This is a genomic window from Streptomyces sp. NPDC043685, from assembly GCF_056436585.1.
In genome coordinates this window covers 226,443-282,637 of record NZ_JBWKCH010000008.1, presented here as the reverse complement: position 1 = coordinate 282,637, position 56,195 = coordinate 226,443, and the positions used below count along the sequence as shown (strand labels likewise).

The following is a 56,195-nucleotide window of genomic DNA, read 5'->3' as shown; positions in this document are numbered from 1 at the left end:
CCGCGACGCGCTCGCCGAGCAGGCCCTGTGGCCTGAAGAGGAGCACGAGGATGAGGAGGCAGAAGGCCCAGACGTTCGCCCAGCTCTGGCCGCCGAGCTGCTGCATGCCGGGGATTTCGTCGATGTAGGCGGAGGCGAGGGTTTCGGCGATGCCGAGGACGACACCGCCGAGCATGGCGCCGTAGATGTTGCCGATGCCGCCGAGGACGGCCGCGGTGAAGGCCTTGAGGCCCATGAGGAAGCCCATGCGGTAGTCGACGTTGCCGTACTTCAGTCCGTAGGCGACGGCGGCGACGGCGGCGAAGAAGCCGCCGATGGCGAAGGCGATGACGATGATGCGGTTGGTGTCGATGCCCATGAGCTGTGCGGTGTCGGGGTCCTGCGCGGTGGCCTGCATGGCGCGGCCGGTGCGGCTGCGGCGCACGAAGATCGCGAGGGCGGCCATGCAGCCGATGGCGGCGAGGATGAGGAAGATGTCGGCGTCCTTGATGGTGACGGAGCCGATGTCGTGGGTGGCGTCGAGGCCGGGGAAGGCGCGGGCGCGGTCGGCGCCGGGGTAGAAGTTGCGCACGACCTCCTGGAGGGCCAGGGAGAGGCCGATGGCCGTGATGAGCGGCGCCAGGCGTGGTGCTCCGCGCAGTGGCCGGTAGGCGAATCGTTCCGCTCCGACGGCGATGAGGATGGCCACGAGGGCTCCGCCGAGGAGCATGAGGGGTACGGCGATGGCCATCGAGGTGCCGTCGGGGAGGACGTAGAAGTAGACCGTGAGGGCGCCGAACGCCCCGGTCATGAAGATCTCGCCGTGCGCGAAGTTGATGAGCTGGACGATGCCGTACACCATCGTGTAGCCGATGGCGATCAGCCCGTACATCGAGCCTAGGAGCAGCCCGTTGGCCAGCTGCTGCGGCAGGGTGTTCACCGCATGGCCTCCATGTCGCTGGTGGTCGTGTGCACTGGATGTGTGCGTGGTCGCGTGCTGTGGGGGGGTGTGGAAACGGGCCGCGCGGTCGGGGTCCCCTTCCGCGCGGCCCGTGATGCGGCGTTGTGGCGGGCCCGACTACTGAAGGTCGGCGGTGCCGGTCTCCACGTCCTTCCAGGCACCCTTCTCGACCTGGTAGACCGTCAGCTGCTTGTTGGTGGTGTCGCCGTACTGGTCGAAGGAGATCTTGCCGGTGAGGCCTTCGAAGTCGGACTTCTGGACACCGTCGACGACCTTGGAGCGCAGGTCGTTGATGTCGGTCGGAACCTTGCCGCCGTTGGCGTCGGCCGCGGCCTTGACGGCCTTGATGATGGCGGTGGTGGCGTCGTAGGCGTAGGCGCCGTACGCGCCGTAGTCGCCCTTGTAACCCTTGTCCTTGTACGTCTGGATGAACGTCTTGGCCGCGGGCAGGGTGTCGGCGGGGACGCCGATGGCGGTGGCGAGGTCGCCCTCGGAGGACTTGCCGGCGGCCTCGATGTAGGTGGTGGCGAACATGCCGTCGCCGCCGAACAGCGGGATCTTGACGCCGGCGTCCTTGAGCTGCTTGGTGATCAGCGCGGACTCGTCGTACTGGCCGCCGTAGTAGAGCAGGTCGGCGCCGGAGTTCTTGATCTTGGTGACGAGGGAGCCGAAGTCCTTGTCGCCGGTGTTGACGTGGTCGCTGCCGACGACCTTGCCGCCGAGCTTCTTGTACTGCTCGTTGAAGATCTTGGCGAGGCCGGCGCCGTAGGTCTGCTTGTCGTCGACGACGAAGGCCTTCTTCTTCTTGAGGCCGTTGTACGCGTAGCCGGCCGCGAAGCTGCCCTGCAGTTCGTCGGTGGTGGCGGTGCGGAAGTACGTCTTGAACGGACGCTTCTTGTCCGTCTGCCAGTTCTTGCCCTGGGTCAGCTCGGGGGCGGTGTTCGCGGGGGAGATCTGGACCATGTTGGCCGAGGCGAACACCTGCTGCATCGTCTGGGCGACGCCGGAGTTCAGCGGGCCGACGGCGCCGACGGCGGTCTTGTCGCCGACGATGCTGGTGGCGTTGGACTGGCCGGTGGCGGGCTGCGCCTTGTCGTCGAGGGCCTTGAGCTTGAACTTCACGCCCGGGACCCAGTTGTTCTTGTTGGCGTCGTCGACGGCTATCTGGGCGCCGTACTGGATGCCGAGGCCGGTGGTGGAGTTCTCACCGGAGAGGGGGGCGTCGACGCCGATGGTCAGCGTGGTGCCGCTCCCGTTGTCTCCGCCCTTGTCACCGCTGTCGTCTCGGGAGCCGCAGGCGGTGAGAGTCAGAGCTCCGGTCGTGAGAACGGAGGTAAGAATCACCAAAGAACGCTGTCGCACAATCAGTCCTTTCACAGGCAGGCCCCGCCCTGGTCGGGGGGTGAGTGCCGCGCTGGTACCGAACTCCCGATGGAGGCGGTGACTGGCCGTGACTCTAAGCCCGGGGTAAGGGCACGGTCAGCGGCGTGGGCTCGCTTGTGACTTTCTTGTTATGACGTCGTGGATGACCGGTCTCGGCGGCGGGTCCTCTCGGCGGGTTTGGTGGTTTTTCGCCGAAGTCCGCATTCTGAGAACGCGCACTTCCGGTTGGCCATGGCTGAGATCATGCTGGTGCGGGACGTGCGCGCCGCGAACAAGATCGGAAAGGTTTCGGGGGAGGGCCCGGCCGAAGGCGAAACCGTGGCGGTGTATTGCGCGCGCGTTACGGAGCGTCACAGCAGGAATTGCGTGGCTTATACACGGGAAACTCCGCGCTATCGCAATCGACGTTTTTCCATGGGGCGCGACGGGCCGCTCGCCGGGCCGGGAGCGTGCGCGGGTCTCGCGGCGTGGGCGGTGCGGTGCCGGTCGAGGACGTACCGCAGCCCGAACTCGCTCGTGCCCGCGGCGGGTTGCGTGGCGCTCGGCGGCAACGGCGGTGCCCGGCCGAGGAGGTGCTGGACGGTCGCCGCGGTCCGTCGCCCCTTCGGGGGCCCGACGTGCCGGACGGATCATGCGTGCCGTACGTGCCGTACGGGCCGTATGGGCCGTATGGGCCGCCCCGCCGGCCCGCGGCGTGCGCGGAGCGGCGGGGCGGTGGGGAGGGGTGGCGGGGCGTGCCGTGCGGCCTCCGGCGTCCGACGCCGCCGGAGGCCTGCGGCGCGGGCTACGGCAGCTTCACGAACGGCGCGAGGAAGGCCCGGGCACCGGGGGTGTCCAGGCGGTACGTCACGTTGGTCGCGTAGCAGGGAGTGTCGCCGGTGATCGTGGTGGCGGCGAGGATCCGCTTGCCGCCGATGAGCGCGAAGTTGGGGCCGCCGGAGTCGCCGTAGCAGGCGCCGCCGTTGCCCTGCGGCGCGGTCATGGCGAGCCGGGCCCAGGAGGCGTTGAGGGCGTCGAAGGTGACGGGTGCCTTCATCCGGACGCCGCCGCCGGGGTGGGTCTGTCCGCCGGGGCCGTTGACGGCCTCCTGGGTGCCGTACCCGGCGACGAGCCAGTCGGTGGAGTTCAGGCCCCGCGGGCCGAGCCTGCCGAGCTGGTCGGCGGTGGGCAGGGTCGCCGGAGTGAAGCTCCAGCGGGCCTTGACCTCGGCCGCGGGCAGCTGGATCACCGCGATGTCGTGGGTGTCGGAGGCGGGGCCCGGGTAGTCGGGGTGCGTGTGGGCGGTGCCCCGGACGGCGACGGAGGCGGCCTGCGCGGCCGGGGCGCCCGGGTACTTCTTCGCCGCCGCGTCGAGCCCGGACTGCACGTCCTGGTCGAGGGAGACGTAGAAGCGCACGTTGTCGGGCCAGTCCGAGGTGCAGTGCGCGGCGGTCAGGAAGGTGTCCGCGTCGATCATGGTGCCGGAGCAGACCCAGTCGGCCCGGTCGGGGGTCGCGGGGTCGCCGTCGTCGTCCCAGGTGGCCACGAGCGCGCCGACCTCGGTGCGTTCGGGGGCGGGCGTGGCGTTGTAGGAGTTGATGGCGGAGGACGGCAGCGCGGTGGCGAGCACGGTGGCACAGGCCGCTGCGGTGACGGCGTAGGCGCGTACGGAGGTCAAGAGAAACCCTTCTACGGGTGGTCGGGTCTTCTCCTGTGGGGGGAGCGCCAGTGAACCGCCCGGGGGCGGTCGCGGCAAGAGTGCGCCCGCCCCTCCAGGGTTTTCCCTACGTCGGCCTGATCGCGGAGGTCAGCTCGCGGCGCGGACGAACTCCTCGTCGCCCGGCTTCACCTCGCGCAGGAGGCAGGTCAGCCGGGCCGTGCACACCCTCTTGCCGTTCTCGTCCGTGATGACGATTTCGTAGGTGGCCGTCGACCGCCCCCGGTGCACGGGCGTGGCCACCCCGGTGACCAGCCCGGAGCGCACACCGCGGTGGTGGGTGCAGTTCAGGTCGACCCCCACGGCGATCCTGGAGCTGCCGCCGTGCAGCATCGACCCGATCGAGCCGAGCGTCTCGGCGAGCACCGCGGACGCCCCGCCGTGCAGCAGTCCATAGGGCTGGGTGTTGCCCTCCACCGGCATCGTCCCGACGACCCGGTCCGCCGACGCCTCGGAGATCTGGACGCCCATCCGGTTGCCGAGGTGGCCCGCGGAGAACAGGGCCAGGAGATCGACGCCGAGCGCGGCGTACTCGTCGATGACCTCTTGCGGGAACTTCACATGCTGCTGCTCACCCATCGGGCCCGGCTCCGTTCGTCCTCGTCACTCGGCTGCCTGTGTCACTGAGCGAACGCTCAGTCGGTCGCCGATTGTTCCAGACGCACCACCACGGACTTGCTGGCCGGGGTGTTACTGGTGTCCGCGGTGGCGTCCAGCGGCACCAGCACGTTGGTCTCCGGGTAGTACGCGGCGGCGCAGCCCCGGGCCGTCGGGTAGTGCACGACGCGGAAACCGGGCGCCCTCCGCTCCACCCCGTCCCTCCACTCGCTGACCAGGTCCACGTAGACACCGTCCGCCAGCTTCAGGGCCCGCGCGTCCTCGGGGTTGACCAGCACCACCCGGCGGCCGTTGCGAACGCCCCGGTAGCGGTCGTCCAGGCCGTAGATCGTGGTGTTGTACTGGTCGTGCGAACGCAGCGTCTGGAGCAGCAGCCGGCCCTCGGGCAGCTCCGGGTACTCCACGGGAGCGGCGGTGAAATTGGCCTTGCCGGTGGCCGTCGGGAAACGGCGCTCGTCGCGCGGGGCGTGGGGCAGCGCGAAGCCGCCGGGGCGGGCCACGCGCGCGTTGAAGTCCTCGAAGCCCGGGATCACCCGGGCGATGCGGTCCCGGATGGTCGCGTAGTCCTTCTCGAACTCCTCCCACGGCGTGCGGCTGTTCTCGCCCAGCACGCGGCGGGCCAGGCGGCTGACGATGGCCGGCTCCGACAGCAGGTGCGGGCTCGCCGGCTCCAGCCGGCCCCGGGAGGCGTGCACCATGCCCATCGAGTCCTCGACCGTCACGAACTGCTCGCCGCCGCCCTGCAGATCGCGCTCGGTGCGGCCCAGCGTCGGCAGGATCAGGGCCCGCGCGCCGGTGACCGCGTGCGAGCGGTTCAGCTTCGTCGACACGTGCACGGTCAGCCGGGCCCGGCGCATGGCCGCCTCGGTGACCTCCGTGTCGGGGGACGCCGAGACGAAGTTGCCGCCCATGGCGAAGAAGACCTTCGCCTCGCCGTCGCGCAGGGCGCGGATGGCGCGGACGACGTCATAGCCGTGCTCACGCGGCGGCGCGAAGCCGAACTCCTTCTCCAGGGCGTCCAGGAACGCCGGCGCCGGGCGCTCGAAGATGCCCATCGTGCGGTCGCCCTGCACGTTCGAATGCCCCCGCACCGGGCACACGCCCGCGCCCGGACGGCCGATGTTGCCGCGCAGCAGCAGGAAGTTGACCACTTCCCTGATCGTGGGCACGGAGTGCTTGTGCTGGGTGAGGCCCATCGCCCAGCACACGATGATGCGCCGGGATCCGAGGACCATGCGCAGGGCCTTCTCGATGTCCTCCCGGCTCAGGCCCGTCGCCGTGAGCGTCTCGTCCCAGTCGGCGGCGCGGGCGGCCTCGGCGAACTCCTCGTAGCCGTGCGTGTGTTCCCGCACGAACTCCTCGTCGACCGCGCCGTCCGTCTGAAGGATCAGCTTGTTCAGGAGGCGGAACAGCGCCTGGTCGCCGCCGAGGCGGATCTGCAGGAACAGGTCGGTCAGCGCGGCGCCCCTGACCATGCCCTGCGCGGTCTGCGGGTTCTTGAAGCGCTCCAGGCCCGCCTCGGGCAGCGGGTTGACGCTGATGATCCGCGCGCCGTTGTCCTTGGCCTTCTCCAGCGCGGACAGCATGCGCGGGTGGTTCGTCCCCGGGTTCTGCCCGGCGACGATGATCAGGTCGGCCTTGTGGAGGTCCTCCAGCAGGACGCTGCCCTTGCCGATGCCGATCGTCTCCGACAGGGCCGAACCGGACGACTCGTGGCACATGTTCGAACAGTCGGGCAGGTTGTTCGTGCCGAGCTCGCGGGCGAACAACTGGTAGAGGAACGCGGCCTCGTTGCTGGTGCGGCCGGAGGTGTAGAAGACCGCCTCGTCCGGCGAGCCGAGGGCGGCGATCTCCTCGCCGATGATGTCGAAGGCGCGCTCCCAGGTGACCGGCTCGTAGTGCGTGCCGCCCTCGGGCAGGTACATGGGGTGGGTGAGACGTCCCTGCTGTCCCAGCCAGTAGCCGCTGCGGCCGGCCAGGTCGGCTACCGGGTGCGCGGCGAAGAACTCGGGCGTGACCCGGCGCAGGGTGGCCTCCTCGGCCACGGCCTTCGCGCCGTTCTCGCAGAACTCCGCCCTGTGCCGGTGCTCGGGCTCCGGCCAGGCGCAGCCGGGACAGTCGAAGCCGTCCTTCTGGTTCACGCTCAGCAGCGTCAGCGCGGTGCGCTTCACGCCCATCTGCCGCTGGGCGACGCGCAGCGTGTGCCCGATCGCCGGCAGCCCCGCGGCCGCGTGCTTCGGCCCGGCGACCTGCGGCGCGTCCTGAACCGGATCACTCTTCGGCGGCTTCGACGCCATCACACGCTCCCCTTCGACTGCACTGTGAGCTATGTCTCCGATCCTCGCACGGGGTGGTGACAGGGGAGGGGGTGGGCTGGGGGGAGGGGTGGGGGTGTGTGCGGGTTGTTTGGGGAGGTGACTGGTGCGGTCGCCTCGGGCCGCCGGGCTGGTTTCGTGGGGCGCCGGGCTGGTCCCGTCGGTCCGCCGTCGTCGGGTCACCGTCGTGGGGGCGGGGTACGGGGCACGGGACTACTGGGCCACGGGCGCGGGGCCTGGGCGGGCGCTGGGCCGGGGTTGGGCGCTGGCGGGGGCGACCGTCGTGGCGTTTGGGGGGTTCGCCGCTCTGGCGCCCACAGCAGCGGCCCTACATGGAGCGCGTGAGGAGGCGGAAGCGGTCGTCGAGCCGGTCGGCGATCTGCCAAGGGGGGAGCATCCACAGCCGGGCCGCGGCGGTTCGACCGACCTGGCATCAGCATGTTCGCCCGCCCCCTGGCGCTCGCAGGTTCACGCGGCCCGACGCTCGCAGGTTCACCCGCCCCCCCCTGGCACCCGCAGGTTTGCCCGCCCCGGCTCCGCAAGTCTGCCGCCCTGGCCATGGACGGGTCTGCCGTCCATGGCCCCGGGGGAGTGGGTGCGCCACGGCCTCAGCCGGGTGCGGTCCTGGCGGCGTGCGCGGTCCGCCGCCTCGGCTCCGGCCGGGTCCGCCGTCCCGGCCCAGCGGGGTCCATCCGTGGGGGCGGGGCGGAGTGTCAGTGGGGCGTGGCAGGATCGGGGGCGTGGCAGAGACAGCATCGAAGACGACCGACCAGACCTCCGGCGGCAGCCGGCCGCGACTGATGCTCATGGACGGGCACTCGCTGGCCTACCGCGCGTTCTTCGCGCTGCCCGCGGAGAACTTCACCACCGCGACGGGCCAGCCGACGAACGCGATCTACGGCTTCGCGTCGATGCTCGCCAACACGCTGCGCGACGAGGCGCCCACGCACTTCGCGGTCGCCTTCGACGTCTCCCGCAAGACGTGGCGCTCCCAGGAGTTCACGGAGTACAAGGCGAACCGCTCCAAGACCCCGGACGAGTTCAAGGGCCAGGTCGAGCTGATCGGCGAGCTCCTCGACGCGATGGGCGCCCAGCGCTTCGCGGTCGACGGCTTCGAGGCGGACGACGTCATCGCCACCCTCGCCACCCAGGCCGAGGCCGAGGGCTTCGAGGTGCTGATCGTCACCGGCGACCGGGACTCGTTCCAGCTGGTCAGCGAGCACACCACGGTGCTGTACCCGACCAAGGGCGTCTCCGAGCTGACCCGCTTCACCCCGGAGAAGGTATTCGAGAAGTACGGGTTGACGCCCGCGCAGTACCCGGACTTCGCTGCCCTGCGCGGCGACCCGTCGGACAACCTCCCCGGCATTCCCGGCGTCGGCGAGAAGACCGCAGCGAAGTGGATCAACCAGTTCGGTTCCTTCGCCGAGCTCGTCGAGCGCGTCGAAGAGGTCAAGGGCAAGGCCGGCCAGAACCTCCGCGACCACCTGGAGTCCGTCAAGCTCAACCGCCGGCTCACCGAGCTGGAGCGCCGGGTGGAGCTCCCCAAGGGCGTCAACGACCTGGAGCGCGCGGCCTACGACCGCAAGGCCGTCGCGATGATCCTGGACACCCTGGAGATCCGTAACCCGTCGCTGCGCGAGCGGCTCTTCGCCGTCGACCCCGGCGCCGAGGAGGCCGAGACCACCCCGGTCGACACCGAGGGTGTGCAGATCGACGGCACCGTGCTCGGCACCGGCGAGCTGCCCGCCTGGCTCACCGAGCACGGCACCCGGCCCCTCGCCGTCGCCACGGTCGACACCTGGGCACTCGGCACCGGCTCGGTCGCCGAGGTCGCTCTCGCCGCGCCCGGTGGCCCCGCCGCCTGGTTCGACCCCTCCCAGCTGGACGAGGCCGACGAGAGGGCCTTCGCCGCCTGGCTCGCCGACGCCGCCCGGCCCAAGGTCTTCCACAACGCCAAGGGCGCCATGCGCGTCTTCGCCGAGCACGGCTGGAGCGTCGAAGGCGTCACCATGGACACGGCCCTCGCCGCGTACCTGGTCAAGCCCGGTCGCCGCTCCTTCGACCTGGACGCGCTGTCCCTGGAGTACCTGCACCGGGAGCTGACCCCTGCCGCAGCGGCCGACGGCCAGCTCGCCTTCGGGGCGGACGACGCCGCCGAGGCCGAGGCCCTGATGCTCCAGGCCCGGACCGTCCTCGACCTGGGCCAGGCCTTCGAGACCCGCCTGGAGGACGTCGGCGCCGCCGACCTGCTGCGTGACATGGAGCTGCCCACCTCGGCGCTGCTCGCCCGCATGGAGCGGCACGGCATCGCGGCCGACCGGCCCCACCTGGAGGCCATGGAGCAGATGTTCGCCGGTGCGGTCCAGCAGGCCGTCAAGGAGGCCCACGCGGCGGCCGGGCACGAGTTCAACCTGGGCTCGCCCAAGCAGCTCCAGGAAGTCCTCTTCGGCGAGCTGGCCCTGCCCAAGACCAAGCGGACCAAGACCGGTTACACCACGGACGCCGACGCCCTCGCCTGGCTCGCCACGCAGACGGACAACGAGCTTCCGGTGATCATGCTCCGCCACCGCGAGCAGGCCAAGCTCCGCGTCACCGTCGAGGGCCTCATCAAGACGATCGCTGCGGACGGCCGCATCCACACCACGTTCAACCAGACCGTCGCGGCCACCGGCCGTCTGTCCTCCACCGACCCGAACCTGCAGAACATCCCGGTGCGTACGGACGAGGGCCGGGCGATCCGCCGCGGTTTCGTCGTCGGCGAGGGGTTCGAGTCCCTCATGACGGCCGACTACAGCCAGATCGAACTGCGTGTGATGGCGCATCTCTCCGAGGACGCCGGCCTGATCGAGGCGTTCACCTCCGGCGAGGACCTGCACACCACGGCCGCCTCCCAGGTCTTCGCGGTCGAGCCGACCGCGGTGGACGCAGAGATGCGCCGCAAGATCAAGGCCATGTCGTACGGCCTGGCCTACGGCCTGTCCGCCTTCGGCCTCTCTCAGCAGCTGAACATCGAGGCGGCGGAGGCCCGCGCCCTGATGGACGCGTACTTCGAGCGGTTCGGCGGCGTCCGGGACTATCTGCGCCGGGCGGTCGACGAGGCCCGCGCCACGGGGTACACGGCGACGCTCTTCGGGCGCCGCCGCTACCTCCCCGACCTCAACAGCGACAACCGCCAGCGCCGTGAGGCCGCCGAGCGGATGGCCCTCAACGCCCCGATCCAGGGCACCGCGGCCGACATCGTCAAGATCGCCATGCTGAAGGTCGACGCCGCGCTGAAGGAGGCCGGTCTCGCCTCCCGCATGCTCCTCCAGGTCCACGACGAAGTCGTGCTGGAGATCGCTCCGGGTGAGCGGGCCGCCGCCGAGGAACTGGTCCGCCGCGAGATGGCCAACGCGGTCCAGCTCCGCGTCCCGCTGGGCGTCTCGGTGGGCGCGGGACCGGACTGGGAGTCGGCGGCGCACTAGCCCGCCGCGCGGCTCGACCGCAGTGGTCCTGCGGGACGTGGCGGGGCCGGGCGGCCCGGGGGAACACCGGGGCACCCGGCCCCTGCGCCGGTCTGTCGAACGTGGTCGGACCGGGTGTGCCGACTCACCAGCGCATCCGGCCCACCAGGCCCGCCCCCCGCTGCGGAACCGTCACTCGCGTGGCCCCCGACAAGGCGCCCGGGCCCCCGGTCGTCGCCAGGATGCGGGGCATGGGTATACGCACCTTCCTCAGCCGTACGGCACCCGGTGTGGCGCTCACGCCGGTTCCGGTGTTCGAGGCCGCCGCGAGCACCGTTCGCGTCCCCGTCCCCTTCACCACGGCCCTGCGCCACACGACGGCGGACCTCCGGCAGCGCCTTCTCGCCCGCGGGCGACGCTCCACCGGCCCCTCCCGCACCGTCAACGCCGGAGCCGCCTCAGCTGTCATCGCCACAGGCGCGGTAGCGGGCACGGGCGCAGGCACAGATACGGACACCGCGCCGACCACCCTCCGTTGCGGTGACTCCCGTGCCCCCGACGCCCCCGGCAAGCCCTGCCGCCACTGGGCCCGGCTGGCCCGCGCTTATCTGACGCTCGCTCTCACACGGCGCCCGCGCACACGCCCCCGCTCACGCCCCGCGCACACCACCATCACGGTGTACATCACGACGGCCGACAGCCTCCTCAGCGAGCGGCCGGGCGGCTCGGCTCCGTCTCGGCGGCCGGGGCAGGGCCGGCGGAGCCGGCGGGGACCGGAGCCGGACGCCGCAGCCTGACGCCCACGGCGTAGAGCAGCAGCGCCGGGACGAGTCCCGCGCCCGCGCCGAAGCACACCGTCGGAACGATCTCCCACGGCTTCGCCTGCGAACCCCAGTACGCCCACCACCGTGCCGCCCGCTGCACCGCCCCCACCAGCGCGAAACCGCCGATCACGGCAGCGGCCGCCCAACGGTCGGCTGCCGTCAGCACGGGGACCCCCACCGGCTCCTCAAGGGGCGCCCGCCGCAGCGCGTGCGCCACGAACACGGCGATCACGACCGCCGCCACGGCCGAACCGCCGTACTGCAGGTACCAGTACAGCGGCGAGCCCGCCACCTCCCGGCCCAGCACCGGGAACAGCCGCATCCCCCACCGGTCGAGATGGGTGAACGCGTCCCAGACCACATGGGTCGACGCACCGAGCACCGCGGACACGTACCACCACGCCACCAGCGACGGCCGCACCCGCGCGCGGGGCGCACCGCAGCGCAGCAGCGCCGCCACCCGCCCCTGCCGGGCCCGCGGCAGCAGCGCCACGAGCGGCTCGCGCACGAGCAGCCACAGCCCCACCAGCGCCCAGGCGATGAGCACATCCACGGTGAAGACGCCCGCGAACGCGTGCGTGATGTCACCGAACTCCATCGCGGCGGGCAGCACACTCGCCGCGTAATAGGTCATGTCGGGCGCGAAGGAACCCGCCACGAGCACGGCGGGAACCAGGGGGCCCCGGCCGGTGCCGTCGGTGCGGACGGCGGGCAGTACGGCTGCCGCGTGGCTCAGCGTGAACGGCAACTCGGCTCCTCGCGGCGGTCGTTGCACCGGGCCGGGCGGATCCGGTGATCAGTCGCCCAGTATGCGGGATGCCACCGGGTGGACGGCGTGACGACCGCACATGACCAACTGGTGAAAAACGGTCACGAACGGGTGCCCGAGCAAAGGAAGTTGTCGTAGGGTCGCCAGAGCCGCCGCGCGGGGAGCGCGTCGTGTTCGTGACGGCGGTGATGAGCGGAACACGCAAGAGAACAGAGTTGTGACTGTCGGAGGGCAACCCCTCGGGCGGTTGGATCGTCACAACAGGGCGAACACTGAAGGCGAAGACCGGACGCCCCGGCGTCCACGGGAGGGGTTCACTCTATGGCGGCGCAATTCGGCAGTCGACTGCGCAAGGGGGCGGCGACGACCGCCGTGGCCGCGGTGGCGGTCGCGGCACTGTCCGCCTCCCAGGCTCCGGGCGTGAACGACCACGGCAGACAGACCGCCGCCGACGCCGCACCCGCACCCGACACGAGCGCCTCCGACGGCAGCGCCACCGGCAACTCGCCTTACTACACGGACCTGCCGCCGCTCAAGAGCCCCAACCCGTCACCGTCCACGGGCCCCGCCCCGGGCGTCACGGGCACGACGGAAGCCGGCATCCCCGCCACGGTCCTGGACGCCTACAAGAAGGCCGAGAGCGCGCTGCGCGAGGCCAAGCCCGGCTGCAACCTGCCCTGGCAACTCCTCGCCGCCATCGGCCGGGTGGAGTCGGGACAGGCCCGCGGCGGCAAGGTCAGGGCCGACGGCACCACCATCAAGCCGATTCTGGGCCCGCAGCTCGACGGCAACGGCTTCGCCCTCATCAAGGACACCGACGACGGCGCGTACGACGGCAACAGCTCGTACGACCAGGCCATCGGCCCCATGCAGTTCATCCCCTCCACCTGGGCTTGGGCCGGCCGCGACGGCAACGGCGACGGCAAGAAGGACCCCAACAACGTCTACGACGCCGCGCTCGCCGCCGGCCACTACCTGTGCCGCAACGACTGGGACCTGTCCCAGCAGGGCGACCTCGACCGGGCGATCCTCAGCTACAACAACTCGCGGGAGTACCTGAACCTCGTCATGAGGTGGCTGGAGTACTACCGCAAGGGCACGCACGAGGTTCCGGACGGCACCGGCACACTGCCCGACAACCGCAGCGACGACGGCGCGGGTGCGGGCGCGAACCCGACCCCCACCACGCCGGGCACGACGGGTACGACCCCTCCGGGCGCTTCGACGCCGAAGCCCGGCCCCAAGCCCGAGAAGCCGGGAAAGCCCGACAAGCCCTCCGGTGGCGGTTCGGCCACCCCGAAGCCGCCCACCCCTTCGCCCGGCACGCCCACCCCGCCGCCCACGACGACCCCCACGCCCACCGACACGGTGAACCACCTGGAGGACGCCGGAACCGGCAAGCTGACCGCCATGGCCGGTGACGTGTTCGGGCGGCGGATCAGCACCCGCGCCGAGACGCAGGCCGGCAAGTCCGTTGCCAAGGTGAGGGTCCGCTTCACGATCGTCGGCGACACGGACACCACCTTCACCGGCGGCGAGAGCGTGGCCACGGTCCTCACCAACAGCTCGGGCGTCGCCGTGGCACCCGCGCTGCGGGCGGGGGAGAAGACCGGGACCGTCACCGTCCGCGCCACCGTGGTCGGCCGTGCCGTCCCCGGCCTCGACTACAAGGCCACCGTCACCGAGCGGGCCGCCGACGCGCTCGCCCGCACCGGTGACGCGGCGCTGACCTGCGCCCCGGGCGGCACGTTCGCGAACCAGGTCGAGGTGAAGGCCACGTACAAGGGCGCCGTGGCCGACGGCGTCGCGGCCACCGCCACGCTGGTCAAGTCCGCGACCGACCCGGCCGCGAGCGACAAGGGCCCCTACTTCAAGGGCGCCGACGGCAAGGCCGTGCGCACCCTGACGGGCCTGAAGACGGACGCGAAGGGCCTGCTGACGCTGCCCCGGCTGTACGCGGACGACACGACCGGCACGTTCCTGCTGCGCGTCACCACGGCGGGCGGCGCGACCCTCACCGTCGAACTGACCGTCGCGGCAGCGGCCGAGACGTCCTCGCCGAGCCCGACGGCGAGCCCCAGCGCGTAGCTCTCCGGTACGACAGACGACGCCCCTTCTTTCGAGGAGGGGCGTCGTTGTGTGTGCAACGTGTTCTCATCTCCGCCACCCGTTGCTACGGTGCCGAGAAAGCTGACGGTTCATCAGTTTCGTTCGTCCCGACCCGCGGGAGGCCCCGTATGCGCGCCCTCGTCGCCGCCGCCGGCGGCCTCGCCCTCGCGTTCGCCGTGGTCCTGACGCTGACCGCCCTGGGGACGCCCTCGGGCGGGACGTCCCCGAAGCCGCTGCTGACGACGGTGCCCGCACACCCCTGACCGCCCCCCGGGAGGGAGGCCGAGATGCGCCGCAAGGCAAGCCTGGTCCTGCTCGCCCTCGCCGTGTTCTTCACGGCCCTGTCCCCGCTGCTGCGCTGGTACGCCTTCCCGCGCCTCGCCAAGGTCCCCGCCAACCATTACCAGGACATGGTCCTGGAGGCGAAGGACGCCACCCTCCTCGACTACGGCACGATGCGGGCCAAGAAGGTCTCCAAGGTCACCATCGTGCAGACCCTCAAGGGCGATGTGGAGGCGTCCGAGCGGATCGAGGAGTCGGCCGGCCGGGACGTCGTCGTCTGGGACGGCCTGTCCTACGTCGTCGGCCCCGACGGCACCATGGTGTCCAAGATCCCCGAGCGCTACATCTTCGACGCCCACACCCAGGACCCCGTCCACGCCACCGGCGAGTCGGTCGACGGCGACCCGGTGCGCCGCCGGGGCATCGAGTTCAAGTGGCCCTTCCTCACGGAGAAGCGGGACTACGAGTACTTCGACGCCCAGGCCCGCGTCACCGCGCCCATCGCCTACAAGGGCACCCGGAACTTCCGCGGCCTGGAGGTCTACTCCTTCGAGCAGACCATCCCCTGGACCGAGGTGAAGATCCCCAAGACCCTGCCCGTCGAGGGCCTCACCCCCGAGGCGGTCGCCGAGACGGGCACCACCCGCTGGTACACCACGGTCCGCACATTCTGGGTCGAGCCCCTCACCGGCGCCCCCGTGTACGGCGAGGAGATCCACCGGGAGGAACTGCGCGGCGGCGCCCTCCTTGGCGACCGCGACAAGGTGACCGCCTTCGCCGGCCACGTGAAGATGCGCGAGGACTACATCGCGCACACGGTCGACCTGGTGAAGTCCCAGCGCCTGCTCGTCCTGCTGATGACGTCGTACCTGCCGTGGGGCTTCCTGGCCCTCGGCGTCCTGCTCCTGGCCCTCGCGCTGTACCTGGAGGTCCGCGGCCGCCGCTCCGCCGGCCCGGCCTCCACAGCGGCCGAGGAGCCGTCGTCCGTCAGCGCCTGAGCCGCGCGTTGGTGTGCCGGGTCGGCTCGGCGGCCGCCGGGTCCTCGGGCCACGGATGCTTCGGATACCGCCCCCGCAGCTCCGCCCGCACGCCCTTGTAGCCGTCCCGCCAGAACGAGGCGAGATCGGCGGTGACGGCGGCCGGGCGCCCGGCCGGGGACAGCAGATGCACCAGCAGCGGCACCCCGGCGACCCGGGGCGACTCCTGGAGCCCGAACATCTCCTGCAACTTCACCGCGAGCACGGGCTGCTCGGGCCGGGAGTAGTCGATGCGGACCTTCGACCCGCTCGGCACGGTCATCCGCTCCGGCGCCAGCTCGTCGAGCCGCCCGGCCTCACCGGAGGCCCAGGGCAGCAACCGGGCGAGTCCCTGCCCGGCGTCGATGCGCGCCAGATCGGCCCGCCGCCGCGCCCGGCCGAGCTCCGGCTCCAGCCACTCCTCCACGCGCGCGTGCAGCGCCTCGTCGGACACGTCGGGCCACGGCTCCCCGAGATGCAGGCGCAGGAACGCGAGCCGCTGCCGCAGGACACCGGCCTCCGCCGACCAGCGCAGCAGCTCGAATCCCTCCCGCCGCAGCCCGTCGAGCAGCGCGTCGCGCACCAGCCCGGGGCCGGGGTCCTTCCACGCCCGTACGGCGAGCTCCACGGCCCCGAGCCGCTCCACCCTGCGGGCCACGACGTCCCCGCCGTCCCACCCGACCTCCTCCCGTTTCTCCAGCAAGGCGCCCGCCGCGAACCGGGCCGTCCCCTCGTCGACGGCGGCGCCCAGCTGCACGCGCGCGTGCCCCTTGCCGACGGGCCGGTCGGCCAGGGCGACAGCGATCCAGGGGGAACCGCGCAGCGCGCTCCCGTCAGCGGCCTCCGCCCGGGTCCCGGACACCATGAGATACGACCCGCCCTCGGCCCTGGCGACCCGTTCGGGAAAGGCGAGAGCGGCGACGAGCCCGACCCGCTGTTCCTCGGTCCGGCTCTCCGGCCCCTCGGCTCCCGCCTCCGCCGTGCCGGCGACACCGGAGACGGCGGCCCGCAGCCGCCGCACCTCACTGCGCCACCGCGCGCCATAGGCGTCGCCCCCGCGCCGGGCCCGGCGCAAGGCACCGGCCAGATCGTCGCCGTACTCCCGCGGAGCCTCCTCGCTGAGCAGCGCCACGACCTCCGCGGCCCCCTCGGCCCCCAGGAACGGGACGGAGTCGAGCAGCGCCCGCCCCAGCCGGGGGTGCACCCCCACCCGGCTCAGCCGGACCCCCCGCTCGGTGGCCCGCCCGGCAAAGTCCACCGCCCCCACCGCCGTCAGGACATCCCGGGCCGCCGCCATGGCCCCGGCGGGCGGCCCGTCCAGCAGCGCCAGCCCGGACGCGTCAGGATCCCCCCAGCACGCCACCTGGAGCGCGAACGCCGTCAGGTCGGCCACCTTGATCTCCGGCGACGGATACCGCGGCAGACGCGCGTCCTCGGCCTCCGCCCAGCAGCGGTACACGACCCCGGGCGCCTCACGCCCGGCCCGCCCCGCCCGCTGCCGCCCGGCCGCCTGCGAGGCCCGTACGGTCGTCAGGGCGCTGAGCCCGCGCGCGTGGTCCACCCGCGGCTCGCGCGCCAGCCCCGAGTCCACGACGACCCGCACCCCCGGCACCGTCAGGGACGACTCGGCGACCGACGTGGCCAGCACGACCCGGCGCCGCCGCCCGGGCGCCAGCACCGCGTCCTGCACGGCCGCCGGAGCCCGCCCGTGCACCTGGAGCACCTCGACGTCACCGAGCCCCCCGAGCTGCCCGGCGACCCGGGCGATCTCGCCCACGCCCGGCAGGAAACACAGCACGTCCCCGTCCCGCTCGGCCAGCGCCCGCCGGACTACGGACGCCACATGCGTCAGCAGCGCGGGGTCGACCCGCATCCCGTGCGGCGGCCGTACCGGACGCACCGGCGGTACCCACACCGTCTCGACCGGATGTGCCGCCCCCCGCGCCTCGACCACCGGCGCCCCGCCCAGGAGCCGCGCCCACCCCTGCGCGTCGGTCGTCGCCGAGGCCGCCACCAGCCGCAGCTCGGGCCTGAGCGCCTGCCGGACGTCCCACAGGAACGCCGCCGCCGTGTCCGCGTCCAGGTGCCGCTCGTGGCACTCGTCGAGCACCACCACGTCCGTGCCGGCCAGCTCCTGGTCCCGCTGGAGCCGCTGCACCAGCACCCCGGTCGTGACGACCTCCACGCGCGTGTGCCGCCCGACGACCCGCTCACCGCGCACGGTGTAGCCGACGCTCCCGCCGGGCTCCTCGCCCAGCAGCCAGGCCATCCGGCGCGCCGCCGCCCGGGCCGCGATCCGCCGCGGCTCGGCCACGATCACCCGCCGCTCGGGCCGCTCCCCCAGCAGACCCGCCAGCGCCAGCGGCACCAGGGTGGTCTTGCCGGTGCCCGGCGGCGCCACGAGGACGGCGGTGCCGTGCCCCTCCACGGCGTCCTCCAGGGCGGGCAGGGCGCCGCGTACGGGCAGGGAGTCCAGGGCGTCGTAACGGATCACGCCCTCAGTGTCGTACGCCCGGCGGGAGGCACCACGCGCGCGTGCCTCAGTCCCGCTCGCAGACGAAGATCGCGGTCCCCGGGATCAGGTTCCCGCGCAGCGGAGACCAGCCGCCCCACTCGGACGTGTTCCAGGCGGGCCACTCCGGCTCCACCAGGTCGACCAGGCGGAAGCCCGACGCCACGACGTCCCGGACGCGGTCGCCCAGGGTGCGGTGGTGCTCGACGTAGACCGCACGGCCCTCGTCGTCCTGCTCGACATAGGGAGTGCGGTCGAAGTAGGAGGCCGACACCGACAGGCCCTCCGGCCCCGGCTCGTCCGGGAAGGCCCAGCGGATCGGATGCGTCACCGAGAAGACCAGGCGGCCCCCGGGGCGCAGCACCCGGCGCACCTCCCGCATGACCTGGCGCGGATCGGCGACGAACGGCAGCGCCCCGTACGCCGAGCAGGCCAGGTCGAACGAGCCGTCCGCGAAGGGGAGCGCGCCGGCGTCGGCGCACACCAGGGGGAAGGAACCGCCGATGCGCAGCGCGTGCTGGAGCTGACGGTGCGAGATGTCCAGGGCGACCGGACGCGCGCCCTGGGCAGTAAGCCAGCGCGAGCACTGGGCGGCGCCGGCGCCGATCTCCAGCACGTCCCGGCCCTTCAGGCCCTCCGCCGGCCCGAGCAGTTCGGCCTCCACCTCGTCCAGTCCCTCGGGGCCCCACACGAAGCGGTCGTCACCGAGGAACGTGCCGTGCTCGATCTGGTACTCGTCCGCGTTGCGGTCCCACCAGCCACGATTGGCCCGGGAGCTCTCCGTGACATCGGCATCGCGCCGGGTGGCCTCGGGTTCGGACGCTTCGGACTCTTGGATGATCGGCTCCCTCGTCGTACTCTTCCGTCCAGCCGGTCCCGACACCGGCACAAAGGAGGCGTCCTGCGGCCTGCGTGGCCTCGGGCGACAGGATTTGTGCCGGGTATGCGGCGATCCGCCCCGCGTGGGCGGCTTCGCGCATTGACCCTGCCCGGCTGCCCCCGTATGCTACAAGTTGCGCTGCGGGCCTGCGCACCTCAGACGTAGCAGGTCGCGCTCGCATCTGTTGTATGTCCCCTCGGTTGTCGAGGCGCCACCAGTGGTTTTGTGTGGCGCTTCCTTGGCTGTCCGGCTTCTTCAGAGCGAAACGGGCTCCCGGCGTAAGCAGTACCTACGACTCACTGTCCGTACCGGAGCCCTTTCCCACATGACGAGCAGCACCGAGACCACCTCTACCACTCCGCAGGTAGCGGTCAACGACATCGGTAACGAGGAAGCTTTCCTCGCCGCGATCGACGAGACGATCAAGTACTTCAACGACGGCGACATCGTCGACGGCGTCATCGTGAAGGTCGACCGGGACGAGGTCCTGCTCGACATCGGTTACAAGACCGAAGGTGTCATCCCGAGCCGCGAGCTCTCGATCAAGCACGACGTCGACCCCAACGAGGTCGTCGCCGTCGGTGACGAGATCGAAGCCCTTGTTCTCCAGAAGGAGGACAAGGAAGGCCGCCTGATCCTCTCGAAGAAGCGCGCCCAGTACGAGCGCGCCTGGGGCACCATCGAGAAGATCAAGGAAGAGGACGGCATCGTCACCGGTACCGTCATCGAGGTCGTCAAGGGTGGTCTCATCCTCGACATCGGCCTCCGTGGCTTCCTGCCGGCTTCCCTCGTCGAGATGCGCCGTGTCCGCGACCTCCAGCCCTACGTGGGCAAGGAGCTCGAGGCCAAGATCATCGAGCTGGACAAGAACCGCAACAACGTGGTCCTGTCCCGCCGTGCCTGGCTGGAGCAGACCCAGTCCGAGGTCCGCCAGACGTTCCTCACGACCCTCCAGAAGGGTCAGGTCCGTTCCGGCGTCGTCTCCTCGATCGTCAACTTCGGTGCCTTCGTGGACCTGGGTGGCGTCGACGGCCTGGTGCACGTCTCGGAGCTCTCCTGGAAGCACATCGACCACCCCTCCGAGGTTGTCGAGGTCGGCCAGGAAGTCACCGTCGAGGTCCTCGACGTCGACATGGACCGCGAGCGTGTCTCCCTGTCGCTGAAGGCGACCCAGGAAGACCCGTGGCAGCAGTTCGCCCGCACCCACCAGATCGGCCAGGTCGTGCCCGGCAAGGTCACGAAGCTGGTTCCGTTCGGTGCGTTCGTCCGCGTGGACGAGGGCATCGAGGGTCTGGTCCACATCTCCGAGCTGGCCGAGCGCCACGTGGAGATCCCGGAGCAGGTCGTCCAGGTCAACGACGAGATCTTCGTCAAGGTCATCGACATCGACCTCGAGCGCCGTCGCATCAGCCTCTCGCTGAAGCAGGCCAACGAGTCCTTCGGCTCGGACCCGGCCTCGGTCGAGTTCGACCCGACGCTCTACGGCATGGCCGCGTCGTACGACGACCAGGGCAACTACATCTACCCCGAGGGCTTCGACCCCGAGACCAACGACTGGCTCGAGGGCTACGAGACCCAGCGCGAGGCGTGGGAGACCCAGTACGCCGAGGCGCAGCAGCGCTTCGAGCAGCACCAGGCGCAGGTCATCAAGTCCCGCGAGGCGGACGAGAAGGCCGCTGCCGAGGGTGGCGAGGCCGCCGCTCCGGCCGCGTCCGGTGGTGGCGGTTCGTACTCCTCCGAGGGCCCGGACAACTCCGGTGCGCTGGCCTCGGACGAGGCGCTCGCCGCGCTGCGCGAGAAGCTGGCCGGTGGCCAGAGCTGACGTCGGCTTCTAGCTGAGGGCAGTTGAAGGCTTGAGGGGCCGTACCTTTCGGGGTGCGGCCCCTCGGTCGTGCCCGTCAAGATCATGAATCTCCTCCCGGGGGAATGCCCAGCCCCGCAACGGCGTTGTCCGGTGTGAACACGAGGAGGAGCGGTCACTGTGCTTGATCCGCAGGGTTTGTACGCATGGGAGCCGAAGGGCCTGGCCGTCGTCGACATGGCGCTCGCCCAGGAGTCGGCCGGACTTGTCATGCTCTACCACTTCGACGGATACATCGACGCGGGCGAGACGGGCGACCAGATCGTCGACCGGGTGCTCGGCTCCCTGCCCCACCAGGTCGTCGCCCGCTTCGACCACGACCGGCTCGTGGACTATCGCGCGCGCCGCCCGCTGCTGACGTTCAAGCGCGACCGCTGGACCGACTACGAGGACCCCGCCCTGGAGGTGCGGCTCGTGCAGGACGCGACCGGCGCGCCCTTCCTGCTGCTGTCCGGCCCCGAGCCGGACGTGGAGTGGGAGCGCTTCGCCGCCGCCGTGAAGCAGATCGTGGAGCGGCTCGGCGTCCGCCTCTCCGTGAACTTCCACGGCATCCCCATGGGTGTCCCGCACACCCGCCCGGTCGGCCTCACCCCGCACGGCAACCGCACCGACCTCGTCCCGGGCCACCCGAGCCCGTTCGAGGAGGCGCAGGTGCCTGGCAGCGCCGAGTCCCTCATCGAGTACCGCCTGCTCCAGGCCGGGCACGACGTCCTGGGCGTCGCCGCCCACGTCCCGCACTACATCGCCCGCTCCCCGTACCCGGACGCGGCCCTGACGGTGCTGGAGGCCATCACGGCGGCGACCGGCCTTGTCCTGCCCGGCATCGCCCACGCGCTGCGCTCGGAGGCCCACCGCACCCAGACGGAGATCGACCGGCAGATCCGCGAGGGCGACGAGGACCTCACCGCGCTCATCGACGGCCTCGAGCACCAGTACGACGCCGTCGCGGGTGCCGAGACCCGGGGCAACATGCTCGCCGAGCCGGTGGACATTCCGTCGGCGGACGAGATCGGCCAGGAGTTCGAGAAGTTCCTGGCGGAACGAGAAGGCGACAACTGATCCCCGGGGGCCGGCCGAGGGCCCTGTCAGCGACAGGGCCTAAGCTGCGGGCATGCTGAAGGTGGGCCTGACCGGTGGCATCGGTGCCGGCAAAAGCGAGGTGTCACGGCTGCTCGTCGCACACGGGGCCGTGCTGATCGACGCGGACCGCATCGCGCGGGAGGTCGTCGCACCGGGGACGCCGGGGCTCGCCTCCGTCGTCGAGGCCTTCGGTGAGGAGGTCCTCGCCGCCGACGGCAGCCTGGACCGGCCCCGCCTCGGCGCGGTCGTCTTCTCCGACGCGGACAAGCTCGCGACCCTCAACGCGATCGTCCACCCCCTGGTCGGTGCCCGCTCCCGAGAGCTGGAGGAGGCCGCCGCCGGGGACGCCGTGGTGATCCACGACGTCCCGCTCCTCACGGAGAACGGCCTGGCGCCGCTCTACGACCTGGTGATCGTCGTCGACGTGGCGCCCGAGACGCAGCTCGACCGGCTCGTACGGCTGCGCGGCATGCGCGAGGAGGACGCCCGCGCGCGGATGGCCGCTCAGGCGACACGCGAGCAGCGCCGGGAGATCGCCGACATCGTGATCGACAACGACGTCCCGCTGGCCGAGCTGGAGCAGCGCGTGAAGGACGTCTGGGACGAGCTCGTCCGCAGGTCGCGGGCGCCCAGGCCGTCTCCCGCGGAATAGCGGCGGCGCCCACGGGCGTTGAACCCGTGCAGTGAGGGAAGGACTCTGCCGTGCCCGAGACCAGCGGTTCGACCGGACGTACCCCGGAGACGCACGTCATCGACTTCCGCGCCGCCGAGCAACTGCTCGCCGCGCGGGACCCGCGGGGCGCGGTGAAGCTGCTCGACCGCGTCATCGCCACCCACCCCGAGAACACCGCGGCCCGGCTGCTGCGGGCCCGGGCCTTCTTCGCGGCGGCGCAGCTCAGGCCGGCGGAGCTCGAGTTCCAGATCGTCCTGGAGCGGGAGCCGGACAACGCGTTCGCGCACTTCGCGCTCGCTCGTACGTATGAGCGGCAGGGCCACCCCGACCAGGCGAAGCGCCACTTCCGCCTGGCGGCCGCGCTGGACCCGAACCCGGAGTTCCTGAAGGCCGCGCGCTTCGACTCGTGACCGGCCGCCCGCTCCCGCGTCAGCGGCGATCGTCCGGCGGCCGGTAGGGCGGGATGTCGGGGCCCGGCTGGTAGTGCGGACCCTGCCGGATGTGCCGCAGGACGACGACCAGGTCGATCGCGACGATCAGCAGCAGCACACCGCAGGCGATGGCCCACCCGGTCCGGCCGACGACGACGAACGCCACCGTCCCGAAGAGCGCCCAGACCAGCCCCCACACGCTCAGCCAGAAACGCGCCCGCAGGGCACTGCGCGCGGTCCGCGGTTCACTCCCTGTACGCATCGTCGATCACCACTCCTGTTTGCAACGTACTCCTCGAAACCGGGGTCCACCAAGGCCGACGGAACCGGGGGAGGGAGACGGGAAGGGAAGGGGGTGCGACGGGAAGGGAAAGGGGAGGGGCGAGCCGGGAGTCCGCCTGCGAGCCGTGCCGCCGACGCTCCGTTCACCCCGTTCACTCGATCGGGTGAAGACTGGTGAAACGGGAACGGGTGTGCGGGGGTGGCCCGTTGAACGGGCATGGAGATGAGAATGCGTGAGGGGTACGAGGGGACGGGACCCGGCGCCATCACCCCGGACGGCTGCGCGGTGGAGCTGTACGCGCGGTTGCCCGTCCGGGACGAGCCGGATGTGATCACCGCCGCCGTGCCCCCGGGTGCGCACATCCTGGAACTCGGCTGTGGCGTCGGACGCCTCACCCACGCCCTGCTGGACCGCGGATTCACGGTCACGGCGGTGGACGAATCCGCCCCGATGCTGGAGCGCGTGCGTGGCGCCCGGACGATACTCGGCCCGATCGAGGAGCTGGACCTCGGCGAGCGGTTCGACGTGGTGCTGCTCGCGTCCTTCCTCGTGCACGCGGGAGACGTCGAGGTGCGGCGCGGCATCCTGCGCGCGTGTGTACGTCATGTCGCTGAGGGCGGCTGCGTGCTGATCCAGCGCGAAGGCGAGGACCACCACGTCGACGTACCGCGCGAGCGCAAGGACCCCGGCGGCTTCACCGTACGGATCGCGTCCTCGGAGCCGCTCGGGGACGGGGCCCACTCGGTGCACGCGGAGTACGAGTTCCCCGACGCGGTCTGGACCCAGACCTTCCGCTCGCGACCGCTGACGAAGCACCAGTTCGAGGAGGCGCTGGGGGAGGTGGGGCTGGTGGTGGACCGGTATCTGACACCGGATCGTATGTGGGTGAGGGCGGTGCCTAGGGGCTAGCCGGCGCGAGGGGTGGCGATGACCGGAGGAGACCGTCCGACCGTCTGTGACTCGGTGTCGACGCACCTCGCCTCGTGCGGGGACGCCGAACTGCGCGCCCTGCTCGACGCAGCCGTGCCGCTGGGCACGGGCATCGGAGGGAGATCGGCCCGGCTGGAGGTGTCCGGTACACCGGTCTTCGTGAAGCATGTGCCGCTGACCGACGAGACTCCGGCAGCTCAGCCACTGAGGGACGGCGTCGGTGAGACGAGGCGAGTGGACTGCGACGGACACCGATGAGTTCGGCGCCTCGGCAGGGTCCATCTCAGCGACAGCATCACGGACCACTTGCCGCAGGAGACCTCCATGTCCGAGACCACCGCTCCCACCACCGCCCCCACCGCGTCCGCCCCGACCGGCGTCGTCGCGGAGTCCCCGGCCGCTCGCGGGCGGCGTGCCCGGATCGCGCTGCGCGGTCTCCAGGTCGTGCTGGCCCTCTTCTACGTGATCGCGAGCGCCCTGCCGAAGCTCATCGCGCATGCCTCAGCCGTCGAGTCCTTCGAGGAGCTCGGCTGGGGAAGTGCCGGGATGTACACGATCGGCGTGCTCGAACTGGCCGGGGGAGTCGCCCTGTTGGTCCCCGTGCTCCAGTCGGTGGCGGCGATGGCGCTGAGCGCGCTGATGGTGGGCGCGTTCGTCGTCCAGGTGACCGTCTTCGACGGGCAGTACGCGGCGACGCCGCTCATCCTGATCGTGCCGCTCGCCCTCATCGCCTGGGCGAGGCGGAGCCACAACGCCGATCTGCTGCGCCTGCTGAGGCGGCGGGCCTGACGGTGGCGGGTACGACCGCGGCGGCGTCCGGGGAGGGCCATGGGCTCGTCCCGGACGCCGGCGTGTTGCTCCGTGTCAGGGCCTGGGCTTGCCGAAGCCGGGCCCGGCGCCAGGACGGGGGAACGGGCCGGGGCCAGGACCGGGGTACGGGCCCGGGCCGCCCGCGCCGCGGAGCCGTTCCAGCTCGCGGCGGTCGCGTTTCGTCGGGCGGCCCGCGCCGCGGTCGCGGATGCCGGCGGGGGCGACGGCCTCGCGGGGCGGGGGCGGCGGGGAGTTGTCGATGTAGCACTGGGCGGCGACAGGGGCTCCGACCCGCTTGCGGATCAGCCGCGTCACCACGACGACCCGTTCGCGGCCCTCGTGCCGCAGCCGCACCTCGTCACCGACGCGCACCGCGTGCGCGGGCTTCACGCGCTCGCCGTTGACGCGCACGTGCCCGCCCCGGCAGGCGGTGGCTCCCATCGAGCGGGTCTTGACGAGCCGGACGGACCAGATCCAGCTGTCCACGCGGACGGTCCCCCCGCCAGGCGGGCCGGCGGCCTCGGCGGCGGCGATTGCCGCGGCGACCTTCGGATCCTGGGACTCCGGCTCGCCGTTCCGGGAGCCGCTTGCGGGCTCGGGGGACTGGGGCGCCAGGGACTCGGGCGCCAGGGGCTCGGTCCGGTCCGCCGCATCCGGGGTCCCGTCCGCCCCTTCGTACTCCGCACCATGAGAAGCCATGTCCCCGACCTTAGTCCTCCGAGCCGCCCTGCCGAACGGGATATCTCCTCCCTCCTGCCAAAGGGGCCGCTGAGTGGCCGCGCCGGAGTGTCCGCCCCGATGCTCGGCGATCTTGCCCCCGGTGACGACCGCCACCCGCGTCTGCGCCTACCGTGGAGTGATGGACGCGAGCGGCCTTCCTCTCCTCGACCGGCGTATAGCGGACTGCCGGGCCTGCCCGCGGCTGGTCTCCTGGCGTGAGGAGACGGCCCGTGCCAAGCGAGCGGCCTTCGCGGACTGGACGTACTGGGGCCGGCCGGTCCCCGGGTTCGGGCCGGCGGACGCCCGGCTGCTGATCGTCGGACTCGCCCCCGCCGCCCATGGGGGAAACCGCACCGGCCGGATGTTCACCGGCGACCGCTCCGGGGACGTCCTCTACGAGGCGCTGTACGACGTGGGCCTCGCCTCCCAGCCGACCGCCGTGCACGCCCACGACGGTCTGGAGCTGTACGGCGTGCGCGTCACCTCGCCCGTGCACTGCGCCCCACCCGCGAACAAGCCCACCCCGCAGGAACGGGACACCTGCCGCCCCTGGCTCGTGCAGGAACTGCGGCTGCTGCGCCCGACGTTGCGGGCCGCGGTCGTGCTCGGCGGCTTCGGCTGGCAGGCCGCGCTGCCGGCGTTCGCCGAGGCCGGCTGGCCCGTGCCCCGGCCGCGTCCGGCCTTCTCGCACGGTGCCCGGTACCACCTCGACGGTCTGGAGCTGTTCGGCTGCTTCCACGTCAGTCAGCGCAACACCTTCACCGGCCGGCTCACCCCCGCCATGCTGCGTGACGTCCTGCGGACGGCGGGGCGGGCCGCGGGGCTGCCGACCGCGAGTGGCTAGGTCTTGTCCGCTGAGTCCCTCCGTCCGCCCGCGGGGCAGGAGGGACTTTGCGGACACGGCCTAGGAGGCCTCCTCGCCGAACAGGTGGCGGACCGTGGAACGGTAGTTGGTGCGGACGTGGGTCAGCGCGTGCGCGCGGGCCCGGTCCGGGTCGCCCGAGGCGATGGCCTCGTACAACTCGCGGTGCTCCACGAGGAGCTGGGGCCATTCCTCGTTGCGCCGGGTCATCCAGCGCAGCCGGCCGGCGACCGGTTCCAGGGCCTCGGTCAGCAGACTGTTGCCGGCCATCGCCACGATCCGGTCGTGCAGGCGGCTGTTGACGTCGGTGATCGTCTCGGCGTCCCCGGCCTCGGTGGCGGCGGCCGCGCGGTCGATCAGGTCCCGGACCTCGGCCAGGTCCTCCCGTGTCGCGCGGGATGCGGCGAGTCCGGCGGCGTAGACCTCCAAGGCCTCTCGCAGTTCGAACAGTTCCTTGACGTCGGTCGGGGTGAGGCGGCGCACCACCGTGCGGCGGGGGGTCTCGAAGTGGACGAAGCCCTCGGCCACCAGGGCCCGGATCGCCTCCCGGACCGGCACGCGCGAGACACCGAAACGCTCCGCCAGTTCGCGCTCGACCAGGCGGTCTCCGGGGCGGAGGCTGCCCGCGATGATCTCCTGGCGCAGATCGGCCGTGACGCGTTCGCGGACCGCTCCGAGGGGTTCGATCTTCGTCATGCAGCCATCTTCGTCGACACGCGGGGTCTTTTACGCAGCGTTAACGACGGCGACATCGGTCAGAACGGTTGACGGCGAGACCATGAGGCAGTTTGGTATACCAAACACCTCGCAGGGCGGCCGTCCGCAGTCCTGTTCGAACAGTCCTCCGTCGTCCCCTTGCTCTGGAGGCCCCCGTGTCCCTGGCCGACCGTGCCGCACCCACCGGAACCCAGGCGTTCGTTCCGGATCCCCGGCTCACCAACGAAGACCTCGCGCCCGCCAAGAAGCGCAACTGGAAGGTCTTCGACCTCTTCGCCATGTGGATGTCCGACGTCCACAACCTCGGCAACTACACCTTCGCGGCCGGTCTGCTCTTCCTGGGTATGAACGTCTGGCAGATCTTCACGTCCCTGCTCGTCGGGTTCGTGATCATCTACATCGGCATGAACTGGATGGGGAAGATCGGCCAGCGCCACGGCGTGCCCTTCCCGGTGGTCAGCCGGATCGCGTTCGGTATCTGGGGCGCCAACATCCCCGCGCTGATCAGAGCCGTGATCGCCATCATGTGGTACGGCATCCAGACCTACCTCGCCTCCGTCGCCGTCAATGTGATGCTGCTGGCGGCCTGGCCCGGTCTGGAGTCCTGGACGCACAACTCCTTCCTGGGCCTGGACGCGCTCGGCTGGGTCTCCTTCGTCGCCCTGTGGCTGGTCCAGGCGGCCATCATCAGCCGGGGCATGGAATCGGTCCGCAAGTTCCAGGACTTCTGCGGTCCGGCGATCTGGCTGGTCATGATCGCGCTGGCCGTGTGGATCCTCGCCAAGGCCGGCTGGACGATCTCGCTCACCTCCACCCCGCACCCGGTCTCCGTCGGCGAGCAGTGGCGCCAGTGGTTCGGTGCGATCGGCCTGGTCCTCGCCACGTACGGCACGCTCATGCTCAACTTCTGCGACTTCTCCCGCTTCGCCCCCGACTACACGTCGGTCCGGCGCGGCAACTTCTGGGGCCTGCCCGTCAACTCCACGGCCTTCGTGATCGTGTCGGTCATCGTCACCGCCGGCGCCTTCGAGGTCTTCGGCAAGGAGATCACCGACCCGGCCTACCTCGTCGCCGAGATCGGCAACATCTGGGTGCTGGTGCTGGGCGCGCTGACCTTCGCCATCGCCACCATGGGCGTCAACATCGTCGCCAACTTCGTCTCGCCGGCGTACGACCTGGCCAACGTCTGGCCGCAGAAGATCACGTTCAAGGTCGGCGGCATGATCAGCACCGTCGCGGCGCTGCTCGTCACCCCCTGGAACCTCTTCTCCAACCCGACCGTCGTCAACTACTTCCTCGGCGGCCTCGGCGCCTTCCTCGGCCCGCTGTTCGGCGTGATCATGGTCGACTACTACTGGGTCAAGCGCGGCCGCGTGAACGTCGACGAGCTCTTCGACGCCTCTCCGGGCGCCCGCTACCACTACCGCAAGGGCGTCAACCCCAAGGCGCTGTGGGCGTTCCTGCCGGCGGCCGGTGTCGCCGCGGTGCTCGCGCTGGTGAAGACCTTCAGCGACGTGGCCCCCTACTCCTGGTTCATCGGCACGGCGCTCGCCGCCGGCATCTACGCCGCCCTGGGCCGTTCCGAGCGCGCCACCGCGGAGGTCTGAGCAACGTGCGGATCGTCGTCACCAACTGCAACACCACGCAGGAGATGACCGAGGAGATCGTGCGAGGTGCCCGGGCCGCCGCAGGCCCGGGCACCACCGTGACGGGACTGACCCCCGCCTGGGGACCGGCCTCGGCGGAGGGCTGGCTCGACAGCTACCTGTCCGCCGCGGCCGTCCTGGACACGCTGCGGACCTACGACGGGCCGCCGTACGACGCGGTGGTCATGGCGGGGTTCGGGGAGCACGGGCGCGAAGGCGTGCGGGAACTGGTAGACGTGCCCGTCGTCGACATCACCGAGGCCGCGGCCCATCTCGCCTGCCTGCTGGGCCGCCGCTACGGCGTCGTCACCACGCTGGAGCGCTCGCGCGGCCAGATCGAGGACAGCCTGGAGACGGCGGGCGTGGCCCGCAACTGCGCCGCGATCGTCGGCACGGGCCTGAACGTGCTCGACCTCGGCGACGGGGAACGGACCGAGACGGCGTTCCTGGCCGCCGCCGAACGGGCCCGCGCGGCCGGGGCGGAGGTCCTGGTGCTGGGGTGCGCCGGCATGACCGGGCTGCAACGGGTGGTCGGGGAGAAGCTGGGCCTGCCGGTCGTGGACGGGGTCGGCGCGGCGGTCAAGCTGGCGGAGTCGCTGGTCGCGCTGGGCCTGACCACGAGCCGGGCGGGGAGCTACGCCGGGCCGCTGCCGAAACGCAGGGTGTGGGGCGGGCCCCCGGGGCCGTAGCGGGGTCCGGCTTCCCTCAGACGGACGGTTCGTCGGGCACGACGGCCGTCGCCGTGATCTCCACCAACTGTCCCGCGTACCCCAGACAGGCCACACCGATCAGCGTCGAGGAGTGCGGGCCCGCGCTGAGGCCGGACGCCTCGACCACACTCCAGACGGCGGACAGCACCGCCGGGTCGGCGCTCACCACGTACACGTCGGTCGCCACGACGTGCGCCAGATCGCTGCCCACGGCGGCCAGTTGCTCCCGCAGGTTGTCGATGACCTGCTCCGCCTGCCGCACGGGATCCCCGGGCCCGACGAGCGAGCCGTCCGGGCCCAGCGGTACCGACCCGGCGAGGAACGCCAGCCGGGTGCCCGCCTCCACGACGGACACATGGGAGTAGGCGGGCGGCGGGAAGAGGCTCGGGACGGTGACGCGGCGGATCACGTGAGGTCTCCGATCAGCGGGCGGCGACAGGACGACCCACCGATCATGAGGGGTCCCGCACGCACCCGCACCCGTATTTCGTTTCCCGCAGAGAAGGCCGCCCCCTTACGCTTCCCGGGACCCCGCTGCCCAGGAGCCCACCGTGCCCACCGTCTCGGACCACACCTTCCTCGACACCACCGCCGACCGCCTCGCCGCCCTGCCGGCCGTGGAAGCCGTCACCCTGGGCGGCTCACGGGCCCAGGGCACCCAACGGCCCGACAGCGACTGGGACATGGCGGTCTACTACCGCGGCGCCTTCGACCCGGCCGACCTCCGCGCGGTCGGCTGGGAGGGCGAGGTCTGCGAGATCGGCGCGTGGGGCGGCGGCGTCTTCAACGGAGGGGCCTGGCTGACGATCGAGGGCCGCCGCGTGGACGTCCACTATCGCGACCTGGACGTGGTGGAGCACGAGGTGGCCGAGGCGGAGCGGGGCCGCTTCCGCGTCGAGCCGCTGATGTTCCACCTGGCGGGCATCCCGACGTACCTGCTCGTCGCCGAACTGGCGATCAACAAGGTGCTGCGCGGTGAACTGCCGCGTCCGGGCGCCTACCCGGCGGCACTGCGCGTGAGCGCCCCGGCGCACTGGCACGGCATGGCCACCGCCACCCTCGCCTATGCCGCGGCCGGGCACGCCCCCAAGGGGGCCGTCACCCAGGTCGCGGGCGCGATCGCCCTGGCCGCCACCCAGACGGCGCACGCGGTGCTCGCGGCGCGCGGGCAGTGGGTCACCAACGACAAGGGCCTGGTGGCACGGGCGGGGCTGCGGGAGGTGGACACGGTAGTAAGCAACCTCACGGACGACCCGGACGCCCTCGCCCGGGCCGTCACCGGCGCCGGGACGCTCCTGACCCGGGCCGTGGAGGCCGTCACCGCCGGGTGAACTGGACGCGGGTCGGCTGGACGACGTCGGGACGGACCGCGATGCCGTCGACGGTGAGCTGTTCGCCGTAGATGTCGGTGAGCCTGAGGGAGCCGCCGCAGCCGGTGCCGTCGGGGGACAGGAAGTAGTTGTACTCGGTACGCGTCAACGGGCTCCAGCCGCTGCCCTTCCTCACCTCCAGCCGGGCCAGCGGGTTGCGGTGGCCCAGCGCCTGGATGCCGCACCAGTGCCTGCTGGAGCCGGTCTTGTAGCGGATCGAGAGCGTCTCGGACGTGCCGGGGCTCAGCAGGCTCCAGGTGACCGGTATCCGGCCCGCGGACAGGCCCGCGAGCTTGGCGAAGGCCTCCTTGCTCAGGTCCAGCTGGCCGGGGGCGCAGGGCAGCGGGCACTCGTTGGTGACCCGGACGGTCACCGAGGCGCCGTTCGCCGCGCGGACGAGGAGGTACGCCCCGCAGGCCCGGGACGTCTCGTAGTCGGTGTGGTTCATGGCCGCGACCATCAGATCGGGGCTCGGGCCGTACAGGCAGGCGCCGTCACCGTCCTTGGCGTCGTAGTGGGTGGCGACGCCGTCGTAGGTGACACCGGGCTTGATCCGGCCGGCCAAGCCCGCCGTGCCGGACGCCGGACGCGGCGCGGACGGCCGGGTGGCGGTGGGGGAGGGCCGCGCCGAGGCCGCCGTCGCGGGGGCCGTGGAGGGCTTCGGAGTGGGGGAGGCCCCGCGGCGCTTCGCCGCCGGCGCCGGTGTGGATCCGCGGGGCGACGGCGAGGCGACGGCTGCCGGGGCGCCGGCCGACGCCCCGGCAGCCGTCCGCACCGTGTCCGGTGCGCCGCCCGGCCGCAGGGCGACCACGAGGGAGACGAGAAGTGCCACGGCTGCCACGGCGACGGCCCAGACCAGGGCGCCGCGCCGCTTGGGCGAGGGACGGCGGTGCGATGCGGATGCCACGGATGAGTCCTTCGAGTCCTTGCGTGGTTCAGGAGAACGCGCGCTCACTCCTCACCAGTGGCCGCCGGCCGCGCAAAGGTTGCCGCGGCTCGATTTTTGATTGCGTACATAAAGAACGCCGCTTTTGAGCCGCCCGGCACGTTCCGGCCGCCTATCCTCCAGGAACCCGCCCAGCGTGGACAGCCACACCCCGCCCCGGCCACCGTCGCCCGAAGGCCCCTCCCCGCCCTCGTCGAGACGACAGGAGCCCCGTGTCCCGCCGCAACGCCCCGCACCTGCCGCCCTGGCTCGCGCACGCCCTGCGCACGCAGCGCGGGCCCGTGCCCTGGAGCGCCGTGACGCGGGGGGCCCTGTCCGCCGGGCCCCTGCTGCTCGTGGCCGTGCGGACCGGTCTCACCTCCCTCGGCGTCGTCGCCGCCGTCGCCGCCATGCTCGCCGGGATCAACGACCGGCCCGGGAGCCGGCGCGTCTCCGTCAAGCGGATCGGAGTGCCCGCCCTGGGCGGCGCCGTGGGGCTGGTGATCGGGACGTACACCGGGCAGGGGACCGGGGCGGTCGTGCTCACCGTCGTGCTCACGGCCGTCGGGCTCGTCGCCGGGGGGATGAGCGCCGTCGGGCCCGTCGCGTCCGCCGTCGGGACCCAGCTGCTCGTCGGCGCGGCCATCGGCGCCGGAATGCCCCTGCCCGAGCCGGGCTGGGAGCGGGCGCTCGCCTATCTCGCCGGGGCGGGATGGCTGCTCGTGCTGCGGCTCGTGCTGCCCACGCCCGGCTCCCTCGCCGGCGACTTCCGCTTCGACGGGGAGCGGGCTGCCGTCGCCCGCGTGTACGAAGCCGTCGCCGAGCTGCTCGACGCCGCCGGCGGACCGGACGCCATCCGACGCCGGGCCGCGCTGACCGCCGCCCTCGACCACGCCCAGGACGCCCTCGCCGGGCCGCGGCTGCGGCGGTACGCCTCCTCGTCCACCGAGCGGCGGCTGCACGCGCAGTACGCCGCGGCCCTGCCCCTCGCCGAGGCCGCGACCGCCCTCGCCTGGGCCGGGGAGGCCGTCACCGAGCGGGCTTGTGAGGGTCCCCGGCGACTCGCCGCCGCGGTACGCGGCAACACCCCCACCGGGCCGCTGCCCGCGCCGTCCCGATCGGCACCCGCGCTGCGCGCCCTCGACGACGCCCTCCTGCACGCCGCCGAGGTGTTCGACCGGGGCCTGGGCGGCGATCTGCACACCCGGCCCCGCGGCGCCGGGGACCGGCTGCGCGCCGCCCTCGGCAGTGCCGGGCGCGAGTACGGACTGCGCGTCGCCCTCTGCTTCGGGGCCAGCGCGGCGGTGGCCCAGGCCCTGCACCGGAGCCAGTGGTACGGGCAGCACGAGCACTGGTACTGGCTGCCCGCCACCGCCGTGTTCCTCGTCAAGCCCGACCTCGGACCGCTGGCCTCACGGGTGCTGAACCGGGCCGCCGGCACCGTCCTCGGAGCCCTGCTCTTCGCCGGGTTCGCCGCCGTCCTGCCCCGCCCGGACGGGCTCGTCGCGCTCGTCGCCCTCAGCGGGGCGCTCATCCCCGTCGCCACCCGCCACTTCGCCGCCCAGACCGCCGTCGCCACCGTCCTCGTCCTCGCGCTGGTCATGGTCGGCGGCGAAGCCCAGGCCTCCGCCGGCCGGATCGGCGAGACACTGCTGGCCTGCGCGATCGTGCTGATCGTCGGCCACCTGCCGATGCCCGGCCAGCGCGGCGGCGGCGTACGCGCCCGGCTCGCGACGGCCAGCCAGGCCGCTCATGCCTACCTCACGCACGTCCTCGAAGAGGCCGACGCCCCGCGCATCGGGACCTCCGGCACCCCCTCCGACCACCGCGCCACCCGCTGGACCCTGCGCCGCGAGGCCTATCGCACCCTGGCCGAGGCCCGTTCGGCCATCTCCCTCGCCGCGCACGAACTGCCCGCCCTCGCCCGGCACACCGAGGGCGCGGACGAGGTGGCCGACCTCCTGGAACGCCTCGTCGACACCACGACCGCCTGCGCCGTGCACCTCGACGACACGGGCCGCATCGGGCCCGGCCACGAGGAACGCCTCACGGCCGTGCTCGCCGAACTCGCGGGCCGGGGCGAACGGGTGGGACTGCGCCGCCCGCCCCGGACGCCCCTGGCCGGCTAGCGACACCGCCGCCCGAGACCTCCCGCGTGCGCCCCTGGGGGCCCCGTCACCGGCGATTCAGGCGCCGACCCGCACCCACACCGGAGCGTGGTCCGACCCGGGAGCGCCCCGGCGCTGCGCCGGGTCCGGGCCGACCGACGGCAGCGGGGACGGGCCCTCGCCGGGCAGACCCGTGCCCGCCGCCGTCGCCCGGCGCACCAGGCGGTGGCTCAGCAGCACGTGGTCGATCAGCTCCCGGCGCCCGGAGTTCACCCGGGACCAGCGCTGCCCGGGCGGGATGAGCGGGGCCACGTCCCACAACCGCGTCGCATCGCCCCGGTCGCCCCGGTCGTGGCCCGGCGTGCCGATCTCGGAGCCGGGCGGGCCGAGCAGGATCTGCGTGGTCGCCGCCTGCACCTCGTCGTTCAGGTCGCCCAGTATCGCCACGTCCCGGCCCTGCCCGTCACCGTCGAGCAGTTCGTCCGCGACGGCGCGCACGGCGCTCGCCTCGGCCGCCCGCCGGTACAGGGCGTAGGCGGCGTAACGGGCCCGTTCGCCCTCGTCGCGTGGGTGGAACCGGCCGTTCGGATACGACAGCAGCTTCGACTTCAGATGGCACACGGCCACCCGCAACGGCCCGTTCCCGCCGTCGGCCTCGACCGCCAGGACACCCCGCCCCGCCTGCCCCGCCGTCACCCCCGAATCCTCCGCCTGCACGGGACGCAGCTCCGCGGGGAACGCCCGGGTGTCGGCGACCACCGTCACCGCCGTACGGCTCAGGAACCCGACGCGTATGCCCCGGTTGTCGGCATGCTCGGACAGGGTGACGTGCCAGTCGTCGTCGAGCAGGCCGGCCAGGTCCTTCAGGGCCTCGGGGTCCCCGACCTCCTGCACCCCGAGAAGGGCCGGATCGAGTTCGGTGACGACGGCGGCGAGCGCGGCGAGTTCGCCTCGTAGCCGGCCTCGTCCCTCGGGCCGTACGGGCCGCCGGGCCGGTAGAGGTTCTCCAGGTTCCAGGTGCCGAGGAGCATGCCGGGCTCCTTTCAGAAGCCGACAGACGGGGTGATGAGGCCAGGGTGCGCGCCCGGGCCGCCCCGCGACAGAGCCGTGACGGGATGCGCGGTTCGGCCCGTGCCGCCTACGACACCGTCGTACGTCGGCGTGGTGACGTCTTCCGCCGCGGACAGTCCCGCCGACCTCATCATCAGCGCATGTACCGTCCTCACGCACGACGATCAAGCGCGGATCGGCTTCACGCGGGCCGCCGCGATCGTCGTACGGGACGGTGCCGTCGAGGCGGTCACGACCACCGGCGAGGCCGCGGAGCTGCCCGCCGCCGAGCGGAACGACGCCTGCGGGCAGGTCGCCCTGTCCGGCCTGATCGACTGTCACACGCACGCGCCGATGGTCGCGCTGCGCGGCCCGGCCGAGGACCTCCCCACCGAGGAGTGGTTCAACGACGTGGTCTGGCCGGTCGAGTCCAACCTCACCGCCGGGGAAGTGGAGTTGGGGGCGCGGCCGGCCTGCGCCGAGATGATCCGCACGGGCGTCACCTGTTTCGCCGACCACTACTTCGCCATGCCGACATCGTCCTGGTCGACCTCACCGGCCCGTACACCCAGCCGGTGCACGACCTCGCCGCCACGCTCGTGCACAGCGCCCGCTCCGCCGACGTCCGCACCACGCGACAGGGAACTGTTGACGATCGACGTCCCGGCGGTGGTCCGGGAACCGGAGGAGCGACTGCCCGCCCTCGTCGACCGCCGCCACGGCCGGCGCGTCCGGCACTACGACACCTGAGAGCCCGCGCGCACGCGCCGGAAATTCTCCCGCGCGGCGATGAGTTCCGCCCCACCCGCCGGTCACCACTGGCGACGGACCGTTGTCACAGGAGGGCCCATGTCGCTTCCGGAGATCGTCTCGCGCGGCCAGTGGCGCGCGGCGCGTGGTGAACTGCTGCTCAAGGAGAAGGCCGCCACCCGCGCCCGGGACGCGCTCAACGCCGAGCGGCGCAATCTGCCCATGGTGGAGGTCGACAAGGAGTACGTGTTCGAGGGCGGTGGGGGCACGTCCCCGCTCGGGGGAGACAAGGCCACGCTGCTCGACCTGTTCGAGGGCCGGCGCCAGCTCGTCGTCTACCACTTCATGTTCGCGCCCGAGTGGGACGCGGGCTGCCGCAGCTGCTCCGGATTCCTGGACCAAATAGGGCATCTCGCCCACCTCGCGGCGCGGGACACGTCGTTCGCGGCCGTGTCCCGGGCCCCCTACCGGAGGCTGCTGCCCTTCAAGGCCCGGATGGGCTGGACACTGCCCTGGTACTCGTCGTACGGCAGCGACTTCAACCGCGACTTCGAGGTGACCCTGGAGTGCGAGGGCGAGCTTGTGGAGCGGCCCGGCCTCAGCTGCTTCCTGCGGGACCGCGACCGGGTCTTCCACACCTACTCGACCTATGAGCGTGGCCTCGACGGTTTGGGCTCCACCACCAGTCTTCTCGACCTCACCGCACTGGGCCGGCAGGAGGAGTGGGAGGAACCCAAGGGGCGTGCATCGGCCTTTGGTGCGCCTGCGGGAAGTGAGCGCGTCCGGTATCACGACGAGTACGACGACTGATACGGAAAGTGAACACATCCGCCAAGAGGCTGAGAGGTTGGTCACACTTAGCGGTGAACGCGTGTCAACTACGTCTCAGAACCGTCACTTCGCGAGCCGTTCACCCCATGGTTGGCGTTTAACTCTACGAGTACAGCGCTACATGGAGGTGCAGGGTGAACGGGCGAACAGTGCTCGAGCGCTTTCCCGCCGGTGGGCCGCGCGGCTCCTGGCCTGCGGAGGAGTTCGCGCAGGCGCGGCGACGGGAAGGTCTGCCCGCAGAGGTCGTCATGGACCTCGCCTCGGACATGTTCCTGGTGATCGTGCGCAGCGGGGACGTGGCCGACGCCACGGCCTGAGGCATGCTCCCGGCCCACCTCCGGAACGGCCCCGGTGGGCGGGCGCACGGGGTGGAACGCTCCGCCTGGGCGCGTACGGCTCGGCGTAGAGCTCCCCCGGCGGCCGGCGGCTCCTCGGTGAGGCGTGGCTACGCGCTGACCGGGCGGGACCAGGACGGTGCCGTTCCCGTGGCGCGGCACAGGGCCAGGTAGAGGGGGATCGGCGGCGTGTAGGGAAGCGTGCCGTCGGGGCGGTGGATCAGGTCGGGGACCTCGAGCAGGTCCGGGACGACCGCGCCGGTGACGTAGCGCGCCGGGGCGGGCCACTCCAAGGCGTGGTCGGAGTCCGACGGAACCAGCCACCACCAGTGCGTCGCATCGGCGTAGACGCAGCCCACACGGGGCAGCCGGGGCATCACCAGCGGGCCGACGCGGGCGGGGACCGCGACCGCGTCGCAGCCGAGCGGGGCGGTCATGCCGTCGGGCACGGGCAGGCGCAGGGCCTGGCCGGGCGCCCGCAGTCCGCGCCCGACACGGACCAGTGTGTCCAGGGTCAGCACGCGGCCTGAGTGCACAGGGCTCATGCGCGCCCCCGGTCGTGGCGGCGCTCCTGCGGGGGAACCTCCGGGGCCCCCGTGCGGTGGCGTGCCCGGGAGGTGTCGTCCCCGTCGTCGTCCGGGTCGTCGGAAGGGCCACGCTTCGGGCGGGCGCCCCAGCCCAGGTCGGATCGGGGCCCGGCGGGCTCACCCGGGGCGTCGGCCGTGCGGAGCGGCTCGTCGGGCGGCTCGGCCGCCGTGCGGGGCAGCTCGGCCCAGACCAGCAGTCCGGGGCCGTCCTCATGGGCGCCCCAGGCGTGACAGAGGGCGTCGACGAGGAGCAGTCCCCTCCCGTGCTCCTCCTCGGGGCGCGTCCGGCTGGCCGCGTGGGGCTGGCCCGGGGCGCAGCCCTCGTCGCGCACGGCTATCCGCACCAGGTCGTCGCCGTCGTGCAGCTCGCACACTATGTGGGTGCTCGCCGTGTGCACGATGGCGTTGGTGACCAGCTCGGAGACCACCAGGGCCGCGCTGTCGCACGTGTCCTCGCACACCGACCAGCCGGTCAGCCGGGCCTGTGTCAGGCGTCTGGCCCGGGCGGGAGAGCCGGGATGTGCGGCCAGCTCGAAACGGAACCGGCGCTCGGCGGCGACCCCGAGGGGAGCCGCTCCGGCGGCGGCGCCAAGGCCGGAAGGGCCTGCGGCGGCATCTGTTCCTAAGGGCGCGGACGGAATCACGCTTGCCACTATCGCCCCGCCGTGAACACTTGGCAAGTGTCACTCTGAAAATTGCAGAGTGCTGTGTGACGGTCTGGAAGGCCGTGGCACACTGCTCGCAACAGCACCCCGCGCGGCGCCAGTTGAGATCCTCGAAGGTTCGTTCGAAACGCGTGTTCGGATTCATTTCTTCGAAAAGGTCTTCGAATGGCGCCGCCGGGCTGTCAGCGTCTTTTCGGCCGGCACGTCAGAACTCTTCATGGAGGTGGAGCGTGAGTGAACCGCGGTCCGCACCGACGGTCGGCCAGGTCGTACTCGGCCGACGATTGTTGGACCTGAGGGAACGCGCCGGGATGAAGCGCGAGGAGGCCGCGCGCATCCTCCGTGTCGCCCCCGCCACGGTCCGCCGGATGGAAATGGCCGAGGTCGCGCTCAAAATCCCGTACCTGCAACTGCTCCTCAAGGCGTACGGAATCTCCGACGAGGAGGCCGAAGCCTTCGTCCGGCTGGCCGAGGAGGCCAACCGGCCCGGCTGGTGGCAGCGCTTCCACGACATCCTGCCCGGCTGGTTCTCGATGTACGTGAGCCTGGAGGGCGCGGCCGGCGTCATCCGCAGTTACGAGCCGCACTTCGTCCCCGGGCTGCTCCAGACCGAGGACTACGCGCGCGGGGTGCTCCGGTCGGGCGCCATCGGCCAGACCCGGCCCGAGGACATCGAGCGTCACGTCGCGCTGCGGATGCGCCGCCAGGACCTGCTCACGCGTGAGGACGCGCCCCGGCTGTGGGTCGTGATGGACGAGACCGCGCTGCGGCGCCCGGTCGGCGGCCCGGAGGTGATGCGGGCCCAGATCGACAAACTGCTCGACGCCACCGGGATGCCCAACGTGACGCTGCAGATCGCTCCGTTCGCCAACGGGCCGCACCCGGGCACGTACGGGCCGTTCGTGCTGTTCCGATTCGCCATGCCCGAACTGCCGGACATGGTCTACAGCGAGTACCTGACCGGCGCGGTCTATCTCGACGCGCGTACCGAGGTGGCCACCCACCTGGAGGTCATGGACCGCATGGCGGCGCAGGCCGCTACGGCACATCGCACGAAGGAGATCCTCCGGGATCTCCGCAAGGAGCTGTGAATGGATCGCATCAAGCCGCGCAAACACGTCTACAACGGCATGCCCGCGCGTGACTTGGGCAGCGAAGGCTGGCACAAGCCGTGGAGCGGCGGAAACGGAGGCAACTGCCTGGAGGCGATGAAACTCGCCGACGGCCGGATCGCGCTGCGCCAGTCCACCGACCCGGACGGCCCCGCGCTGATCTACACCACGGCCGAGATGACGGCCTTCATCGAGGGGGCGAAGGCGGGGGAGGCGGACTTCCTGCTGTCCTGACCTGATCGCCGTTGCCGTCGCCCGACTTCCTCACGTTGCTCGCGTTCCCTCGTCTTCCTCGCGTTGTCGCTGAATCGCCGGTGCTGAAATGACCACCCTCTGCGCCTTACGGAGTGCCACATGACCGGGCAGGACCCCACCTCGGCCGTCCAGATCGACACCACCCGACCCCATCCCGCGCGGATGTACGACTGGTATCTCGGCGGCAAGGACAACTATCCGGTCGACGAGGAGATGGGCCGGCAGATGCTCGCCCTGGACCCCAGGGTGCCGGTGATGGCGCGGGTCAACCGTGCCTTCATGCACCGGACCACGCGCTGGCTGGCCGGCAACGGCGTACGGCAGTTCCTTGACATCGGCACCGGCATCCCGACCGAGCCCAACCTCCACCAGATCGCCCAGGAGACCGCCCCCGACGCCCGGGTCGTCTACTGCGACAACGACCCCATCGTGCTCGCCCACGCGGCGGCTCTGCTGCGCGGCACGGACGAGGGCGTGACCGAGTACCTCCAGGCCGACGTGCGTGACCCGGATGCCATCTGGGAGGGCGCGAAAAAGGTCCTGGACCTCACCCGGCCCGTCGCGCTGTCGCTCGTCGCCCTCCTGCACTTCGTCTCCGACGAGGACGGCGCCCACGACCTGGTCCGCCGACTGGTCGCCGAACTGCCCTCCGGCAGCTACCTGGTGATGACCCACGCGACCGCCGACTTCACCCCCGAGGAGTCCAAGGCGGCCACGGAGAAGCTGCGTGCCGCCGGAGTCACCCTGGCCCTGCGCTCCCGCGAGGAGTTCACCCGCTTCTTCGACGGCCTCGACCTCGTCGAACCCGGCGTCGAGGTGCCGCACCGCTGGCACCCGGAGCTGGGTGAGCCGGTACCCGGGCAGGACGACGGGGTGATCCCGGGCTACGGGGCGGTCGGACGCAAGGCGTAGCCGTTCCGGGGCTTCCGGGTTCCGCTTCGGGGCCGTCGGATGGGGAGGCCCAGCCCTACAGGGGGTTTCTGGGTTCCGCTTCGGGGCGGTCGGGCGGCAAGGCCGAGCCCTACGGGGGCTCCGGGTTCCGCTTGGGTCGGTCGGACGTGAGGCGCAGCCCTTCGGGAGGGCTCCGGGTTCCGCTTCGGGTCGGTCACGGTGGCGGCAGCGCACCGCACAGCGCCTCCAGGGCCGGCCCGTAGGCGTGCTCGGAGGGCGTCGCGTAGCCCACGACGAGACCGTCGTCCGCGGGCATGTCCGTCTCCGGGTGCCGGAACGCGGCGAGGCCGTCGAGGGCGATGCCCTGCCAGGCCGCGGCCTTGACCGCGGACGCCTCCGTGCCGGGCGGCAGCCGCAGCACCGCGTGCAGCCCGGCCGCGACGCCGGTGGCCTCGACGTGCGGCGCGTGCTCGGCGAGCATGGCGACCAGCCGGTCCCGGCGGCCGCGGTAGCGCTGCCGCATCCTCCGTACCTGCCGGTCGTACGACCCGGAGGCGATGAAGTCCGCCAGGCTCAGCTGGTCCAGGACGCTCGCCCACGCCTCGCGTTCGCCCTTGGTGGCCAGGACGGCCCCCGTATAGCGCTCCGGGAGCACCATCCAGCCCAGCCGCACCGCGGGCGACAGACTCTTGCTGACCGAGCCGATGTGGATCACCCGCTCGGGGTCGAGCCCCTGGAGGGCACCGACCGGCTTGCGGTCGTAGCGGAACTCCCCGTCGTAGTCGTCCTCCAGGACCAGCCCGTCACGCGCGCGTGCCCAGTCGATCACGGCGGCCCGGCGCTCGGGATGCAGCGGGCCGCCGGTCGGGAACTGGTGCGCAGGCGTGAGCAGCACCGCCCGCTCGCGCCCCAGCCGGTCCACCCGCGCCCCGTGCTCGTCGAGGGGGAGCGGCACCGTGCGCACCCCGGCCGCGGCCAGGATCTCCCGGTGGAACCCGAGCCCGTACGCCTCCACCGCGAGCGGCCCGCGCAGGACGCCACCCGCGAACAGCAGCCGCAGCGCGTGCGCGAAACCGGAGCAGATCACGATCCGGCCCGGCTCGGTCCGCACGCCCCGCGCGCGAGCCAGGTACTCCGTGAGTGCCTCCCGCAGCTCCAGCCGCCCGGCGGGGTCGCCCGGACCGAACACCTCGTTGGGGGCCTGCTGGAGAGCCCTCCGGTAGGAGGCCAGCCACGCGGTGCGCGGGAACGCCGAGACGTCCGGCGTGCCTTGTCTCAGATCGTGCCGGGGGCCACGCGCGCGGAGCGGCGCCTTCTTGGGCACGCGAGCGGCGGGCCGCAGCGGCTCGGCGCGCTCGGCGACCCGGGTGCCCGAGCCCTGCCGCGCGGTGAGCCAGCCCTCCGCGACGAGCTCCGCGTACGCGTCCGCCACCGTGTTGCGGGCGACGCCGAGGTCCGCGGCGAGCGAGCGGTACGGCGGCAGCCGCGTGCCCGGAGCGAGCCGTCCGCTGCGCACGGCCTCCCGCAGGGCCCGGATCAGCGCCGCCCGCCTGCCGCCCGGCCCGGTCAGCTCCAGATGCAGATCGGACCCGATGCCCTCCGCGGAATTGACCCTCGATGTCGCCATGGAAATGCACCCTACAGCGGGTCTTTCCGCCTCGTAGATTCGAGGGCATGACGACGCACACGAGCACGTACGACACCCAGGCGGCCCCGGTCCGGCTGGAGTTCGCCAAGTCCGCGCCCAAGGCCTTCCGCAGCCTGATCGCCTTCGACGCCGCCGCCCGCGAGGGCCTCGACCCGGCGCTCGTCGAGCTGATCCAGATCCGCTCCTCGCACCTCAACCACTGCGCGTACTGCCTGCACATGCACACCAACGACGCCCGCAAGGCCGGCGAGAGCGAGGACCGGCTGCACATGGTCGCCGTGTGGCGCGAGGCCCGCCACTTCTTCTCCGAGCGGGAACAGGCGGCCCTCGCCCTCACGGACGCACTGACCCTCGTCGCCGACGCCGGGGTCCCGGACGACGTCTGGGCGCGGGCCGCCGCACAGTTCGAAGACGGCGAACTGGCCCAGGTGATCGCCCTGATCTGCACGATCAACACGTGGAACCGGGTGGCGCTGGCGACGCGGAAGGTGGCGGGAACGGACGAGCGGTGACGCCCTGGGATGCCGTGGGGACTGGACGAGCGGGGACGTCCCCGGGCCGGGACGAGCGGTGGCGTCCTCGGCCGACAGGGCGGCCGGGGCGGGGCGCTACACCGCCATCGGCCGGTCGTACGGTCCGATCGGCGCCGGCAGTCTCGAACTGCCCGTCAGATGACGGTCGACGGCCGCCGCCACCGCACGCCCCTCGGCGATCGCCCAGACGATGAGCGACTGCCCCCGGGCCGCGTCCCCCGCGGCGAACACCCCGGGCACGTTCGTGGCGAAACCGGCGTCCCGCGCGATCGTCCCGCGGGGATCCAGCTCCAGCCCCAGCTGGTCGACGAGGCCGTCCTCCCGGTCGGGCCCCGAGAAGCCCAGGGCGAGCAGCACGAGGTCGGCGGGAAGCCGCCGCCCGGTGCCTTCCACCGGGCGGCGGCGCGCGTCCACCTCGACCAGGTGCAGTGAGCGCACATGTCCCCGCGCGTCACCGTCGAAGCGCAGCGTGGACGCCGCGAACAGCCGCGCGTCCGCGTCCGCGACCGGGGCGGTGCGCAGGTCACGGGCCTCTTCATGGGCGGCGGACAGCCGGTAGATCCGCATCGGGTACGTCGGCCACGGCTCGGTGTCCTCGTCGCGCTCCGCGTCCGGCAGCGCGTAGATGTCCAGCTGGGTCACGGACGCGGCGCCCTCCCGGACGGCCGTGCCCAGGCAGTCCGCCCCGGTGTCACCGCCCCCGACGATGACGACGTGCTTCCCGGCGGCCGACATGGGGGACGTCTCCAGATCTCCCTCGCACACCCGGTTCGCCAGCGGCAGGTACTCCATCGCCTGGTGAATGCCCGTCAGTTCACGCCCGGGCACTTGGAGTTCACGCCAGGCGGTCGCACCGGTCGCCAGCACCACCGCGTCGTAGCGGGTCCGCAGCTCGTCGGCCCCGATGTCCCGCCCGACCGCCGTCGACGTCCGGAACTTCGTCCCCTCGGCCCTCATCTGCTCCAGCCGCCGCTCCAGATGGTGCTTCTCCATCTTGAACGCCGGGATGCCGTACCGCATCAGCCCGCCGAGCCGGTCGTCCCGCTCGTACACGGCGACGGTGTGCCCGGCCCGGGTCAGCTGCTGGGCCGCGGCCAGCCCCGTCGGTCCCGAACCGATCACCGCGACCGTCCGGCCGGACAACCGCTCCGGCGGCCTCGGCGGCGCGAAGCCGTCCTCCCAGACCCGGTCGGCGATCGCGCACTCGACGTTCTTGATGGTGACGGCCGGCTGGTTGATCGCCAGCACACAGCCCGCCTCACACGGTGCCGGACACAACCGGCCGGTGAACTCCGGGAAGTTGTTGGTCGCGTGCAGCCGGTCGGCGGCCGCCCGCCAGTCGTCCCTGGACACCAGGTCGTTCCACTCGGGGATCAGATTGCCCAGCGGGCAGGCGTCGTGACAGAAGGGGATGCCGCAGTCCATGCACCGGTCGGCCTGCTCGCCGATGATCGGCAGCAGTGCCCCGGGGACGTACACCTCGTCCCAGTCGCGCGCCCGCTCCTCGACCGGCCTGCGCGGCCACTCCTGGCGGGGCGTGGTCATGAAACCCTTGGGATCGCCCATGGCCGTCTTCCTTGCGTGCGCGTGTGACGGGCCGTGCTTCGTGCTCTTTCGCCACGATACGTCCGCCTCCGGGGCGGTGCCTGTCGCCGCATGCGGCGGTGGCGGACGAGCGCGGGCGGGGGTCAGGTGAGGGCCAGCACATACGCGAGCGCCGCTCCCGCCGAGGCGGCCGTGCGCACGTGGTTCCACAGCGTCCACTCCCGCACATACGACGGCCAGTACGCCGCCGCCTCCCGTGAGCCCGGCTCCAGCTCCGCCAGCGCGTCGTTGCGCGGCACGTTCGCGACCATGGTCAGCCCGAACGATCCGAACAGGTACAGCGCGCTGCCCACCAGCAGTTCCACCGCCCCCTCCCGCGGCCACAGCACGAACGTCACCACGGCGATCACCGCACACAGCACGGCCGTGCCCAGGAACACGACCATGAAGGGCGGCGTCACCGCCGCGACGTTGATCGCCTTCATCGCTGCCACCCCCTGCGCGGGCGGCAGCATGCCCAGACCCCGCATCACGAAGGTCGAGAACCCGCAGAACACCCCGGCCACCAGACCGGTCCCGAGCACCCCCAGCACCGTCAGCGCGAAGTACGGTCCGCCGATCATGTCCTTCTCCCGCCCGTCGAGCCGGCATCCCGCCCGGCACCCTTCCTCGATCCCAGTGAATTCCCCCACGGGCACCCTGACCATGGCCGAACGGCGCGGCGCCATAAGCGAACGTCCACGGCCCGTCGAAGGGCCTGATGCCGAGGGACGGCACGAGGCCGGGCGTCACAGGGCCTCCCGTGTCACCCGGCGGAACCGACCCCCGCCTCGGTCCACCCCCTCAGCACCGTCGCCACCACCGGCGTGATCCGCCGCCGTGCCTCGTGCCGCGGCACGCCGCTCATCAGCAGCCGGTCGTACGGCGTGTCCAGATGCCGCACGGACGCGACGACCGCCGAGGTCACCGCCCCCTCGGTCAGCGCACGCCCCGCCGCGCTGCGGCCCACCCGCCCGCTGCCCCGCTCCGAGGCGTGCAGGGCGATGGCCCGTGCCCGACCGGGTGGGCACCCGGGAAACAGCCGCAGGATCTCCGCCGCGAACGCCTGGGCGAACAGGGCGTCCTGAGCCGCCCGCCGCCGCGCGTCCCGCACCCGGCGCCGCCGTCTCGCCTCGCCATCCGCGAGACACCGCTGCTCCGCCCTCGCCAGCGCCGCCTCCTCGACCATCACCCCCTGCCGCTCGTACCGGCCCTTGCGCCGGTTGAACCGCACGACCACCGCCGACAGCGTGCTCTCCTCCCGCGCTCTGCGGGTCAGCGCGGTGTCACCGCTCGGCAGGAACACCAGATGAGCGAGGTCGGCACAGTCGAGACAGCGCGGAGCGCCGTCCTCGAGGACGAGCGCAGGCAGCGGCCCCCGCCGGCACTCGGCGCAATGACGCCGCTTGAGGGGCTGGAAGACGAGGAGTCCGGTCAAGGGCGGGAGCATCGTGCGGGGGACCATGAGAGGTTCATTCCCCCTGACGGCGGAGCGAACTACGCATGCCCCTACAGACCCAGGCGATCCGGTCACCGCCCCTGCGCGGCAGCGGTGGACGTGACGTCTCCCCTCCCGGTCTGACGCATCATGGGCCGTGTGCGACTGGAAGCGATCACCTGGGAACGGCTCGGCGACCTGCTCGCCGAGCGGCTGCTCGGCCTGAAGCCCGCCGACGGCTCTCCCTGGCTGCGTGTCGCCCTCGACGGCGCCCCGGCGGCCCGCCCGGGCGACCTCGCCGGCCGGATCTCCGAGGCGCTGCGCATCCGCGGGCGCTCGTCGCTCGTCGTGGGGACGGAGGGCTTTCTGCGCCCGGCCTCCGTACGGCTGGAGTACGGCCACCAGGACGTCGAGGCCTACTACAGCGGCTGGTACGACACGGGCGCCCTGTGGCGTGAGGTGTTCGGCCCGCTCGAAGCCGGCGGTGACGGCCGTGTCCTGCCCGACCTGTGGGACCCGGACGCCGACCGCGCGACCCGCAGTCCCTACGTCCGACTCCCGCCCGGCGGCGTGCTGTTGCTGCACGGACCCTTCCTCCTTCGGCACTGGTTCCCCTTCGATCTGAGCGTCCACGTCCTCCTCTCCCCGGGCGCCCTGCGCCGCCGCACACCCGAGGCCGGGCACTGGACCCTTCCGGCGTTCGAGCGCTACGAGCAGGAGACGGATCCGGTGGGCACGGCCGACGTCCTCGTGCGCGCCGACGACCCTCGCCACCCCGCTTGGAGCGGCTGAGCGACTGAGGCGGCGGGTTCCGTGTGCGGGCATCCGGTGGCGCGGCGAGAATGAAGGGCGCCGGGACTCGCGGTGCGTCCGGCGCCGCGCCGGCCGTCCGGCACCGGGAGGCACTCCATGACCACCGCCGGAGACATCATGCACCGCGGCGTCCAGTGGATCCCCGCCCACGAGACCCTCGACCGCGCCGCCCAGCTCATGCGCGAACTGAACGTCGGCGCCCTGCCCATCAGCGACGAGAACGAGCGGCTGTGCGGCATCCTCACCGACCGCGACATCGTCGTCGGCTGCGTCGCCACGGGCCACGACCCCGGCCGGGTCACCGCGGGCGAGATGGCCAAGGGCACACCCCGCTGGATCGACGCGGACGCCGATGTCGGCGAGGTGCTCCGCGAGATGCGGGAGCACCGGATCCGCCGCCTGCCGGTGATCCAGGACAAGCGCCTGGTCGGCATGATCAGCGAGGCCGACCTCGTCCGGCACCTCGCGAAGGACCAGATCGCCTCCTGGGCGCAGAGCGTCTACGCCACGACCGCGACGCACTGACCCCGCCCGCCTCCCCGGACACGACTCCGCCGCACCGACGCCGGGTGCACCGACCCCAGGTGCACCGACCCCGGGTCACGGCCTCACGCGCCGACGGCGCGCGTCACAGTCCGCATCACAGCCAGCCGCTGCGCCGGAAGCCCCGGTACAGCGCGAGACAGGCGACGGATATCACGCCGATCACCATGCCGTAGCCGTACCGCCAGTGCAGCTCCGGCATGTGATCGAAGTTCATGCCGTACACCCCGCAGACCATCGTCGGCACGGCGACGATCGCGGCCCATGCCGTGATCTTCCGCATGTCCTCGTTCTGCGCGACCGTGACCTGCGCGAGGTGTGCCTGGAGGATGGAGTTGAGCAGTTCGTCGAAGGCCGCGATCTGCTCCTTGGCCCGCAGCAGATGGTCCGAGACGTCGCGGAAGTACGCCTGTATCTCCGGGTCGACCGCGCGGATCGGCCGGGTGGCGAGATCCTCCAGCGGCCGGCTGAGCGGCACCACCGCCCGCTTCAGCTCCAGCAGTTCACGCTTGAGCTGGTAGATGCGCCCCGGGTCGGTCCGCGCACCGGCCTCCGAGAACACGTCCGTCTCGACCTGGTCGATGTCCGCCTGCACCGAGTCCGTGACCGTCAGGTAGTCGTCCACCACGTGGTCCGCGAGCGCGTGCAGCACCGCCGACGGGCCCTTGGCGAGCTGGCCGGGATCGGACTCCAGCTCCTCGCGCAGGGGACCCAGCGAGCCGTGCCTGCCGTGCCGCACCGTGATCACGAAGTCCGCGCCGACGAACACCATGATCTCGCCGGTGTTCACCACCTCGCTGGTGGCGGTGAGTTCCTCGTGCTCGACGTAGCAGACCGTCTTGAACACCGCGAAGAGCGTCTCGCCGTACCGCTCCAGCTTGGGGCGCTGATGGGCTTCGATCGCGTCCTCGACGGCCAGCGGGTGCAGATCGAAGAGCTCGGCGATGCCCGCGAACTCCTGGTCCGTCGGCTCGTGCAGACCGAGCCACACGAAGCCTTCGCGGCTCTTGCGCACCCGCTCCACGGCGTCCACCAGATCGCCGCGCGCGGGGTCGCGCACGCCGTCCCGGTACGTCACGCAGTTGACCACCGAGGAGCCCAGCGGGGACCGGGCCGGGTGGCTCAGATCGACGCGGGGGCGTCGCCGGGCCAGCCGAGCCACCTTGCGAAGACCACCGACCCCGCCGAGGCTCGTGACCTTCCGCAGATTCCCTGCCATGGACATCCGGATCTCCTTGCGTGGAACTCCTCGCGCCGTTCCTGCGCCTTGGCGCGTCAGTCTGCCAGGCCCGCGTGAGCTGCGGGTAAGCCTGTGGATACGGCCCATTCCGCTTGGTTCCCGGTTGTGGACGAACCGCGCGCCGACGCCATGCCCCCCACATGTCGACGCCTGCCCGTGCCCGGCGGTTCTGGCGTACGGCGGTTCGCGACGCGCCTCTCGGTGCCGGAGCGTCGACGAGTACGGATAAGTCGGACAACTGGGATGATCGTGGCATGACGCGAACCGACGGGTACCTCCTCGACCACCGGCGACCCGAGGCGGCCGAACACTTCAGCGCCTTCGCCACCCTCTTCGACCCCACGACGTTCCGGCATCTCGAAGCGCTCGGGATCGGATCCGGCTGGCGGTGCTGGGAGGTCGGCGCCGGCACCACCGTGGTGTCCTGGCTGGCGAAGAAGGTCGGCCCGACCGGGCGCGTCCTGGCGACCGACACCGACACCTCGCGGCTCGCCTCCGCCGCCCGGCCGCCCGTCGAGGTGCGCAGGCACGAACTCGGCGCGCACGAGCCGCCGGGGGAGGGCTTCGACCTGGTGCACGCCCGCCTCGCCCTTGTCCACGTGACCGACCGGGAACGGGCGTTGCGGTCCATGGTCGCGTCCCTGCGCCCGGGCGGACGCCTCCTCGTCGAGGACGCCGACCCCTCCCTGCAACCCCTGCTCTGCCCCGACGAGTACGGTCCCGAACAGCAGCTCGCGAACCGGCTGCGGCAAGGCTTCCGCACCCTCCTCGCCGACCGCGGGGCCGATCTCCCCAGCGGCCGCACCCTGCCGCGGCTGCTCCGGGAGGCCGGACTGACCCGGGTCCACGCAGACGCCTACTTCCCCCTCTCCTCGCCGGCCTGCGCGGCCCTGGAGTCCGCCACGATCCGCCAGATCCGCGACCAGCTCGTCACCGCGGGCCTCGCCACGGACCAGGACATCGACCGGCACCTCGTGAACGTCACGTCGGGTGTGCTCGATCTGACGACGGCCCCGATGATCTCGGCGTGGGGGCGGAAGCAGTAGGCGGTGGTGGTGGCCTGCCGCCCACCGTCTCCACCGCTCGCGCACCCGCCCGGCAGCCCTTCGCCGCGGCCTCCTCCGGCCCCGCGCCCGCGAGCAGGGCGGCGAGGAACGCGCCGGTGAAGGCGTCACCGGCACCGGTCGTGTCCCGTGGCGTCGCCGGCACGGCCGGGACCCGGGCGCGTACCTTCCCCGAGCGGGCCACGACAGCGCCCTCGTGGCCCTGTTTGGCGACGACCAGCGGCACGCGCAGGCTCAGCTCCGCCGCCGCCTCGGCCGCGTCCGCACGACCCGTCAGCAGGCGGGCCTCGTCCCGGCTGGGCAGCAGGACGTCCACCCCCTCCACGAGCGCCAGGAACCGCTCGGCGCCCAGCTCCGCGAGGAAGCCGGCCGACGCCGGATCCAGACTCACCGGCACCCCCCGCGCCTGCGCGGCCTCCACAGCGACCCTCACCAGGGCCCGGCTCGTCTCGGAGAACAAGAGATAGCCCGACAGGTGCAGCCGGGCCACGCCGTCCAGCAGCGCGTCCGACCAGTCGGCGGGTTCAAGCCGCAGCGACGCTCCGCTGTCCGTGAGGAACGTCCGCTCCGCCGACGCGCCCCCGTCGACCATGCAGATCACCGTGCCGGTCGGCGCCAGCGGGTCGACCACCAGCCGCGGACGCACGCCCTGGGCGACCAGCTCACGCTCGTGCCAGGCCGCCGCGTCCGCCCCCACGCGCCCGAGCAGCCGCACGTCCGACGCCCCCTGGCGGGCCGCCCAGCAGGCCACGTTCGCGCCCGCCCCGCCCGCCACCGTCCGGATGGAGGCGGGCGTGTCCGTACCGGCCGCGAGCGGCCCGCGGTGCCGTGCGACGACATCGGTGATGACGTCCCCGACGACCAGCAGCACCCGCCCGGCCCCCGGCCCCGCGCCGCCCTGCGCCGGCTCGGCGCGGCTCACCACGGAACCCACACCGCCCCTGTCCCGCCTGTCGAAGCCCCCGCTCCGCCCCCCTGCGCCCCTGCCGGGCTCGCCGAGGGCCCCGCGCCGCCGGTCACCGTCACCCCCGGCTCCAGGCCGTCGCGATCCGGGCCGCCAGGCGTACGTTGCCGCGCACCGCCGCCAGGTTGGCGCTCAGGGAGGCACCGTCCGTGTGCCGTACCAGGTAGTCGAGCAGGAACGGTGTGACGGCCTGGCCGGAGACCCCTTCCTCCTCACACGCGTGCAGCGCGTCCGCGAGCACGCGTGCGTGCAGCTCCGGATCGAGCTGCTCCTCCTCGGGGACCGGGTTGGCGACGATCAGCGCGGACTCCGGCCCGCCGAGTGCGTCCTGGGCCCGCATGACGTCCGCCACCCGCTCCGGCGTCTCCAGCGTCCAGTCCACCGGATGCCCGGAGTCGGAGAGGTAGAAGCCGGGGAACCGGCCGGTGCCGTAACCGGCCACGGCGACCCCCAGGGTCTCCAGCCGTTGCAGGGTCGCCGGAACGTCCAGGATCGACTTCACCCCGGCGCACACCACGGTGACGCGGGTACGCGCCAGCAGCCCCAGGTCGGCCGACTCGTCCTGCGTCAGCGTCCACTCCCGGTGCACGCCGCCGAGCCCACCCGTGGCGAAGACCCGTACCCCCGCGAGCGCCGCGAGCAGCGCGGTCGCAGACACCGTGGTGGCCCCGTTCGCACCGGACGCCAGCGCGAGCGGCAGATCGCGGTGGCCGAGCTTGCGGATCCCGTCCTCGTTCGCGACCCGTTCCAGCTGCTCCTTGTCCAGGCCGACGTGGGGCCGCCCGTCGAGTACGGCGATCGTGGCGGGCACCGCGCCCTCCTGCCGTACGGCCGTCTCCAGCTCCAGCGCCACCTGGAGGTTGCGCGGCCGCGGCAGCCCATGGGCGATGATCGTGGACTCCAGAGCCACGACGGGCCGACGCGCGTCGATCGCCTCCCGCACTTCTTCGGACACCACCAGCACCACGCGCCCGCCTCCTGCCAGTCGGTCAGTCGTCTTCCTCATCTCTGGCGGGCGGCGCGCCGGACCAAACCCTTGCGGGCCACCGGAGTCACCACGAGCCTGGGGTGCATGACGGATCACACGCCACGTCTCGACCATGTCGTCCTCTGGGTGCGCGACCCGCTGGCCGCCGCAGACTTCTACGAGAAGGCCGTCGGTATGGAGGCGGTCAGGCTGACGGAGTTCGCGGCGGGTGAGGCACCGTTCCCGTCCGTGCGCGTCAACGGCGAGACCATTCTCGACCTCATGCCGCTGACCTACGCGCAGCGCATGACGATGCTGCCCGGCTCCGCCGAGAGCGCGGGCCACCCGGTCAACCACGTCTGTCTGTCCCTGTCCCGCGACGGCTTCGACGCCCTGCGCAGCCGCCTCGAAGAACGCTCCGTACCGATGTCGGACCTCTCCCACGACTCCTTCGGAGCCCAGGGCAAGGCCACCCGCAGCTTCTACTTCCGCGACCCGGACGGCAACGTCTTCGAGGCCCGGCACTACGGCTGACGACCGGGCCCCGCTCTCAGAAGAGCGGCTCGGGCAGGACACCCTCCAGGGCGAGCAGCCTGCGCTTGGTCTCCAGGCCGCCCCCGAAACCGCCGATGCCGCCACCGCTCTCGACGACACGGTGACAGGGCACCACCACCGGCAGCGGATTGGCGCCCATCGCCATGCCCACGGCCTGGGCGGCGCCCGGCTGACCGACCCGCCCGGCCAGGTCGCCGTATCCGACGACCTGGCCGTACGGGACGCCCGAGGCCAGTTCGCGCAGGACCTCCCGGTTGAAGCCGGAGATCAGCGACCAGTCCAGCGGCAGGTCGAAGTCGCGTCGCTCACCCGCGAAGTACGCCTCGACCTGGCGTATCGCCTCGGCCAGCAGCGGGGAGCCGGGTGCCTCGACGGGCTCGGTGCCCAGCCGTGACGCCAGCCGCTCTACCGCCCGGTCCCGCACCGCGTCCGTGGCGTGGAACACCACGTTGACCAGGCCGTCCCGGCTCGCGGCCAGCAGCAACGGCCCGATCCGGCTCTCGACGACCGCCCACACGACGCGCGGCTCGACCTGCCCCTGGCTGTCCATGCGCTCCACAGTAGGACCACCCACTGACAACGCCGCCCGGCCCGGGGCCGGATCAGCCGTCCAAGGCCTCGCGCACCACGTCAGGCCGGTTCGTGATGATCCCGTCGACCCCGAACCCGGCGACCCGCCGGGCCGTCCTCGCGTCGTCGACCGTCCAGGCGAAGACCCCCATCGGCCTGCCGTGCGGTCCGTCGAACGCCTGCACGGATGACACGTAGGCCGGGCTGAGCGAACTGTACGAGGGGTTGATCAGGTCGACGAACTCCGCGCAGTCGAGCAGGTCCGACACCGGCGGCGTCCCCAGCAGGGCCGTCTTCACACCGGGCTTCAGCTCGTGCACCGTCCGCACGCTGTCCGCGCTGAAGCTCTGCACGATCAGCCGGCCCGCCCGATGCGGCCGGTCGAGCCAGCCCTCGTTGCTGAGGACCTTCACCGTCTGCCGCTCGATGCCCGGATACAGCTCCGGGTTCTTGATCTCCAGGAGGAGCTTCTGGTGATGACGCTCCAGGCGGTGCACGAACTGCTCCAGCGTCGGCACGCGCGCGCCCGCGTAGGCGGGGCCGAACCAGCTGCCCGCGTCGAGGCGGGCGATCTCCGCGGCGGTGAAGTCCTTCACCTTCCAGGGGGCCCGGCCGGGGAAGACCTCCTCGGCGTCGGTGGTGCGGCGCAGGTTGTCGTCGTGGATGACGACCAGCTCCCCGTCCCTGGTCCGCTGCACGTCGTTCTCCACCCAGCGGATCCCCAGCTCCGCCGCCGCGTCCACGGCGGCCAGCGTGTTCTCCGGCGCGTACGCGGAGGCGCCCCGGTGCGCGATGACCAGCGGGGACGGGCCGCCGCCCGCTGCCTGCGCGGGGGAGGCGGGGAACAGCAGGGCGGCGGTCCCCAGGAGTGCGGTGGTCGAGGCGGCAACAGCGCGCGCGTGCATGCGTACTCCTCGCGACGAGCGATCGGCGACATCACAGACAGCACAACTGTGACAGCAGAGGGTCAACACGAGGGGGGTGCGGGATGGCCACACGTTGAACGGACCCGGCCCAACTCCGCTCACTGGTACCGCACAACTGCGGCAAGGCCGTGTTTGTTTGCCGGAAAGTCGTTCGACCATTCCGGTGGGGGTCATACTCTCTGCGTCAACCCTGACCGCCCGTGCGGTCCTGGGAGGGGGCGCACATCCGGCATTCCGGGACGTTCGAAGGCGGGAAGGGCAGCCACGCATGCAGGGCACGGTCGACGGTTTCAGCTACGGCCTGGTCACACCCCTGGTGGCCTACTTCATGGCTTGTCTCGGCGGTGCCCTGGGTCTGCGCTGCACCACGAGATCCATGCTCGTCGCCCAGTCCTGGCGCCCCGGCTGGCTCGCCCTCGGCTCCGCCGCCATCGGCTCCGGCATATGGACCATGCACTTCGTCGCGATGATGGGGTTCACGGTCCGGGGGGTCCCGATCCACTACGACAAGGCGATGACCTACGCCAGCCTCGCCGTCGCGATCATCATGGTGGGCATCGGGATCTTCATCGTCGGCTACCGGGGCGCGCGAGGGACGGCCCTGTTCACCGGCGGCACCATCACCGGACTCGGCATCGCCTCGATGCACTACCTCGGCATGGCCAGCATGAGTCTGGACGGGAAGCTGCAGTACAACACCGTCACCGTCGGCATCTCGGTCGCGATCGCGATGGCCGCGGCCACCGCCGCCCTGTGGGCCGCCGGCCAGGTCAGGGGCTTCCTCTGGAGCGTGGGCGCCAGCCTCGTCATGGGGCTCGCCGTCAGCGGCATGCACTACACCGGCATGGCCGCCCTCAGCGTCCACGTGCACGGCGGTTCCGAACCCGCCACGGGGCAGTCGCCCGCGTCGCTCCTCGCCCCCATGCTGATCGGTCCGCTCGCCTTCCTGCTCCTCGCGGGCGTCGTCGTGATGTTCGACCCGCTGATGGTCATGGGGAAGCCCACCGTCGTCCCCGTCGAGCAGAAACCCGGCATACCGGCCCACGCCCACCTCCGGCACCCCGCTCACCGCCTGCGCTTCCGCCCGCACCGCACCCCGGAGCACCGGGAGTCCCGCACCCCGCAGAACCGCTGATCAGAGCCCGTTGTCAGTGCGGGGTCGTACGGTGGATGCCATGCGGCCCGTTTCAAAGATCGAACGCACGGTGGCGCCCTTCGAGGTCGTCAGCCCCTACCAGCCGAGCGGCGACCAGCCGACGGCCATCGCCGAGCTCGCCCGGCGCATCGAGGCCGGTGAGAAGGACGTCGTGCTGCTCGGCGCGACCGGCACCGGCAAGTCCGCCACCACCGCGTGGATGATCGAGAAGCTCCAGCGCCCCACGCTCGTGATGGCGCCGAACAAGACGCTCGCCGCCCAGCTGGCGAACGAGTTCCGCGAGCTCCTCCCGAACAACGCCGTCGAGTACTTCGTCTCGTACTACGACTACTACCAGCCCGAGGCCTACGTCCCGCAGTCGGACACCTACATCGAGAAGGACTCCTCGATCAACGAGGAGGTCGAGCGCCTGCGCCACTCCGCGACCAACTCGCTGCTCACCCGCCGCGACGTCGTCGTGGTCGCCTCGGTCTCCTGCATCTACGGCCTCGGCACCCCGCAGGAGTACGTGGACCGCATGGTCCCCCTGCGCGTCGGCGAGGAGATCGACCGCGACGAGCTGCTGCGCCGCTTCGTGGACATCCAGTACACGCGCAACGACATGGCCTTCACCCGCGGCACCTTCCGCGTCCGCGGTGACACCATCGAGATCTTCCCGGTCTACGAGGAGCTGGCCGTCCGCATCGAGATGTTCGGCGACGAGATCGAGGCGCTGTCCACCCTGCACCCGCTCACCGGCGAGATCATCAGCGACGACGAGCACCTCTACGTCTTCCCGGCCTCCCACTACGTCGCAGGGCCCGAGCGCCTGGAGCGGGCCGTCAACGACATCGAGAAGGAGCTGGCCGAGCGCCTGACGGAGCTGGAGAAGCAGGGCAAGCTGCTGGAGGCCCAGCGCCTGCGGATGCGCACCACCTACGACATCGAGATGCTGCGCCAGATCGGCAGCTGCTCCGGCGTGGAGAACTACTCGATGCACTTCGACGGCCGCTCGCCCGGCTCCCCGCCCAACACCCTGCTGGACTACTTCCCGGACGACTTCCTGCTCGTCATCGACGAGTCGCACGTCACCGTCCCGCAGATCGGCGCCATGTACGAGGGCGACGCCTCACGCAAGCGCACCCTCGTCGACCACGGCTTCCGGCTGCCCTCCGCCCTGGACAACCGCCCCCTGAAGTGGGAGGAGTTCCAGGAGCGCATCGGCCAGACGGTCTATCTGTCGGCCACCCCCGGCACCTACGAGATGTCCCGCTCGGACGGCTTCGTCGAGCAGATCATCCGCCCCACCGGCCTCATCGACCCGGAGGTCGTCGTCAAGCCCACCGAGGGCCAGATCGACGACCTGGTGCACGAGATCCGGCAGCGCACCGAGAAGGACGAGCGCGTCCTGGTCACCACGCTCACCAAGAAGATGGCCGAGGACCTCACCGACTACTTCCTGGAGCTGGGCATCCAGGTGCGCTACCTGCACAGTGACGTCGACACCCTGCGCCGTGTCGAGCTGCTGCGTGAGCTGCGCGCCGGTGAGTACGACGTGCTGGTCGGCATCAACCTCCTGCGCGAGGGCCTCGACCTCCCCGAGGTCTCCCTGGTGGCGATCCTGGACGCCGACAAGGAGGGCTTCCTGCGCTCCGGGACGTCCCTGATCCAGACCATCGGCCGCGCCGCGCGCAACGTCTCCGGTCAGGTCCACATGTACGCCGACAAGATCACCCCGGCGATGGAGAAGGCCATCGAGGAGACCAACCGGCGCCGCGAGAAGCAGGTCGCGTACAACACCGAGCGCGGCATCGACCCCCAGC

53 protein-coding genes and 2 pseudogenes (2 of these 55 cut by a window edge) are annotated in these 56,195 nt (G+C 72.1%); 30 read left to right on the top strand and 25 right to left on the bottom strand.

Annotated features, from left to right (window positions below; translation table 11 throughout):
* The 5 genes from AC0665_RS26720 to AC0665_RS26700 form a co-directional block, all read right to left on the bottom strand.
* Window positions 1-919 carry the 5' portion of a branched-chain amino acid ABC transporter permease gene (locus AC0665_RS26720; RefSeq protein ID WP_363120156.1) on the bottom strand. Its footprint begins 11 nt before the window's first position, so only the first 919 of its 930 coding nucleotides appear in the window; its start codon is at window positions 917-919; its stop codon lies beyond the left edge, outside the window.
* Between the two features lie 138 nt (window positions 920-1,057).
* A complete protein-coding gene (locus tag AC0665_RS26715; protein WP_363120234.1) occupies window positions 1,058-2,287 on the bottom strand; it encodes a branched-chain amino acid ABC transporter substrate-binding protein in 1,230 nt (409 codons plus the stop codon).
* Window positions 2,288-3,107: 820 nt separating this feature from the next.
* Window positions 3,108-3,980 (bottom strand): trypsin-like serine protease, encoded by an 873-nt coding sequence (locus AC0665_RS26710; RefSeq protein ID WP_478705922.1) that lies wholly within the window; start codon window positions 3,978-3,980, stop codon window positions 3,108-3,110.
* Window positions 3,981-4,109: 129 nt separating this feature from the next.
* Window positions 4,110-4,598, bottom strand: coding sequence for a PaaI family thioesterase (locus tag AC0665_RS26705; RefSeq protein ID WP_478607235.1), 489 nt, complete (start codon window positions 4,596-4,598; stop codon window positions 4,110-4,112).
* A gap of 56 nt (window positions 4,599-4,654) precedes the next feature.
* Entirely contained in the window at window positions 4,655-6,934 is a 2,280-nt protein-coding gene (locus AC0665_RS26700) for an FdhF/YdeP family oxidoreductase (RefSeq protein ID WP_478705921.1), read from the bottom strand.
* Between the two features lie 758 nt (window positions 6,935-7,692).
* Here AC0665_RS26700 and polA point away from each other — a divergent pair.
* Window positions 7,693-10,419 carry a DNA polymerase I gene (gene polA, locus AC0665_RS26695; RefSeq protein ID WP_468411149.1) on the top strand — a complete coding sequence of 909 codons (2,727 nt, stop codon included), beginning with the start codon at window positions 7,693-7,695 and terminating at the stop codon, window positions 10,417-10,419.
* Between the two features lie 684 nt (window positions 10,420-11,103).
* Here polA and AC0665_RS26690 read toward each other — a convergent pair.
* Window positions 11,104-11,970, bottom strand: coding sequence for a DUF4184 family protein (locus tag AC0665_RS26690; RefSeq protein ID WP_478705920.1), 867 nt, complete (start codon window positions 11,968-11,970; stop codon window positions 11,104-11,106).
* A gap of 342 nt (window positions 11,971-12,312) precedes the next feature.
* Here AC0665_RS26690 and AC0665_RS26685 point away from each other — a divergent pair, with 342 nt between their 5' ends.
* The 3 genes from AC0665_RS26685 to pgfA all read left to right on the top strand — a co-directional run bounded on the left by AC0665_RS26685 (window position 12,313) and on the right by pgfA (window position 15,380).
* Complete coding sequence (locus AC0665_RS26685; protein WP_478607227.1) at window positions 12,313-14,079, top strand: lytic transglycosylase domain-containing protein; 1,767 nt, start codon at window positions 12,313-12,315, stop codon at window positions 14,077-14,079.
* A 149-nt stretch (window positions 14,080-14,228) separates the two neighbouring features.
* Complete coding sequence (locus tag AC0665_RS26680) at window positions 14,229-14,363, top strand: SPW_0924 family protein (RefSeq protein WP_363120163.1); 135 nt, start codon at window positions 14,229-14,231, stop codon at window positions 14,361-14,363.
* Window positions 14,364-14,387: 24 nt separating this feature from the next.
* Window positions 14,388-15,380, top strand: coding sequence for a cell envelope lipid trafficking protein PgfA (gene pgfA / locus AC0665_RS26675; RefSeq protein WP_478509941.1), 993 nt, complete (start codon window positions 14,388-14,390; stop codon window positions 15,378-15,380).
* On the opposite strand, the gene hrpB is transcribed toward pgfA, so the two are convergent.
* Window positions 15,370-17,892, bottom strand: coding sequence for an ATP-dependent helicase HrpB (gene hrpB, locus AC0665_RS26670; protein ID WP_478607224.1), 2,523 nt, complete (start codon window positions 17,890-17,892; stop codon window positions 15,370-15,372). The genes pgfA and hrpB overlap by 11 nt on opposite strands.
* Before the next feature lie 46 nt (window positions 17,893-17,938).
* Window positions 17,939-18,793, bottom strand: a complete 855-nt coding sequence (locus AC0665_RS26665; protein ID WP_468637531.1) for a class I SAM-dependent methyltransferase — start codon at window positions 18,791-18,793, stop codon at window positions 17,939-17,941.
* A gap of 322 nt (window positions 18,794-19,115) precedes the next feature.
* Here AC0665_RS26665 and rpsA point away from each other — a divergent pair, with 322 nt between their 5' ends.
* The 4 genes from rpsA (at window position 19,116) to AC0665_RS26645 (ending at window position 22,814) form a co-directional block, all read left to right on the top strand.
* Window positions 19,116-20,612: a 30S ribosomal protein S1 gene (gene rpsA, locus AC0665_RS26660; RefSeq protein ID WP_142164567.1), complete on the top strand. Its 1,497-nt coding sequence runs from the start codon at window positions 19,116-19,118 to the stop codon at window positions 20,610-20,612.
* A 159-nt stretch (window positions 20,613-20,771) separates the two neighbouring features.
* On the top strand, window positions 20,772-21,710 hold the full coding sequence (locus tag AC0665_RS26655; protein ID WP_468411137.1) for a PAC2 family protein: 939 nt from the start codon (window positions 20,772-20,774) through the stop codon (window positions 21,708-21,710).
* A 52-nt stretch (window positions 21,711-21,762) separates the two neighbouring features.
* Window positions 21,763-22,383 carry a dephospho-CoA kinase gene (coaE, locus tag AC0665_RS26650; RefSeq protein ID WP_468411135.1) on the top strand — a complete coding sequence of 207 codons (621 nt, stop codon included), beginning with the start codon at window positions 21,763-21,765 and terminating at the stop codon, window positions 22,381-22,383.
* A 50-nt stretch (window positions 22,384-22,433) separates the two neighbouring features.
* Window positions 22,434-22,814 carry a tetratricopeptide repeat protein gene (locus AC0665_RS26645; protein ID WP_363120168.1) on the top strand — a complete coding sequence of 127 codons (381 nt, stop codon included), beginning with the start codon at window positions 22,434-22,436 and terminating at the stop codon, window positions 22,812-22,814.
* Between the two features lie 19 nt (window positions 22,815-22,833).
* Here AC0665_RS26645 and AC0665_RS26640 read toward each other — a convergent pair whose 3' ends face one another.
* Entirely contained in the window at window positions 22,834-23,097 is a 264-nt protein-coding gene (locus tag AC0665_RS26640; protein ID WP_478509943.1) for a DUF6343 family protein, read from the bottom strand.
* Between the two features lie 249 nt (window positions 23,098-23,346).
* Between AC0665_RS26640 and AC0665_RS26635 the strand changes: the two genes are divergently transcribed.
* From AC0665_RS26635 to AC0665_RS26625, 3 genes are all read left to right on the top strand, one after another.
* Window positions 23,347-24,027 carry a class I SAM-dependent methyltransferase gene (locus AC0665_RS26635; protein WP_478607215.1) on the top strand — a complete coding sequence of 227 codons (681 nt, stop codon included), beginning with the start codon at window positions 23,347-23,349 and terminating at the stop codon, window positions 24,025-24,027.
* Window positions 24,028-24,045: 18 nt separating this feature from the next.
* Entirely contained in the window at window positions 24,046-24,306 is a 261-nt protein-coding gene (locus tag AC0665_RS26630; RefSeq protein WP_478607212.1) for a hypothetical protein, read from the top strand.
* Between the two features lie 66 nt (window positions 24,307-24,372).
* Window positions 24,373-24,837, top strand: a complete 465-nt coding sequence (locus AC0665_RS26625) for a DoxX family protein (protein WP_478607209.1) — start codon at window positions 24,373-24,375, stop codon at window positions 24,835-24,837.
* A gap of 75 nt (window positions 24,838-24,912) precedes the next feature.
* Here AC0665_RS26625 and AC0665_RS26620 read toward each other — a convergent pair whose 3' ends face one another.
* Window positions 24,913-25,557, bottom strand: a complete 645-nt coding sequence (locus tag AC0665_RS26620; protein ID WP_478705919.1) for an RNA-binding S4 domain-containing protein — start codon at window positions 25,555-25,557, stop codon at window positions 24,913-24,915.
* A gap of 160 nt (window positions 25,558-25,717) precedes the next feature.
* Between AC0665_RS26620 and AC0665_RS26615 the strand changes: the two genes are divergently transcribed.
* Window positions 25,718-26,422 carry a uracil-DNA glycosylase gene (locus AC0665_RS26615; RefSeq protein WP_363120236.1) on the top strand — a complete coding sequence of 235 codons (705 nt, stop codon included), beginning with the start codon at window positions 25,718-25,720 and terminating at the stop codon, window positions 26,420-26,422.
* A 60-nt stretch (window positions 26,423-26,482) separates the two neighbouring features.
* On the opposite strand, the gene AC0665_RS26610 is transcribed toward AC0665_RS26615, so the two are convergent.
* Window positions 26,483-27,136 (bottom strand): GntR family transcriptional regulator, encoded by a 654-nt coding sequence (locus tag AC0665_RS26610; protein ID WP_478705918.1) that lies wholly within the window; start codon window positions 27,134-27,136, stop codon window positions 26,483-26,485.
* Window positions 27,137-27,312: 176 nt separating this feature from the next.
* On the opposite strand from AC0665_RS26610, the gene AC0665_RS26605 reads away from it, so the two are divergent.
* Window positions 27,313-28,764, top strand: coding sequence for an NCS1 family nucleobase:cation symporter-1 (locus AC0665_RS26605; RefSeq protein ID WP_478705917.1), 1,452 nt, complete (start codon window positions 27,313-27,315; stop codon window positions 28,762-28,764).
* Window positions 28,765-28,769: 5 nt separating this feature from the next.
* Window positions 28,770-29,492 (top strand): aspartate/glutamate racemase family protein, encoded by a 723-nt coding sequence (locus AC0665_RS26600; protein WP_468411121.1) that lies wholly within the window; start codon window positions 28,770-28,772, stop codon window positions 29,490-29,492.
* Window positions 29,493-29,508: 16 nt separating this feature from the next.
* On the opposite strand, the gene AC0665_RS26595 is transcribed toward AC0665_RS26600, so the two are convergent.
* Entirely contained in the window at window positions 29,509-29,922 is a 414-nt protein-coding gene (locus AC0665_RS26595; RefSeq protein WP_478509953.1) for a RidA family protein, read from the bottom strand.
* A 142-nt stretch (window positions 29,923-30,064) separates the two neighbouring features.
* Here AC0665_RS26595 and AC0665_RS26590 point away from each other — a divergent pair, with 142 nt between their 5' ends.
* Window positions 30,065-30,844 carry a nucleotidyltransferase domain-containing protein gene (locus AC0665_RS26590; protein WP_478607201.1) on the top strand — a complete coding sequence of 260 codons (780 nt, stop codon included), beginning with the start codon at window positions 30,065-30,067 and terminating at the stop codon, window positions 30,842-30,844.
* On the opposite strand, the gene AC0665_RS26585 is transcribed toward AC0665_RS26590, so the two are convergent.
* Entirely contained in the window at window positions 30,831-31,790 is a 960-nt protein-coding gene (locus AC0665_RS26585) for an expansin EXLX1 family cellulose-binding protein (RefSeq protein WP_478607198.1), read from the bottom strand. The two genes, AC0665_RS26590 and AC0665_RS26585, sit on opposite strands and share 14 nt — an antisense overlap.
* 251 nt (window positions 31,791-32,041) lie before the next feature.
* Between AC0665_RS26585 and AC0665_RS26580 the strand changes: the two genes are divergently transcribed.
* Window positions 32,042-33,937, top strand: coding sequence for an FUSC family protein (locus tag AC0665_RS26580; RefSeq protein WP_478705916.1), 1,896 nt, complete (start codon window positions 32,042-32,044; stop codon window positions 33,935-33,937).
* Between the two features lie 57 nt (window positions 33,938-33,994).
* Here the strand turns inward: AC0665_RS26580 and AC0665_RS26575 are convergent.
* A pseudogene (locus AC0665_RS26575) lies at window positions 33,995-34,947 on the bottom strand (endonuclease/exonuclease/phosphatase family protein).
* 133 nt (window positions 34,948-35,080) lie between these two features.
* Here AC0665_RS26575 and AC0665_RS26570 point away from each other — a divergent pair.
* From AC0665_RS26570 to AC0665_RS26560, 3 genes and pseudogenes are all read left to right on the top strand, one after another.
* Window positions 35,081-35,497, top strand: a pseudogene (locus AC0665_RS26570) (amidohydrolase family protein); the annotation flags it as partial.
* Between the two features lie 318 nt (window positions 35,498-35,815).
* Window positions 35,816-36,526 (top strand): DUF899 domain-containing protein, encoded by a 711-nt coding sequence (locus AC0665_RS26565; protein WP_478705915.1) that lies wholly within the window; start codon window positions 35,816-35,818, stop codon window positions 36,524-36,526.
* A 155-nt stretch (window positions 36,527-36,681) separates the two neighbouring features.
* Window positions 36,682-36,864 carry a hypothetical protein gene (locus AC0665_RS26560; protein WP_363120182.1) on the top strand — a complete coding sequence of 61 codons (183 nt, stop codon included), beginning with the start codon at window positions 36,682-36,684 and terminating at the stop codon, window positions 36,862-36,864.
* Between the two features lie 128 nt (window positions 36,865-36,992).
* Here the strand turns inward: AC0665_RS26560 and AC0665_RS26555 are convergent, their stop codons facing one another.
* On the bottom strand, window positions 36,993-37,427 hold the full coding sequence (locus tag AC0665_RS26555) for a hypothetical protein (protein ID WP_468411107.1): 435 nt from the start codon (window positions 37,425-37,427) through the stop codon (window positions 36,993-36,995).
* Window positions 37,424-38,122 (bottom strand): ATP-binding protein, encoded by a 699-nt coding sequence (locus AC0665_RS26550; protein ID WP_478705914.1) that lies wholly within the window; start codon window positions 38,120-38,122, stop codon window positions 37,424-37,426. The genes AC0665_RS26555 and AC0665_RS26550 overlap by 4 nt, the downstream gene beginning before the upstream one ends.
* A gap of 49 nt (window positions 38,123-38,171) precedes the next feature.
* Between AC0665_RS26550 and AC0665_RS26545 the strand changes: the two genes are divergently transcribed.
* The 4 genes from AC0665_RS26545 (at window position 38,172) to AC0665_RS26530 (ending at window position 40,413) form a co-directional block, all read left to right on the top strand.
* The gene (locus AC0665_RS26545; RefSeq protein WP_468411103.1) at window positions 38,172-38,372 is read left to right on the top strand and encodes a hypothetical protein; all 201 of its coding nucleotides are present in this window, start codon (window positions 38,172-38,174) and stop codon (window positions 38,370-38,372) included.
* Window positions 38,365-39,225, top strand: coding sequence for a helix-turn-helix domain-containing protein (locus AC0665_RS26540; protein WP_468411101.1), 861 nt, complete (start codon window positions 38,365-38,367; stop codon window positions 39,223-39,225). The genes AC0665_RS26545 and AC0665_RS26540 overlap by 8 nt, the downstream gene beginning before the upstream one ends.
* Entirely contained in the window at window positions 39,226-39,480 is a 255-nt protein-coding gene (locus AC0665_RS26535) for a DUF397 domain-containing protein (protein WP_248501366.1), read from the top strand.
* Between the two features lie 120 nt (window positions 39,481-39,600).
* Complete coding sequence (locus AC0665_RS26530; RefSeq protein ID WP_468411098.1) at window positions 39,601-40,413, top strand: SAM-dependent methyltransferase; 813 nt, start codon at window positions 39,601-39,603, stop codon at window positions 40,411-40,413.
* A gap of 193 nt (window positions 40,414-40,606) precedes the next feature.
* Here AC0665_RS26530 and pdxR read toward each other — a convergent pair whose 3' ends face one another.
* Window positions 40,607-42,019, bottom strand: coding sequence for a MocR-like pyridoxine biosynthesis transcription factor PdxR (gene pdxR / locus AC0665_RS26525; protein ID WP_478607181.1), 1,413 nt, complete (start codon window positions 42,017-42,019; stop codon window positions 40,607-40,609).
* 47 nt (window positions 42,020-42,066) lie between these two features.
* On the opposite strand from pdxR, the gene AC0665_RS26520 reads away from it, so the two are divergent.
* The gene (locus AC0665_RS26520) at window positions 42,067-42,552 is read left to right on the top strand and encodes a carboxymuconolactone decarboxylase family protein (protein WP_366051165.1); all 486 of its coding nucleotides are present in this window, start codon (window positions 42,067-42,069) and stop codon (window positions 42,550-42,552) included.
* Between the two features lie 96 nt (window positions 42,553-42,648).
* On the opposite strand, the gene AC0665_RS26515 is transcribed toward AC0665_RS26520, so the two are convergent.
* The 3 genes from AC0665_RS26515 to AC0665_RS26505 form a co-directional block, all read right to left on the bottom strand.
* Window positions 42,649-44,139: a glutamate synthase subunit beta gene (locus AC0665_RS26515; RefSeq protein ID WP_478607178.1), complete on the bottom strand. Its 1,491-nt coding sequence runs from the start codon at window positions 44,137-44,139 to the stop codon at window positions 42,649-42,651.
* Window positions 44,140-44,261: 122 nt separating this feature from the next.
* Entirely contained in the window at window positions 44,262-44,741 is a 480-nt protein-coding gene (locus AC0665_RS26510; RefSeq protein WP_478705913.1) for an anthrone oxygenase family protein, read from the bottom strand.
* Window positions 44,742-44,923: 182 nt separating this feature from the next.
* Window positions 44,924-45,622 (bottom strand): DUF2293 domain-containing protein, encoded by a 699-nt coding sequence (locus AC0665_RS26505; RefSeq protein ID WP_468411090.1) that lies wholly within the window; start codon window positions 45,620-45,622, stop codon window positions 44,924-44,926.
* A gap of 123 nt (window positions 45,623-45,745) precedes the next feature.
* Between AC0665_RS26505 and AC0665_RS26500 the strand changes: the two genes are divergently transcribed.
* Both AC0665_RS26500 and AC0665_RS26495 read left to right on the top strand, forming a co-directional pair.
* Entirely contained in the window at window positions 45,746-46,387 is a 642-nt protein-coding gene (locus AC0665_RS26500; protein ID WP_478607175.1) for a nucleoside/nucleotide kinase family protein, read from the top strand.
* Window positions 46,388-46,504: 117 nt separating this feature from the next.
* Window positions 46,505-46,933: a CBS domain-containing protein gene (locus AC0665_RS26495; protein WP_478509965.1), complete on the top strand. Its 429-nt coding sequence runs from the start codon at window positions 46,505-46,507 to the stop codon at window positions 46,931-46,933.
* Between the two features lie 115 nt (window positions 46,934-47,048).
* On the opposite strand, the gene AC0665_RS26490 is transcribed toward AC0665_RS26495, so the two are convergent.
* Entirely contained in the window at window positions 47,049-48,176 is a 1,128-nt protein-coding gene (locus tag AC0665_RS26490) for a magnesium and cobalt transport protein CorA (RefSeq protein ID WP_468411084.1), read from the bottom strand.
* A 269-nt stretch (window positions 48,177-48,445) separates the two neighbouring features.
* Between AC0665_RS26490 and AC0665_RS26485 the strand changes: the two genes are divergently transcribed.
* Window positions 48,446-49,237 carry a methyltransferase domain-containing protein gene (locus tag AC0665_RS26485; RefSeq protein ID WP_478607172.1) on the top strand — a complete coding sequence of 264 codons (792 nt, stop codon included), beginning with the start codon at window positions 48,446-48,448 and terminating at the stop codon, window positions 49,235-49,237.
* Here the strand turns inward: AC0665_RS26485 and AC0665_RS26480 are convergent.
* Complete coding sequence (locus tag AC0665_RS26480) at window positions 49,173-50,180, bottom strand: carbohydrate kinase family protein (RefSeq protein ID WP_468637726.1); 1,008 nt, start codon at window positions 50,178-50,180, stop codon at window positions 49,173-49,175. The two genes, AC0665_RS26485 and AC0665_RS26480, sit on opposite strands and share 65 nt — an antisense overlap.
* A 97-nt stretch (window positions 50,181-50,277) precedes the next feature.
* Window positions 50,278-51,186 (bottom strand): pseudouridine-5'-phosphate glycosidase, encoded by a 909-nt coding sequence (locus AC0665_RS26475; protein WP_478607169.1) that lies wholly within the window; start codon window positions 51,184-51,186, stop codon window positions 50,278-50,280.
* A 105-nt stretch (window positions 51,187-51,291) separates the two neighbouring features.
* Here AC0665_RS26475 and AC0665_RS26470 point away from each other — a divergent pair, with 105 nt between their 5' ends.
* A complete protein-coding gene (locus AC0665_RS26470; protein WP_478607166.1) occupies window positions 51,292-51,720 on the top strand; it encodes a VOC family protein in 429 nt (142 codons plus the stop codon).
* 16 nt (window positions 51,721-51,736) lie between these two features.
* On the opposite strand, the gene AC0665_RS26465 is transcribed toward AC0665_RS26470, so the two are convergent.
* Window positions 51,737-52,291, bottom strand: a complete 555-nt coding sequence (locus AC0665_RS26465; RefSeq protein WP_363120199.1) for a methylated-DNA--[protein]-cysteine S-methyltransferase — start codon at window positions 52,289-52,291, stop codon at window positions 51,737-51,739.
* A gap of 52 nt (window positions 52,292-52,343) precedes the next feature.
* Window positions 52,344-53,216, bottom strand: coding sequence for a glycerophosphodiester phosphodiesterase (locus AC0665_RS26460; protein ID WP_478607161.1), 873 nt, complete (start codon window positions 53,214-53,216; stop codon window positions 52,344-52,346).
* A gap of 289 nt (window positions 53,217-53,505) precedes the next feature.
* On the opposite strand from AC0665_RS26460, the gene AC0665_RS26455 reads away from it, so the two are divergent.
* Both AC0665_RS26455 and uvrB read left to right on the top strand, forming a co-directional pair.
* Window positions 53,506-54,372: an MHYT domain-containing protein gene (locus AC0665_RS26455; protein ID WP_468411074.1), complete on the top strand. Its 867-nt coding sequence runs from the start codon at window positions 53,506-53,508 to the stop codon at window positions 54,370-54,372.
* Window positions 54,373-54,412: 40 nt separating this feature from the next.
* On the top strand, window positions 54,413-56,195 hold the 5' portion of the coding sequence (gene uvrB / locus AC0665_RS26450; protein WP_366051152.1) for an excinuclease ABC subunit UvrB. Its footprint extends 356 nt past the window's final position; only the first 1,783 of its 2,139 coding nucleotides appear in the window; its start codon is at window positions 54,413-54,415; the stop codon falls past the right edge of the window.

What these genes read in the sequence shown, in the direction of transcription:
- AC0665_RS26535 (WP_248501366.1), top strand. Translation starts at nt 39,226, where the DNA reads ATGGATCGCATCAAGCCGCGCAAACACGTCTACAACGGCATGCCCGCG.
- AC0665_RS26510 (WP_478705913.1), bottom strand. Translation starts at nt 44,741, where the DNA reads ATGATCGGCGGACCGTACTTCGCGCTGACGGTGCTGGGGGTGCTCGGG.
- AC0665_RS26640 (WP_478509943.1), bottom strand. Translation starts at nt 23,097, where the DNA reads ATGCGTACAGGGAGTGAACCGCGGACCGCGCGCAGTGCCCTGCGGGCG.
- AC0665_RS26455 (WP_468411074.1), top strand. Translation starts at nt 53,506, where the DNA reads ATGCAGGGCACGGTCGACGGTTTCAGCTACGGCCTGGTCACACCCCTG.
- AC0665_RS26460 (WP_478607161.1), bottom strand. Translation starts at nt 53,216, where the DNA reads ATGCACGCGCGCGCTGTTGCCGCCTCGACCACCGCACTCCTGGGGACC.
- AC0665_RS26625 (WP_478607209.1), top strand. Translation starts at nt 24,373, where the DNA reads ATGTCCGAGACCACCGCTCCCACCACCGCCCCCACCGCGTCCGCCCCG.
- AC0665_RS26470 (WP_478607166.1), top strand. Translation starts at nt 51,292, where the DNA reads ATGACGGATCACACGCCACGTCTCGACCATGTCGTCCTCTGGGTGCGC.
- AC0665_RS26680 (WP_363120163.1), top strand. Translation starts at nt 14,229, where the DNA reads ATGCGCGCCCTCGTCGCCGCCGCCGGCGGCCTCGCCCTCGCGTTCGCC.
- pdxR (WP_478607181.1), bottom strand. Translation starts at nt 42,019, where the DNA reads ATGGCGACATCGAGGGTCAATTCCGCGGAGGGCATCGGGTCCGATCTG.
- AC0665_RS26555 (WP_468411107.1), bottom strand. Translation starts at nt 37,427, where the DNA reads ATGAGCCCTGTGCACTCAGGCCGCGTGCTGACCCTGGACACACTGGTC.
- AC0665_RS26530 (WP_468411098.1), top strand. Translation starts at nt 39,601, where the DNA reads ATGACCGGGCAGGACCCCACCTCGGCCGTCCAGATCGACACCACCCGA.
- AC0665_RS26565 (WP_478705915.1), top strand. Translation starts at nt 35,816, where the DNA reads ATGTCGCTTCCGGAGATCGTCTCGCGCGGCCAGTGGCGCGCGGCGCGT.
- AC0665_RS26635 (WP_478607215.1), top strand. Translation starts at nt 23,347, where the DNA reads ATGCGTGAGGGGTACGAGGGGACGGGACCCGGCGCCATCACCCCGGAC.
- AC0665_RS26500 (WP_478607175.1), top strand. Translation starts at nt 45,746, where the DNA reads ATGGGCCGTGTGCGACTGGAAGCGATCACCTGGGAACGGCTCGGCGAC.
- AC0665_RS26520 (WP_366051165.1), top strand. Translation starts at nt 42,067, where the DNA reads ATGACGACGCACACGAGCACGTACGACACCCAGGCGGCCCCGGTCCGG.
- AC0665_RS26515 (WP_478607178.1), bottom strand. Translation starts at nt 44,139, where the DNA reads ATGGGCGATCCCAAGGGTTTCATGACCACGCCCCGCCAGGAGTGGCCG.
- AC0665_RS26620 (WP_478705919.1), bottom strand. Translation starts at nt 25,557, where the DNA reads ATGGCTTCTCATGGTGCGGAGTACGAAGGGGCGGACGGGACCCCGGAT.
- AC0665_RS26485 (WP_478607172.1), top strand. Translation starts at nt 48,446, where the DNA reads ATGACGCGAACCGACGGGTACCTCCTCGACCACCGGCGACCCGAGGCG.
- AC0665_RS26610 (WP_478705918.1), bottom strand. Translation starts at nt 27,136, where the DNA reads ATGACGAAGATCGAACCCCTCGGAGCGGTCCGCGAACGCGTCACGGCC.
- AC0665_RS26700 (WP_478705921.1), bottom strand. Translation starts at nt 6,934, where the DNA reads ATGGCGTCGAAGCCGCCGAAGAGTGATCCGGTTCAGGACGCGCCGCAG.
- pgfA (WP_478509941.1), top strand. Translation starts at nt 14,388, where the DNA reads ATGCGCCGCAAGGCAAGCCTGGTCCTGCTCGCCCTCGCCGTGTTCTTC.
- AC0665_RS26685 (WP_478607227.1), top strand. Translation starts at nt 12,313, where the DNA reads ATGGCGGCGCAATTCGGCAGTCGACTGCGCAAGGGGGCGGCGACGACC.
- AC0665_RS26465 (WP_363120199.1), bottom strand. Translation starts at nt 52,291, where the DNA reads ATGGACAGCCAGGGGCAGGTCGAGCCGCGCGTCGTGTGGGCGGTCGTC.
- AC0665_RS26705 (WP_478607235.1), bottom strand. Translation starts at nt 4,598, where the DNA reads ATGGGTGAGCAGCAGCATGTGAAGTTCCCGCAAGAGGTCATCGACGAG.
- AC0665_RS26490 (WP_468411084.1), bottom strand. Translation starts at nt 48,176, where the DNA reads ATGTCCATGGCAGGGAATCTGCGGAAGGTCACGAGCCTCGGCGGGGTC.
- AC0665_RS26495 (WP_478509965.1), top strand. Translation starts at nt 46,505, where the DNA reads ATGACCACCGCCGGAGACATCATGCACCGCGGCGTCCAGTGGATCCCC.
- AC0665_RS26505 (WP_468411090.1), bottom strand. Translation starts at nt 45,622, where the DNA reads ATGGTCCCCCGCACGATGCTCCCGCCCTTGACCGGACTCCTCGTCTTC.
- AC0665_RS26615 (WP_363120236.1), top strand. Translation starts at nt 25,718, where the DNA reads ATGGACGCGAGCGGCCTTCCTCTCCTCGACCGGCGTATAGCGGACTGC.
- AC0665_RS26630 (WP_478607212.1), top strand. Translation starts at nt 24,046, where the DNA reads ATGACCGGAGGAGACCGTCCGACCGTCTGTGACTCGGTGTCGACGCAC.
- rpsA (WP_142164567.1), top strand. Translation starts at nt 19,116, where the DNA reads ATGACGAGCAGCACCGAGACCACCTCTACCACTCCGCAGGTAGCGGTC.
- coaE (WP_468411135.1), top strand. Translation starts at nt 21,763, where the DNA reads ATGCTGAAGGTGGGCCTGACCGGTGGCATCGGTGCCGGCAAAAGCGAG.